This is a genomic window from Exiguobacterium sp. PHA03 (genome assembly GCF_041945985.1).
In the GTDB taxonomy this organism is placed as follows: domain Bacteria; phylum Bacillota; class Bacilli; order Exiguobacteriales; family Exiguobacteriaceae; genus Exiguobacterium_A.
The window spans coordinates 1,200,428-1,257,658 of sequence record NZ_JAUTYQ010000001.1; the positions used below are offsets into that span (position 1 = coordinate 1,200,428).

General features: G+C 47.0%; 64 protein-coding genes (2 of these 64 only partly in view). All 64 read right to left on the bottom strand.

Translation table 11 applies throughout. The annotated features are described in order from the left end of the window. On the bottom strand, window positions 1–1,176 hold the 5' portion of the coding sequence (gene infB, locus Q7C19_RS06455) for a translation initiation factor IF-2 (RefSeq protein WP_035407064.1). 996 nt of this gene lie to the left of the window's left edge; the window shows 1,176 of its 2,172 coding nt (coding positions 1–1,176); it begins with the start codon at window positions 1,174–1,176; its stop codon lies off the left edge, out of view. A 15-nt stretch (window positions 1,177–1,191) separates the two neighbouring features. Then, on the bottom strand, window positions 1,192–1,494 hold the full coding sequence (locus Q7C19_RS06460) for a YlxQ family RNA-binding protein (protein WP_023468681.1): 303 nt from the start codon (window positions 1,492–1,494) through the stop codon (window positions 1,192–1,194). Further along, window positions 1,487–1,756 carry an RNase P modulator RnpM gene (gene rnpM / locus Q7C19_RS06465; protein ID WP_023468682.1) on the bottom strand — a complete coding sequence of 90 codons (270 nt, stop codon included), beginning with the start codon at window positions 1,754–1,756 and terminating at the stop codon, window positions 1,487–1,489. The genes Q7C19_RS06460 and rnpM overlap by 8 nt, the downstream gene beginning before the upstream one ends. Before the next feature lie 3 nt (window positions 1,757–1,759). Beyond that, window positions 1,760–2,869, bottom strand: coding sequence for a transcription termination factor NusA (nusA, locus tag Q7C19_RS06470; RefSeq protein WP_023468683.1), 1,110 nt, complete (start codon window positions 2,867–2,869; stop codon window positions 1,760–1,762). 17 nt (window positions 2,870–2,886) lie between these two features. Then, window positions 2,887–3,354 carry a ribosome maturation factor RimP gene (rimP, locus tag Q7C19_RS06475; protein WP_023468684.1) on the bottom strand — a complete coding sequence of 156 codons (468 nt, stop codon included), beginning with the start codon at window positions 3,352–3,354 and terminating at the stop codon, window positions 2,887–2,889. A gap of 129 nt (window positions 3,355–3,483) precedes the next feature. Further along, window positions 3,484–7,755, bottom strand: a complete 4,272-nt coding sequence (locus Q7C19_RS06480) for a PolC-type DNA polymerase III (RefSeq protein WP_290775058.1) — start codon at window positions 7,753–7,755, stop codon at window positions 3,484–3,486. Between the two features lie 147 nt (window positions 7,756–7,902). Beyond that, entirely contained in the window at window positions 7,903–9,603 is a 1,701-nt protein-coding gene (locus tag Q7C19_RS06485; RefSeq protein WP_035407061.1) for a proline--tRNA ligase, read from the bottom strand. 34 nt (window positions 9,604–9,637) lie between these two features. Continuing rightward, window positions 9,638–10,879 carry an RIP metalloprotease RseP gene (rseP, locus tag Q7C19_RS06490; protein WP_056062204.1) on the bottom strand — a complete coding sequence of 414 codons (1,242 nt, stop codon included), beginning with the start codon at window positions 10,877–10,879 and terminating at the stop codon, window positions 9,638–9,640. Between the two features lie 14 nt (window positions 10,880–10,893). Continuing rightward, complete coding sequence (locus Q7C19_RS06495; protein WP_290785144.1) at window positions 10,894–12,048, bottom strand: 1-deoxy-D-xylulose-5-phosphate reductoisomerase; 1,155 nt, start codon at window positions 12,046–12,048, stop codon at window positions 10,894–10,896. 14 nt (window positions 12,049–12,062) lie between these two features. Beyond that, window positions 12,063–12,863: a phosphatidate cytidylyltransferase gene (locus Q7C19_RS06500; RefSeq protein WP_035407053.1), complete on the bottom strand. Its 801-nt coding sequence runs from the start codon at window positions 12,861–12,863 to the stop codon at window positions 12,063–12,065. 19 nt (window positions 12,864–12,882) lie between these two features. Beyond that, window positions 12,883–13,623 (bottom strand): undecaprenyl pyrophosphate synthase, encoded by a 741-nt coding sequence (locus tag Q7C19_RS06505; RefSeq protein ID WP_290785146.1) that lies wholly within the window; start codon window positions 13,621–13,623, stop codon window positions 12,883–12,885. Between the two features lie 79 nt (window positions 13,624–13,702). Beyond that, on the bottom strand, window positions 13,703–14,260 hold the full coding sequence (gene frr / locus Q7C19_RS06510) for a ribosome recycling factor (RefSeq protein WP_023468691.1): 558 nt from the start codon (window positions 14,258–14,260) through the stop codon (window positions 13,703–13,705). A 1-nt stretch (window position 14,261) separates the two neighbouring features. After that, window positions 14,262–14,981, bottom strand: a complete 720-nt coding sequence (gene pyrH / locus Q7C19_RS06515; protein WP_029342047.1) for a UMP kinase — start codon at window positions 14,979–14,981, stop codon at window positions 14,262–14,264. Window positions 14,982–15,092: 111 nt separating this feature from the next. Further along, window positions 15,093–15,974, bottom strand: coding sequence for a translation elongation factor Ts (gene tsf, locus Q7C19_RS06520; RefSeq protein ID WP_056062207.1), 882 nt, complete (start codon window positions 15,972–15,974; stop codon window positions 15,093–15,095). An 82-nt stretch (window positions 15,975–16,056) separates the two neighbouring features. Further along, window positions 16,057–16,791 (bottom strand): 30S ribosomal protein S2, encoded by a 735-nt coding sequence (rpsB, locus tag Q7C19_RS06525; protein ID WP_012370721.1) that lies wholly within the window; start codon window positions 16,789–16,791, stop codon window positions 16,057–16,059. Between the two features lie 129 nt (window positions 16,792–16,920). Further along, a complete protein-coding gene (locus tag Q7C19_RS06530; RefSeq protein ID WP_035407047.1) occupies window positions 16,921–17,349 on the bottom strand; it encodes a hypothetical protein in 429 nt (142 codons plus the stop codon). Window positions 17,350–17,360: 11 nt separating this feature from the next. Continuing rightward, window positions 17,361–18,134 carry a FliA/WhiG family RNA polymerase sigma factor gene (locus Q7C19_RS06535; protein WP_035407044.1) on the bottom strand — a complete coding sequence of 258 codons (774 nt, stop codon included), beginning with the start codon at window positions 18,132–18,134 and terminating at the stop codon, window positions 17,361–17,363. Window positions 18,135–18,147: 13 nt separating this feature from the next. Further along, complete coding sequence (locus Q7C19_RS06540; RefSeq protein WP_035407042.1) at window positions 18,148–18,630, bottom strand: chemotaxis protein CheD; 483 nt, start codon at window positions 18,628–18,630, stop codon at window positions 18,148–18,150. Then, complete coding sequence (locus Q7C19_RS06545; protein WP_035407039.1) at window positions 18,623–19,231, bottom strand: chemotaxis protein CheC; 609 nt, start codon at window positions 19,229–19,231, stop codon at window positions 18,623–18,625. The genes Q7C19_RS06540 and Q7C19_RS06545 overlap by 8 nt, the downstream gene beginning before the upstream one ends. After that, complete coding sequence (locus Q7C19_RS06550; RefSeq protein WP_035407036.1) at window positions 19,224–19,652, bottom strand: chemotaxis protein CheW; 429 nt, start codon at window positions 19,650–19,652, stop codon at window positions 19,224–19,226. The genes Q7C19_RS06545 and Q7C19_RS06550 overlap by 8 nt, the downstream gene beginning before the upstream one ends. An 11-nt stretch (window positions 19,653–19,663) precedes the next feature. Continuing rightward, the gene (locus Q7C19_RS06555) at window positions 19,664–21,667 is read right to left on the bottom strand and encodes a chemotaxis protein CheA (RefSeq protein WP_290774862.1); all 2,004 of its coding nucleotides are present in this window, start codon (window positions 21,665–21,667) and stop codon (window positions 19,664–19,666) included. A gap of 21 nt (window positions 21,668–21,688) precedes the next feature. Next, window positions 21,689–22,543, bottom strand: a complete 855-nt coding sequence (locus Q7C19_RS06560; protein ID WP_375091889.1) for a MinD/ParA family protein — start codon at window positions 22,541–22,543, stop codon at window positions 21,689–21,691. Beyond that, a complete protein-coding gene (locus tag Q7C19_RS06565) occupies window positions 22,540–23,583 on the bottom strand; it encodes a flagellar biosynthesis protein FlhF (RefSeq protein WP_375091890.1) in 1,044 nt (347 codons plus the stop codon). The genes Q7C19_RS06560 and Q7C19_RS06565 overlap by 4 nt, the downstream gene beginning before the upstream one ends. A gap of 3 nt (window positions 23,584–23,586) precedes the next feature. Beyond that, entirely contained in the window at window positions 23,587–25,611 is a 2,025-nt protein-coding gene (gene flhA, locus Q7C19_RS06570; protein ID WP_290751359.1) for a flagellar biosynthesis protein FlhA, read from the bottom strand. A 14-nt stretch (window positions 25,612–25,625) separates the two neighbouring features. Further along, the gene (flhB, locus tag Q7C19_RS06575; RefSeq protein ID WP_035407021.1) at window positions 25,626–26,717 is read right to left on the bottom strand and encodes a flagellar biosynthesis protein FlhB; all 1,092 of its coding nucleotides are present in this window, start codon (window positions 26,715–26,717) and stop codon (window positions 25,626–25,628) included. Window positions 26,718–26,721: 4 nt separating this feature from the next. Beyond that, window positions 26,722–27,489 (bottom strand): flagellar biosynthetic protein FliR, encoded by a 768-nt coding sequence (gene fliR / locus Q7C19_RS06580; RefSeq protein WP_035407018.1) that lies wholly within the window; start codon window positions 27,487–27,489, stop codon window positions 26,722–26,724. Then, window positions 27,486–27,758, bottom strand: coding sequence for a flagellar biosynthesis protein FliQ (fliQ, locus tag Q7C19_RS06585; protein ID WP_023468705.1), 273 nt, complete (start codon window positions 27,756–27,758; stop codon window positions 27,486–27,488). Before fliQ ends, fliR begins: the two co-directional genes overlap by 4 nt. Window positions 27,759–27,769: 11 nt before the next feature. Further along, the gene (gene fliP, locus Q7C19_RS06590; RefSeq protein ID WP_035407016.1) at window positions 27,770–28,438 is read right to left on the bottom strand and encodes a flagellar type III secretion system pore protein FliP; all 669 of its coding nucleotides are present in this window, start codon (window positions 28,436–28,438) and stop codon (window positions 27,770–27,772) included. Continuing rightward, window positions 28,435–28,926 (bottom strand): flagellar biosynthetic protein FliO, encoded by a 492-nt coding sequence (locus Q7C19_RS06595; protein WP_056062223.1) that lies wholly within the window; start codon window positions 28,924–28,926, stop codon window positions 28,435–28,437. The genes fliP and Q7C19_RS06595 overlap by 4 nt, the downstream gene beginning before the upstream one ends. Further along, on the bottom strand, window positions 28,923–29,288 hold the full coding sequence (locus Q7C19_RS06600; protein ID WP_035407009.1) for a response regulator: 366 nt from the start codon (window positions 29,286–29,288) through the stop codon (window positions 28,923–28,925). Before Q7C19_RS06600 ends, Q7C19_RS06595 begins: the two co-directional genes overlap by 4 nt. 12 nt (window positions 29,289–29,300) lie before the next feature. Beyond that, window positions 29,301–30,419 carry a flagellar motor switch phosphatase FliY gene (gene fliY / locus Q7C19_RS06605; RefSeq protein WP_035407007.1) on the bottom strand — a complete coding sequence of 373 codons (1,119 nt, stop codon included), beginning with the start codon at window positions 30,417–30,419 and terminating at the stop codon, window positions 29,301–29,303. Between the two features lies 1 nt (window position 30,420). Continuing rightward, on the bottom strand, window positions 30,421–31,404 hold the full coding sequence (fliM, locus tag Q7C19_RS06610; RefSeq protein WP_029342065.1) for a flagellar motor switch protein FliM: 984 nt from the start codon (window positions 31,402–31,404) through the stop codon (window positions 30,421–30,423). Window positions 31,405–31,413: 9 nt separating this feature from the next. After that, on the bottom strand, window positions 31,414–31,863 hold the full coding sequence (locus tag Q7C19_RS06615) for a flagellar basal body-associated FliL family protein (protein WP_035407004.1): 450 nt from the start codon (window positions 31,861–31,863) through the stop codon (window positions 31,414–31,416). Further along, window positions 31,838–32,074 (bottom strand): flagellar FlbD family protein, encoded by a 237-nt coding sequence (locus tag Q7C19_RS06620; RefSeq protein ID WP_035407001.1) that lies wholly within the window; start codon window positions 32,072–32,074, stop codon window positions 31,838–31,840. Before Q7C19_RS06620 ends, Q7C19_RS06615 begins: the two co-directional genes overlap by 26 nt. Beyond that, complete coding sequence (gene flgG / locus Q7C19_RS06625) at window positions 32,071–32,922, bottom strand: flagellar basal body rod protein FlgG (RefSeq protein WP_035406998.1); 852 nt, start codon at window positions 32,920–32,922, stop codon at window positions 32,071–32,073. The genes Q7C19_RS06620 and flgG overlap by 4 nt, the downstream gene beginning before the upstream one ends. After that, window positions 32,922–33,392, bottom strand: coding sequence for a flagellar hook capping FlgD N-terminal domain-containing protein (locus tag Q7C19_RS06630; protein WP_035406995.1), 471 nt, complete (start codon window positions 33,390–33,392; stop codon window positions 32,922–32,924). The genes flgG and Q7C19_RS06630 overlap by 1 nt, the downstream gene beginning before the upstream one ends. Continuing rightward, complete coding sequence (locus Q7C19_RS06635; RefSeq protein WP_035406992.1) at window positions 33,385–34,503, bottom strand: flagellar hook-length control protein FliK; 1,119 nt, start codon at window positions 34,501–34,503, stop codon at window positions 33,385–33,387. Before Q7C19_RS06635 ends, Q7C19_RS06630 begins: the two co-directional genes overlap by 8 nt. Window positions 34,504–34,516: 13 nt before the next feature. Further along, window positions 34,517–35,059 (bottom strand): magnesium transporter MgtE N-terminal domain-containing protein, encoded by a 543-nt coding sequence (locus tag Q7C19_RS06640; protein ID WP_056062230.1) that lies wholly within the window; start codon window positions 35,057–35,059, stop codon window positions 34,517–34,519. Next, entirely contained in the window at window positions 35,056–35,490 is a 435-nt protein-coding gene (locus tag Q7C19_RS06645) for a flagellar export protein FliJ (protein WP_035406985.1), read from the bottom strand. Before Q7C19_RS06645 ends, Q7C19_RS06640 begins: the two co-directional genes overlap by 4 nt. A 12-nt stretch (window positions 35,491–35,502) precedes the next feature. Beyond that, a complete protein-coding gene (gene fliI / locus Q7C19_RS06650) occupies window positions 35,503–36,798 on the bottom strand; it encodes a flagellar protein export ATPase FliI (RefSeq protein ID WP_290753250.1) in 1,296 nt (431 codons plus the stop codon). A gap of 10 nt (window positions 36,799–36,808) precedes the next feature. Then, the gene (locus tag Q7C19_RS06655; protein WP_035406981.1) at window positions 36,809–37,534 is read right to left on the bottom strand and encodes a FliH/SctL family protein; all 726 of its coding nucleotides are present in this window, start codon (window positions 37,532–37,534) and stop codon (window positions 36,809–36,811) included. After that, window positions 37,518–38,525 carry a flagellar motor switch protein FliG gene (gene fliG / locus Q7C19_RS06660; protein WP_035406978.1) on the bottom strand — a complete coding sequence of 336 codons (1,008 nt, stop codon included), beginning with the start codon at window positions 38,523–38,525 and terminating at the stop codon, window positions 37,518–37,520. The genes Q7C19_RS06655 and fliG overlap by 17 nt, the downstream gene beginning before the upstream one ends. 4 nt (window positions 38,526–38,529) lie before the next feature. Then, complete coding sequence (fliF, locus tag Q7C19_RS06665; RefSeq protein WP_375091891.1) at window positions 38,530–40,098, bottom strand: flagellar basal-body MS-ring/collar protein FliF; 1,569 nt, start codon at window positions 40,096–40,098, stop codon at window positions 38,530–38,532. Window positions 40,099–40,126: 28 nt separating this feature from the next. Further along, on the bottom strand, window positions 40,127–40,414 hold the full coding sequence (gene fliE, locus Q7C19_RS06670) for a flagellar hook-basal body complex protein FliE (RefSeq protein ID WP_035406973.1): 288 nt from the start codon (window positions 40,412–40,414) through the stop codon (window positions 40,127–40,129). Between the two features lie 17 nt (window positions 40,415–40,431). Then, window positions 40,432–40,830: a flagellar basal body rod protein FlgC gene (gene flgC / locus Q7C19_RS06675; RefSeq protein WP_035406970.1), complete on the bottom strand. Its 399-nt coding sequence runs from the start codon at window positions 40,828–40,830 to the stop codon at window positions 40,432–40,434. Window positions 40,831–40,833: 3 nt separating this feature from the next. After that, window positions 40,834–41,196 (bottom strand): flagellar basal body rod protein FlgB, encoded by a 363-nt coding sequence (flgB, locus tag Q7C19_RS06680; protein ID WP_035406967.1) that lies wholly within the window; start codon window positions 41,194–41,196, stop codon window positions 40,834–40,836. 251 nt (window positions 41,197–41,447) lie between these two features. Next, entirely contained in the window at window positions 41,448–42,227 is a 780-nt protein-coding gene (gene codY, locus Q7C19_RS06685; protein WP_023468725.1) for a GTP-sensing pleiotropic transcriptional regulator CodY, read from the bottom strand. Window positions 42,228–42,243: 16 nt separating this feature from the next. Further along, entirely contained in the window at window positions 42,244–43,617 is a 1,374-nt protein-coding gene (gene hslU / locus Q7C19_RS06690) for an ATP-dependent protease ATPase subunit HslU (protein ID WP_375091892.1), read from the bottom strand. Further along, entirely contained in the window at window positions 43,610–44,161 is a 552-nt protein-coding gene (gene hslV, locus Q7C19_RS06695; protein ID WP_023468727.1) for an ATP-dependent protease subunit HslV, read from the bottom strand. Before hslV ends, hslU begins: the two co-directional genes overlap by 8 nt. A 14-nt stretch (window positions 44,162–44,175) precedes the next feature. Beyond that, complete coding sequence (locus Q7C19_RS06700; protein WP_231496840.1) at window positions 44,176–45,081, bottom strand: tyrosine recombinase XerC; 906 nt, start codon at window positions 45,079–45,081, stop codon at window positions 44,176–44,178. Between the two features lie 145 nt (window positions 45,082–45,226). Then, entirely contained in the window at window positions 45,227–46,531 is a 1,305-nt protein-coding gene (trmFO, locus tag Q7C19_RS06705) for an FADH(2)-oxidizing methylenetetrahydrofolate--tRNA-(uracil(54)-C(5))-methyltransferase TrmFO (RefSeq protein ID WP_375091893.1), read from the bottom strand. Window positions 46,532–46,534: 3 nt separating this feature from the next. Next, entirely contained in the window at window positions 46,535–48,631 is a 2,097-nt protein-coding gene (topA, locus tag Q7C19_RS06710; RefSeq protein ID WP_375091894.1) for a type I DNA topoisomerase, read from the bottom strand. Between the two features lie 48 nt (window positions 48,632–48,679). Continuing rightward, window positions 48,680–49,507: a DNA-processing protein DprA gene (gene dprA, locus Q7C19_RS06715; RefSeq protein WP_375091895.1), complete on the bottom strand. Its 828-nt coding sequence runs from the start codon at window positions 49,505–49,507 to the stop codon at window positions 48,680–48,682. A gap of 82 nt (window positions 49,508–49,589) precedes the next feature. Then, entirely contained in the window at window positions 49,590–50,507 is a 918-nt protein-coding gene (sucD, locus tag Q7C19_RS06720; RefSeq protein ID WP_035406957.1) for a succinate--CoA ligase subunit alpha, read from the bottom strand. Window positions 50,508–50,520: 13 nt separating this feature from the next. Then, window positions 50,521–51,681, bottom strand: coding sequence for an ADP-forming succinate--CoA ligase subunit beta (gene sucC / locus Q7C19_RS06725; protein WP_023468732.1), 1,161 nt, complete (start codon window positions 51,679–51,681; stop codon window positions 50,521–50,523). Between the two features lie 87 nt (window positions 51,682–51,768). After that, window positions 51,769–52,029, bottom strand: coding sequence for an EscU/YscU/HrcU family type III secretion system export apparatus switch protein (locus Q7C19_RS06730; RefSeq protein WP_035406955.1), 261 nt, complete (start codon window positions 52,027–52,029; stop codon window positions 51,769–51,771). Continuing rightward, the gene (locus tag Q7C19_RS06735; protein WP_375091896.1) at window positions 52,026–52,892 is read right to left on the bottom strand and encodes a flagellar hook-length control protein FliK; all 867 of its coding nucleotides are present in this window, start codon (window positions 52,890–52,892) and stop codon (window positions 52,026–52,028) included. Before Q7C19_RS06735 ends, Q7C19_RS06730 begins: the two co-directional genes overlap by 4 nt. Window positions 52,893–52,904: 12 nt before the next feature. After that, window positions 52,905–53,657: a ribonuclease HII gene (locus Q7C19_RS06740; RefSeq protein ID WP_375091897.1), complete on the bottom strand. Its 753-nt coding sequence runs from the start codon at window positions 53,655–53,657 to the stop codon at window positions 52,905–52,907. A 51-nt stretch (window positions 53,658–53,708) separates the two neighbouring features. Next, complete coding sequence (gene ylqF / locus Q7C19_RS06745) at window positions 53,709–54,572, bottom strand: ribosome biogenesis GTPase YlqF (protein WP_035409511.1); 864 nt, start codon at window positions 54,570–54,572, stop codon at window positions 53,709–53,711. A gap of 147 nt (window positions 54,573–54,719) precedes the next feature. Next, the gene (lepB, locus tag Q7C19_RS06750) at window positions 54,720–55,259 is read right to left on the bottom strand and encodes a signal peptidase I (RefSeq protein WP_290775247.1); all 540 of its coding nucleotides are present in this window, start codon (window positions 55,257–55,259) and stop codon (window positions 54,720–54,722) included. Window positions 55,260–55,363: 104 nt separating this feature from the next. After that, complete coding sequence (gene rplS / locus Q7C19_RS06755; protein ID WP_023468738.1) at window positions 55,364–55,717, bottom strand: 50S ribosomal protein L19; 354 nt, start codon at window positions 55,715–55,717, stop codon at window positions 55,364–55,366. A 112-nt stretch (window positions 55,718–55,829) separates the two neighbouring features. Continuing rightward, window positions 55,830–56,558 carry a tRNA (guanosine(37)-N1)-methyltransferase TrmD gene (gene trmD / locus Q7C19_RS06760; protein WP_035406944.1) on the bottom strand — a complete coding sequence of 243 codons (729 nt, stop codon included), beginning with the start codon at window positions 56,556–56,558 and terminating at the stop codon, window positions 55,830–55,832. Then, window positions 56,555–57,064, bottom strand: a complete 510-nt coding sequence (rimM, locus tag Q7C19_RS06765) for a ribosome maturation factor RimM (RefSeq protein ID WP_375091898.1) — start codon at window positions 57,062–57,064, stop codon at window positions 56,555–56,557. The genes trmD and rimM overlap by 4 nt, the downstream gene beginning before the upstream one ends. Before the next feature lie 62 nt (window positions 57,065–57,126). After that, window positions 57,127–57,231, bottom strand: partial view of a 30S ribosomal protein S16 gene (gene rpsP / locus Q7C19_RS06770; protein ID WP_023468741.1) — the final stretch only. 171 nt of this gene lie beyond the right edge of the window; only the last 105 of its 276 coding nucleotides appear in the window; its start codon lies off the right edge, out of view; the stop codon is at window positions 57,127–57,129.

Consider the following 57,231-nt stretch of genomic DNA (forward strand, 5'->3'; position numbering starts at 1 on the left):
GTATTCTTGTACTTCTGAAACGAGAAGAATCATTTCGAGCAATTCATCGATGCCGTCACCTTTAAGTGCTGAAACGGGTACGAAGATCGTATCGCCACCCCAGTCCTCTGCAACGAGTTCGAACTCTGTCAATTCTTGTTTGACACGGTCTGGGTTTGCGCCTTCTTTATCCATCTTGTTGACAGCAACGATGATTGGAACGCCAGCTGCTTTCGCGTGGCTGATCGCTTCTTCCGTCTGTGGCATGACACCGTCATCCGCTGCAACGACGATGATCGCGATATCCGTGACATCTGCTCCACGTGCACGCATCGTTGTGAACGCCGCGTGACCTGGTGTATCGAGGAACGTGATTTTCTTGCCGTCGATCTCAACTTGGTAAGCACCGATGTGCTGTGTGATCCCGCCAGCTTCGCCTGCAGTAACCTTCGTGTTACGAATCGAATCGAGCAATGTCGTTTTACCGTGGTCAACGTGTCCCATGATCGTAACGACCGGTGGACGCTCAGACAATTCGTACTGGTCGAGATTCAATTCGTACTGATCAAAGTCCGTCTCATCGACTTGGACTGTCTTCTCGACTTCAAAGCCGAACTCTGTCGCGAGAAGTTCCACTGTCTCGTCATCAAGATCTTGGTTGATGTTCGCCATGACACCGAGACCCATCAATTTCATGATCAGTTCATTCGGTTTTTTCGCCATTTTTTCAGCGAGTTCACCGACTGTCAAGTTGTCAGAGTATTGAACGACGTTTGCCATCGCCTCTTCTTGTGCACGGCGAGCAGCTTTACGTTGACTCGACTTCGAGTTCGGATCCGCTACTTCAAGTTTACGCGGTTCTGCTTTCTTTTGGTTCGGACGACGTTTGCCGCCACGGTTGTTACGGTTGCCGAATTCTGGGCGTCCGCCTTTGCTGTTACGTGATTGGTTACCTGCTGGTTTGTTTGTACTTCCTGGTCGGTTCGGTTTATTATCTGATTTCACTTGTTTTGGAGCCTCCGTCTTTTGAGCCCGATATTTCTCGGGATTAAATACTTGATCGAGTTGCTGTACTGTCTGTTCATCTAATACTGCCATATGATTCTTGACTGGTTTCTCCAGCTTTTCAAGCTGGGTGATGACCTGCTTACTTGTTACATTTTGTTCCTTGGCGAATTCGTATACACGTTTACCCAAAGGATCCACCTCCAATTAGTCGTTCGAGAGGAGTTCAGTTAGCTTTTTCGCAAATCCGGCTTCATTGACTGACACGACAACACGCGCATCCTTTCCTAATGCTTGACCGAGAATCGTACGGTCGGCGACTTCTAGGTAAGGAACCTGATAACTCGTACATTTATCTGTGACTTTCTTACGCGTGGCAGCCCCCGCATCTGCTGCTAAAAGAACAAGCTTCGCTTGCCCTCCTCGTACTTCTTTCAGTACGAGTTCTTCTCCCGTCGTCACTTTTCTAGCTCGATTCGCGAGACCGAGAAGGGATTCCCATTTACTCATTTGTACCTCCCGCGATTTCAAGCAATTCATCGTATAAGGCATCTGTCGTCTTGACCTTTAAATGATGATCAAGCGTCCGTTTTTTCTTCGCCGTCGCAATGACTGCCGCATCTTTCGATAAATAGGCACCTCGCCCATTCATCTTACCATTTAAATCGATGACGACCTCTTGTTCAGGTGTCCGGACGACACGAATTAATTCTTTTTTCGGTTTCATTTCTTGTGTGATGACACACTTACGTAATGGTACCTTTTTTTGCACGAATTATTCCTCGCCTTCGACTTGGACCGCTTCTACTGCCGGCTCTTCCGTCGCGAAGACATCTTCGAGATCCATCGCTTCCGCTTCAGACTCGCTCTTGATGTCGATTTTCCATCCTGTCAATTTCGCTGCGAGACGCGCGTTTTGACCACGTTTCCCGATTGCAAGCGACAGTTGGAAATCTGGAACGACGACGATTGTCGCTTTCGCTGGTTCGTTGACATAGACCGCAACGACTTGAGCTGGGCTGAGTGCGTTCGCGACATATTCTTTCGGATCATCCGAGTAACGGACGATATCGATTTTTTCCCCGTTCAAATCATTGACGATGCGTTGAACACGCGCCCCTTTTTGTCCGACACATGCACCGACTGGATCGATGTCGTCCGCTGCGACTGCGATTTTCGAACGGTCGCCCGCTTCACGCGCCACAGACTTGACTTCGACTTCGCCACTTGAAATCTCTGGTACTTCGATTTCAAAGAGACGTTTTAAGAGACCTGGATGTGTCCGTGATACGAGAATCGATGCCCCTGATCCCTTGACCATCGGATCAACCTTCGTGACGTACACCTTGATGCGATCACGAATCCCGAAACGCTCGTTCGGCATTTGCTCGTGTGTCGTCAAGACAGCTTCGATACCTTCTAGGTTGACGTACAAGTTGCGTGCATCTTGACGCTCGACGATACCTGTCATGATCTCGTCTTCACGATCCGCGAAGTGATTGTAGATGCGTTCGCGTTCTGCTTCACGCATTTTTTGTGTGACGATTTGTTTTGCTGTTTGTGCTGCAACACGACCGAAGTCGCCTGGCGTCACTTCGACTTTATGGAAATCGCCGAGTTCATATGTCGGATCGATCTCGTGCGCCTCTTCAAGCGAAAGTTGCTCTTCTGGTTGTGTCAATCGTTCGACGACTTCCTTAAGCGCGAAGACACGGATGTCTCCTGTCTGCTGGTCGAATTCGACCTTTACAGCCTCCGACTCTTTTCCGAAGTTGCGTCGGTACGCTGAAATCAATGCCTGTTCGAGCGCATCGATGATGATGTTCTTGTCAATTTCCTTCTCTTTCGCGATTTGATTGATCGCCTCGAGTAACTGTGGTCCCATCGTTCTCTTCCTTTCCGTCAGAACATTACCGCAAGTCGCGCAAGTGAAATCTTGTCGACCGGTATCTCAATTTTCAATTTTCTTGTTTTGACACGCACTTCGATTTCAAGCATCTCAGGTGTATACGCGAGCAACGTTCCTTCGAATTCAACCGCATTCTTTACTGGATCGTGCGTTTTAATGTACACATGTTTCCCAATCGCCTTTTCGAAGTCCTCGTCTTTCTTCAGTGGACGTTCCGCTCCTGGACTAGCGACGTCGAGGTAATACGGCTCGTCGATCGGATCATTGTCATTCAATGCTTCCGATAACTGTTCATTGATTTTGACGCAGTCTTCAAGATCTACGCCACCCTCTTTGTCGATGGAGACACGTAGGAACCAATCCGCCCCTTCTTTGACGAATTCAACGTCGACTAGCTCCATCCCCTCTCGTTCGACGATTGGTTTTGCGAGCGCTTCGACCTTTTCCGTTACGTTCGTCATCTTCATCCTCCTTCAAAAAACAAACAAGAAAGGAGCAGGTCCCCCTACTCCTTCCAAGTCGTAGTATAAAAAACATTTCCTCACTCAATATAGCATAGGAAAGCGCTCAAAGCAAGTGTTCCTAAGGGCTTACAAGTCGAACAAGGAGAGCTGATTCTCGTCTGGTAACCCTTCGAGACAGCCTAGGTTATCGAGCGTCTCGATGATCGATTTCGACAATTTGGCGCGTTTTTGGAGGTCTTCCTTCGAGAGGAATTCGCCGCCTTTACGTGCTTCGACGATTTGCTTCGCAGCATTCGTCCCTAGACCTGTCACGGCATTAAACGGTGGTAACAACGTATCCCCGTCAATGAGGAATTCCGTTGCACTCGAGCGATAGAGATCGACCTTTTGGAACGTAAAGCCGCGTTCGATCATCTCGAGCGCGATTTCAAGAACCGTGTACAATCCCTTATCCTTCGCCGTCGCTTCGAAACCTTTGTCCTTGATGTCTTGCAAGACTTTCCGAACGGCAGCAGAGCCCTTATTCATCGCACCGATATCAAAATCACCCGCACGTACCGTAAAGTACGAAGCGTAGTAATACATCGGATGATGGACTTTATAATAGGCAATCCGGACAGCCATCAAGACGTAAGCGGCAGCATGGGCTTTCGGGAACATGTACTTGATTTTCTTACAAGAATCGATATACCAGAGTGGCACATCGTTCTCAATCATCGCCTCTTCCATGTCAATCGAGAGTCCTTTCCCTTTACGGACCGACTCCATGATTTTAAAGGCAAGTGACGGTTCAAGACCGGCGTAGATCAAGTAGACCATGATGTCATCTCGACAACCGATGACATCTTTTAGTTCACACGTTCCGTTGTAGATCAATTCGCTGGCGTTTCCAAGCCAGACATCCGTTCCGTGCGAGAGTCCTGAAATCTGAACGAGCTCTGAGAACGTCGTCGGTTTCGTCTCCTCTAACATTTGGCGAACGAACTTCGTCCCAAACTCCGGAATACCGAGCGTTCCGGTTTTTGAATCAATCTGTTCCGGCGTCACACCGATCGATTCCGTCGAACTGAAGATTTTCATGACTTCCGGGTCATCGACCGGAATCGTCTTCGGATCACGTCCCGATAAATCCTGTAGCATCCGGATCATCGTCGGATCATCGTGACCGAGAATATCGAGTTTGAGTAAGTTATCGTGAATCGAATGGAAGTCGAAGTGTGTCGTCTTCCATTCAGAACCCATATCGTCTGCCGGATACTGAATCGGACTGATGTCATAGATATCCATGTAGTCCGGTACGACGATGATCCCTCCCGGGTGTTGACCAGTCGTCCGTTTGACGCCAGTGACACCACTGACAAGACGATCGACTTCCGCATTCCGATATGTCAGCTCATTCTCTGACTGATACCCTTTGACATAGCCATACGCCGTCTTCTCAGCGATCGTACCGATCGTTCCGGCACGGTAGACGTAATCGTCACCGAACAAGACTTTCGTATAGGCGTGTGCTTGCGGCTGGTATTCCCCACTGAAGTTCAAATCGATATCCGGTACTTTATCCCCTTTAAATCCAAGGAACGTTTCAAACGGAATATCATGACCATCCTTGAACAATGGGACATCACATTTCGAACAGGACTTATCCGGCAAATCGAATCCCGAACCAACGGAACCGTCATCAAAGAACTCCGATTCCTTACAATTCGGACAGACATAGTGTGGCGGCAATGGATTGACTTCCGTGATCTCCGTCATCGTCGCAACGAGACTTGATCCGACCGATCCCCGTGAACCGACCAAATAGCCGTCGTCGAGTGATTTTTTTACGAGTTTATGGGAAATCAAATAGATGACAGCGAATCCGTGACCGATAATCGACTTCAACTCTTTTTCGAGTCGGGCTTCGACGATCTCCGGTAACGTCTCGCCGTAAATCCGGTGCGCCATATCGTACGACAGATTCCGAACTTCTTCGTCTGCCCCTTCGATCTTCGGTGTATAAAGATCTTTTGGAATGATATCGATGTTCTCGAACTGTTCCGCGACGGCTTGACTGTTCGTGATGACGAGACGTTCCGACACATCTGGTCCGAGGAACTTAAAGTCGTCCATCATTTCCTTCGTCGTCCGGAAATGCGCCGGTGGCAATTGTTTTCGCATGTTCAGCATGTTCGCTCCACCTTGCGTCCGGATCAAAATTTCTCGATACGTGGCGTCATGTTGATCGAGATAATGTACGTTACCAGTCGCGACTGGTAAGATGTCATGTTCTTCCGCGACACGGATGATCTTTTTAATCAGTTCGCGCAGTTCAAGTTCATTCTGAACGATTTCCCGTTCGATCAAATGACCATACATCGCGGGTGGTTGAATCTCGATGAAATCATAGAACTGCATCACTTTTGCTAAATCTTCGTCCGACTTATTCAAGGCGGCATCAAATACCTCGCCGTTATCACAAGCTGACCCGATGATCAATCCATCCCGATGTGCGATGAGTTGCGAGCGTGGTGTGCGCACGACACGGTGCACGTGTTTTGTGTGAGCAATCGAAATCAATTGGTACAGATTCTTCAAGCCCGTCCGGTTCTTCGCATAGACCGTCGCGTGGTATGGTCGTGCCCGCGAGATATCTTTTCCCATCTCTCGGTTGAGTGAGGCATGTGTCTTCATGTTGAACATCTCATCTGCCATTTGAAGCAACTTGACCATCAAATATCCTGTCGCTTCCGCATCATAAATGGCGCGGTGATGCTGCGTCAATTCGATGTCAAATCGTTTCGCGAGTGTGTTCAACCGGTGGTTTTTAAGTGTCGGCATCAGGACACGGGCTAACTCAAGCGTATCAATGACCGGTAAGACTGATTCATCGTGACCACCAGACCGGAGTGTCGCATTCAAGAATCCAATATCAAACGAGGCATTGTGGGCAACGAGAATCGAGTCGCCGACCCAGTCCATGAATTCCTTGACGACTTGTTCCGGGTCTGGTTTTCCCCGGACCATATCATCGGTAATCCCTGTCAAGTCAATCGTCGTCGCCGACAATAGATGCTTCGGATCCGCGAATGCTTCGAATTTATCGATGATATCACCATCGTGGATTTTAACAGCTGCAAGTTCGATGATCTTGTTGTACATCGCGGATAAACCAGTTGTCTCGACGTCAAAGACGACGAATGTCGCGTCATCTAAGTTACGTTCCACCGGATGGTAGGCGACTTGCACCCCGTCATTGACGACGTTTGCTTCAATTCCGTACAGTACCTTGATATCGTTTTTCTTTCCGGCATAGTAGGCATCCGGAAAACTTTGTGCACCGGCGTGATCCGTGATCGCGACAGCAGGGTGACCCCATTTCGCCGCGCGTTCAACGTATTTCGTCACGTTCATGACGGCGTCCATCTGGCTCATTTGCGAGTGCGCATGTAACTCGACACGTTTCTCGCCTGCCCAAGGGTCAGCAGGGGCTTCCATCTTCACTTCTGACAGTTGGGCAATCATCATACAGAGATCGCGCAGGAACGTATCGAACTCGACACGACCTGCTGCTTGAATCCACATGCCTTTTTTGATGGCTGAGAGGATTTTGACGTCTGTTTCGTCACGCGCAAACATTTTGACGACGAGCGAGTCCGTATAATCTGTCATCTTGAACGTAAAAATTGTCTTCCCACTTCGTAGTTCACGACTCTCAGCTGAGAAAACAAGACCACGGATCGCAATCCGTCGTTCCTCATCTTGAATCGTCTTGATCGGAACGATCTCATCTTGAATTGGTTTCCCGATCCGGATTTCGACAGGGCCATCATCGTCATCTCGCGATTGTTCCCGTTTGAATTGCAACTCGAGCATCCGTTTTGCTTCTTCCATGTCTTCCTGTTTCACCTGATTTCGCAACGCTTCTTGTTTCGATTCGTTGATCTGAACAATCGGTTCACAGTTGAATTTTGGGAATCCGTAAGCACTATAGAGTAATTGTAATTCCCCACATAAGCTACTCTTTAAGAAACCTGCTTCCGGTTCACTTCGGACCGGAATGAATAGTTTCTGTTCTTTAAACTCCGGTAAGACACGCCCGAGTTGTGTCCGCATTGCCGATGAGACATCTGCGAGATCCTGCACGACATATGGCCAGTAATCATGATACATCCGTTCATCTGGACGGCTATCTGCGTGTAATATGATTTTGACTTCGGCAAATTGCTGATACCGACTTGTCAAACGACTCGTAAAGAGTTGATAGACGTTTTGGGGTAAAACATGTGGCAAGCGAATTTCAAATGTCCAGGTTGCCTTTGCTTTATTGACGCGAAGCTTCTCGAGAACTGCTTCGTGAAAGTATTCTTCAATGATACCGTTCGGTAATTCCAAGTCACTGAGCAACAGTGACATGCGTTGTTGTGTATCCACTCGCAATTGTGCTGTCTGATCGCTTCACACCGTGACAGCAACTCCTCCTCCTCTTGCGGATTGCCCAAGGGGCGAATGGGTGTGAGACAAGAAAACAGTCACTTTATGAAAAGTGACCGTCTCCATTCTTTATTCTAAACCTTCATAGAGTGAACGAACAGCCTCAACGACTTGTTCCTGTCCAACTTCTTCTGCATCGCCACCACGACGGGCTTTTAATTCGACGATTCCTTCTGTCGCTTTTTTCCCGACGTTCAAGCGAACCGGTAGACCGATCAAATCAGCATCGGCGAACTTGACACCTGCTCGTTCTTTCCGGTCGTCAAGCAAGACGCTGAATCCTGCAGCCGTCAACTCACGGTATAGTGTCTCTCCGAGTTCGAGTTGTTCTGCATTTTTACCGTTGACGACGATTAAATGAACATCGTATGGCGCGATTGCTTTTGGCCAAATGATTCCACGCTCATCATAATGTTGTTCAACGACTGCCGACAATGTCCGCGAGACACCAATGCCGTAACAACCCATGATGAGAGGTTGTGCTTTACCGCCCTCGTCGAGGAACGTCGCTCCCATTCCTTCTGAGTAACGTGTTCCGAGTTTGAAGACTTGACCGACTTCAATCCCGCGAGCGAACTTGACTTGACCGTTACCGTCTGGTGACGCGTCACCTTCTTCTGCGAAGCGCAAGTCTGTATATTCTGCTTCGAAATCACGGCTTGGGTCGACATGGATATAATGCGTTTCCGCTTTATTTGCACCACAGACAGCGTTCGTCAAGGCACGAATCGCGTAGTCCGCGACGACCTTCATATCTGCCCCGATTGGTCCAAGTGTTCCAGGCGTTGAGTGAAGCGCTGCTTCAATCTCTTCGTCGCTCGCCATCGTGATGTCGAGTGCACCGAGATAGTTTTTCAACTTGATATCGTTGACTTCGTGATCGCCCCGGACGAGTGCCATGACAAGCCCTTGCTCCGTCTTGAAGATGACGGTCTTGATTGATTCGTTTGCTGGTAAATTCAAATGTGCGCTGACCGCTTCGATCGTCTTCGCATCTGCCGTATGCACTTCTTCAAGTGCTTCTGGTGCTTTGTCTTGCTTCGGATAGGCGTCGATCGACTCTGCCATCTCTAAGTTTGCCGCATAGTCCGACTGATCCGAATAGACGATCGTATCTTCACCGATTGCTGCTAACGCATGGAACTCATGTGTTCCACTACCACCTATCGCACCTGAGTCAGCGACGACTGGACGGAACTCAAGACCGACACGTGTGAAAATCCGCGAATACGTATCAAACATGTTTTGATACTCTTCGTCTAAGCTCTCTTGTGAAGAATGGAACGAATAAGCGTCCTTCATGATGAACTCACGACCACGTAATAAACCGAAACGTGGACGACGTTCGTCACGGTACTTCATTTGAATCTGGAAGAGATTGACCGGTAACTTTTTGTACGAGTTCAATTCATCACGAACGATCGAAGTGATCAGTTCCTCGTGTGTCGCTCCGAGCGCGAACCGGCGATCATGACGATCCGTCAAGCGCATTAATTCAGGTCCATAGATATCCCAGCGTCCTGTTTCTTCCCATAGTTCAGCTGGTTGAATCGCTGGCATCAGTAATTCTTGCGCACCCGCCGCTTCTAATTCCTCGCGGATGATCGTCTCGATGTTTGCGAGTACTCGTTTTGCGAGGGGTAGATACGAATAGATCCCAGCGGCATTTTGACGCATGAATCCTGCACGAAGCAAGAGTTGGTGACTGATGGCTTCTGCATCAGATGGTACTTCACGCAACGTTGGCATGAATAGTTTTGATTGTTTCATAATGAGTCACGAACTCCTTTGACTGAGTGATTAATTAAAAGAATTTTTGAATGTCGTTCCAAGTGACGACGAGCATGAGTAGCATCAAAAGCGCGAAACCGACGAAGTGAACCAATCCTTCTTTTTGAGGATCAACTGGTTTACCGCGTAAGGCTTCAAGGAAGAGGAACAACAATCGTCCTCCGTCAAGTGCTGGAAGTGGCAATAAGTTGAAGACTGCTAAGTTGACGGACAACAATGCTGTCCATGTCAATAGCATCGAGAACCCACTATCTGCGACCTGATCGGTCATTTTGACGATCCCGACTGGTCCTGATAATTGATCGACGCCGACGACACCCGTCACGAGATCTCCAACAGCTCCGACAATGAGCGTCGACATCCGCCATGTTTCTGAAACTCCGGTTTGGAGTGCTGTCCCGAATGATTTTTCTGTCTCATTCGTGACGCCGATGATGCCGACCTTCTGTTCTCCTTGCTGTTGTACTTTTGGCGTGATTTGTGTTGTCGTTTCTTTCCCATCACGTTCGTATTTCACTTCTGTCGCTTTACCGGCACGATCTTGGAATCCAGCACGTAAATCAGTCCATTTGGCTGTATCCTGACCGTTGACCGAGACAATCCGGTCACCTTCAACAAGTCCAGCTTGATCGGCCGGAGAACCCTTTTGAACTGTTCCGATGACGCTGTCCCCCGTTGGAGAGCCATTATATAAGGCAAGACCGAACAGGATAACGAACGCGAGGACAAAGTTCATGAACGGTCCTGCAGCGATCGCAAGGACGCGCTTCCACACGGATTTCGAACCGAATGTACGATCGTACGGTGCAATTTGTGTCCGTGTCTGACCTTCAACGAGAAATGCTGTCGGTGAAACGGGGTAGCGAACCGATGTCTCGTCTTGTAATCCAACGAGTTCGAGTTGACGCAATAAGTCAATCCGTTCGACAGTAACGACTTGGTCGACTTGTGGCTGATCCGCATCGAAATAAATCGTCTCGATGACGCCGTCCTTTAACTGTAATCCGACGGTTTGACCTGATTTGATCTCAACGAGTTCCGGTTCTTCACCCGCCATCTTGACGTAACCGCCGATTGGCAACAGACGTACCGTATACAACGTCTCATTCTTAAACACTGAAAAGATCTTCGGTCCAAATCCAATCGCGAATTCCCGACAGAGAATACCTGCCCGTTTCGCCATCACGAGATGACCCCATTCATGGACGGCGACGAGTACACCGAACATCAGCACGATTGAAATAAAGGTCGTCATTACTTATCCCATCCTTAGTTAGCGAATGTAAGAGACGATACGAACTCACGCGCCCATCGATCAGCCTCAAGGATTTGATCCAAGGAAGGCTCCTCGATAAGTTCATGAGCTTGAAGCGCCGCCTCAACGCTCGCTTCGATTTCTAAAAAGCGAATGTCTCCTTTTAAGAAGCGATCCACCGCTTGTTCGTTCGCAGCATTGAGTACTGATGGCATCGATCCGCCGGCTTGACCTGCTTCAAAAGCAAGTCGCAACAACGGATAACGCTCAAATGAAGCATCAGCAAAGTGTAGGCGTCCGATTTCCTTTAAGTTTAACCGTTCTCCCCCTTGAATTTCAAGGCGGGACGGATATGTAAGAGCGTACTGAATCGGTTCTCGCATGTCAGGCATACCAAGTTGTGCCATGACCGCACCATCGTTGAATTCGACCATCGAGTGGATGATGGATTCACGGTGAATGACGACATCGATATCTGCATAATCGACATCAAATAACCAATGTGCTTCAATGACTTCGAACCCTTTGTTCATCATTGTCGCAGAATCAATCGTGATTTTTGCTCCCATCGACCAGTTTGGATGCGCTAGTGCTTGTTCGACCGTAACATTCGCTAACTCATCCCGCGTTTGGTCGCGGAAGCTACCACCTGAAGCCGTCAAGATGATTTGACGCACATCTTCACGACTTTCCCCGTTTAAGCATTGGAAAATCGCCGCATGTTCACTGTCAACTGGTAAGATCGTCACGTTTTTCTCACGTGCCAACTTCATGACAAGATGACCTGCCGTGACGAGTGTCTCCTTATTCGCAAGACCAATCGTCTTACCCGCCTCGATTGCAGCAAGCGTTGGACGTAAGCCAACAGCTCCTACGACCGCTGTAATGACCGTATCGACTTCGGGATGCGTCACGACATCAAGCAATTTTTCTTCACCGACAACGATCGTTGGCTGATAAGTCAAGTGTTGCTCGAGTTCTTGACGTGTCGTCTCATCTTGGACGCCGACAAGCATCGGTTGCAGACGGTTCAACCACGGTATGGCGACCGTCGTGTTTCGACCAAATGCAAAACTCGTCAATTCAAAAAGGTCTGGATTAGCCGCAATGACATCGAGCGTCTGCGTACCAATCGATCCTGTACCACCGATGATACTGATTTTCTTCATAATGAAGTGCCTCCTCAAGCAAAGATATCAAGTACGACGAGGACCGTAAAGACGATCATCATGCTGTCGAACCGATCTAGAATACCACCATGACCCGGTAGTAACGTTCCAGAATCTTTCACACCATAATGGCGTTTGTAAGCAGACTGGACCAAGTCACCAAGTTGCCCAACGACGGCAACGATGATGGCAAGGACAATGACTTTCCCAAAACCGACTGTCGGTTCGATACCTTCAAATACGACACCGAGTAAGATGGCAAGCAGTACGCCACCGACTGCCCCTTCGATCGTTTTGTTGGGACTGATCGACGGCCACAGTTTATTCTTACCGAATCGTTTCCCGACGAAGTAAGCGCCTGAATCCGTGAACCAGATCAAGAGGATAATCAACAGTGACCACGTTAATCCGTGTTCGAGTAAGCGGATATAGGCGAATGATGCAAAACCGACACCGACATACACGGCCGTCAGCAGTAAAAACGCAACATCATCGAACGTAAAGACATTTTTTGAGAATACGTTCCAGAAGAGACCGATCAATAAAATGATCATTGCCCAAGCGATTGGCGAAAGTCCGATCGGAAGCGTCTGATCGACTGCTTCTTCATAAATACCAACGAAAGGCAATAACGTCCCAATACCAAACAGAATCCGAGGAACGCGTGAGCCGCTCCATTGTCGCATCCGAACGAGCTCGGTATATCCGAGAAGCGTTAAGATTGCCATAAATGCTAAAAAGGGAAGTCCGCCGAGATACAGAAGTGCCAAAAAGATAGCACCAGCCCATATCCCTGTGATGATTCGAGTTTTCATAAGCTAGTTCCTCATTTAATCAGACGCCACCGAATCGGCGTGTCCGTTGATTGTAATCTTCAATTGCTGCTAAGAAAGCATTTCGGCGAAATTCTGGCCACAAGACGTCTGTGAAATAAAACTCCGCATATGCCGCTTGCCAAAGTAAAAAGTTCGATAACCGTTGTTCCCCACTCGTTCGAATGACGAAATCGACGTCGGTTACGGATCCTGTCATCAACTCGCGTTCAATCGTCTCCGGTGTAATCGCATCCGGTGACAGTGTTCCTGCCTGAACCTGTTCGCCCAGTTTTTGCATGACTTGAACGAGTTCATCGCGTCCTCCATAATTCAGAGCGAAAATCAGACGAAGTCCTGTATTATGTTGCGTATCCAGTTTCGCTTGTTCCACTGCCTCACGTGTGAAATGAGGGAGGCGTGATACTTCTCCTGCTACCTCGACTTTAACATTTTGCGCGTCTAACTCTTTTAAATCCGACTCTAAGAATTGCGCCGGCAGCTTCATGAGAAAACTCACTTCTTCTTCCGGACGCGTCCAATTCTCCGTCGAGAAAGCATATAATGTCAGACTCTTAATGCCGAGTTCATTTGCAACCCGAACGACTTCACGAATCGATTTCATACCTTCGCGATGTCCCATGATACGCGGAAGTCCGCGTTTTTGTGCCCATCTACCGTTTCCGTCCATGATGATAGCGACATGCTCTGGTACCCGATCATAGGTCTCGGTTTCTTTCGTCTGATTCAACCATTGAAACATCCGCACTTCCTCCTCTCTCAATTATGAAGAAAGGGACTCTTCGTGTGACAAAGAGTCCCCCCCATGACGATCCGTCGCGTCATACTTCCATGATTTCTTGTTCTTTTTCCGTTGCCGTCTGATCAAGTTGTTTAACGAACTTGTCTGTCAACGTCTGAACATCTTCTGTGTATCCACGCAGATCATCTTCTGTCAATGCACCATCTTTTTCTTGTTTCTTTAACTGCTCGTTCGTATCACGACGAATATTACGGAGGGCAACTTTACCTTCTTCCGTATACTTCTTGACGAGTTTGACGAGTTCCTTCCGGCGCTCTTCCGTTAATGGTGGAATCGCAAGACGGATGACCGTACCATCAGACGACGGCGCAAGACCAAGATCAGCACGTTGAATCGCTTTTTCGATTTCGCTGACCATTGATTTATCCCAAGGAGTGATCAAGATCAGACGTGCTTCTGGTGTGTTGACGTTCGCTACTTGATTGAGCGGTGTCGGTGAACCGTAGTATTCGACTTGAACGGGATCCAAAATCGCAACGTTTGCACGACCTGCGCGGAGCGTCGCAAGTTCTTTCTTAAGTGAAAGATGTGCTTTCTCCATCCGTTCTTCGGCTTGTTTTAAGATTTCTTTTGACATATTATTTCCCCCTTACGATTGTCCCGATTTCGTCACCGATGACGACACGTTTGATGTTACCTTCTTCCATCAACGAGAAGACGATGAGCGGGATGTCATTGTCCATACAAAGTGAAGTTGCTGTAGAATCCATAACTTGAAGTCCATCTTTTAAGACGTCCAAGTAAGAGAGCGTCTCGAATTTCTTCGCTTCTGGATCAACATTCGGGTCAGCTGAGTACACACCATCGACGTTGTTTTTCGCCATTAAGATGACCTCTGCTTCGATTTCAGCTGCACGAAGAGCAGCTGTCGTATCTGTCGAGAAGTACGGGTTCCCTGTACCTGCTGCAAAGATGACGACGCGTCCTTTTTCAAGGTGACGCATCGCACGGCGGCGGATGTACGGTTCTGCTACTTGGCGCATCTCGATAGATGTTTGGACGCGTGTCTCGACACCTACATCTTCCAAGCTGTCTTGAAGCGCAAGCGAGTTCATGACTGTCGCTAACATCCCCATATAATCGGCGTTGGCCCGGTCCATCCCAAGTTCTGCACCTGTTTTGCCACGCCAAATGTTTCCAGCTCCGACGACGACCGCTACTTCAACGTTCAGTTCAACTAATTCGCGAATCTGTTCCGAGATAGATTTGACGATGACAGGATTGATTCCAAACCCTTGATCTCCTGCGAGCGCTTCTCCGCTCAATTTTAACACAATCCGGTTATATTTCGGTTGCATGACTATGTCCCCCTTGCTAAATTCCGTAAAAAAGGAACACGAACCACTTCCACACGAAAGTGGATTGAAGCATACGTGTTCCTTCTCTTGTCATCAGGATGATCCCGATTCTTATTTTTTAAGTTGGTTCATAACTTCTTCAGCGAAGTTCTCTTCGCGTTTTTCCATACCTTCTCCAACTTCGAAGCGTACGAATGACACGACTTTACCGCCTTTAGACTCTACATATTTACCAACTTTGAAGTCTGGATCTTTGACGAACGTTTGATCGACAAGGCAGATTTCCTCGAAGAACTTGTTCATACGACCAACGATCATTTTTTCAACGATGTTAGCTGGTTTTCCTTCGTTCAATGCTTGCTCAGTGAGGACTTTTTCTTCACGTGCTTTTTCTTCTTCTGTGACAGAAGTACGGTCAACGTAAAGTGGACGTGCTGCTGCGATGTGCATTGCAACGTCTTTTGCAACTGTTTCGTCTGTCGTACCTTCGATGACGACAACTGAACCGATGCGTCCACCCATGTGGAGGTAAGAACCGAAGACTGCATCATCTGCTTTTGTGAAGAGCGCTACACGACGGAGTGAGATTTTCTCTCCGATTGTTGAAGCTTCTTCTGAGATGTATGTGTCGATTGTTTTACCTGCTTCATATTCAGAAGCAAGAGCCGCTTCAGCTGTTTCTGAACCGTTACGGAGAACAGCGTTTGCGATGTTTTGAACGAGCGTTTGGAAACGTTCGTTTTTTGCAACGAAGTCTGTTTCTGAGTTGATTTCGACGAGTGCCGCTTTGTTGCCATCAACTGCAACTGCAGTCAATCCTTCAGCTGCGATACGATCGCCTTTTGCTGCTGCTTTAGCGATTCCTTTTTCACGCAAGAAATCTACTGCTGCATTCATATCACCGTCAGTTTCAACGAGTGCTTTTTTGCAGTCGAGCATACCTGCACCTGTTTTTTCACGAAGTTCTTTAACCATTGCTGCTGTAATAGCCATTCGATATTCCTCCTTATAACATCCTTAGTTTCAAAAAAAAGGTGATAAAAGGTCGATTCCCTTTATCACCTGGCATCACGAATTACTCAGCGTCTGCTACTACTTCTTCAGTAGTTTCAGGTGCTACGTTATCTTCGCCTTGTTTAACTTCGAGGATTGCGTCAGCCATTTTACCAGTGAGCAATTTGACTGCACGGATCGCATCGTCGTTCGCTGGGATGACGTAGTCGATTTCGTCTGGATCACAGTTAGTATCAACAATCGCAACGATTGGGATGTTGAGTTTGTGTGCTTCTGCAATCGCGATACGCTCTTTGCGTGGGTCAACGATGAAGAGTGCATCCGGAACGCCTGGCATATCTTTGATACCGCCGAGGAATTTCTCAAGACGAGTCATTTCTTTTTTAAGAATGATGACTTCTTTTTTAGGAAGAACTTCGAATGTACCGTTCTCTTCCATTTTTTCGAGTTGTTTCAAACGGTTGATACGTTTTTTGATTGTAGAGAAGTTCGTGAGAGTTCCACCTAACCAACGTTCGTTGATGAAGTATTGACCTGCACGGATCGCTTCTTCTTTCACAGTGTCTTGAGCTTGTTTTTTCGTACCAACGAAAAGAACGTTTCCGCCTTCAGACGCTACTTCACGGATGAAGTTATATGCTTCGTCTACTTTTTTGACCGTTTTTTGAAGGTCGATGATGTAGATTCCGTTCCGTTCTGTGAAGATGTATTTTGCCATTTTTGGGTTCCAACGGCGTGTTTGGTGACCAAAGTGTACACCAGCTTCTAACAATTGTTTCATCGAGATTACTGCCATGATGAATTCCTCCTTTTGGGTTTTGGATGTCCTCCGCGATGATCGTCTGTCCAGCTAACCTATTAAAGGCACCGCAGCTGGCGATACATGCGTGCGTAATTAACACCGTAGACTAATATAGCATAAAGATTACCGAGGGGCAACCTTCGTTTGATGAGAAAGTTTAGCAATCAAAGCCACCTCGCCGGTCCCCCGATTCAAAGATCGTGCAAGCGTCTCAAGATCTGCTCCTTCTCGTAGCGCCTGCTTGATATCCGTTAACGATGGTTCCTTTGAAACGGACCGTTCGACTTCGACGGTTTCTGGCTTCTCATTTGTAGCAACCTGCACTATTTGTAAAGACGCATCCGGTACTTGATCAACGGGTTCGGTTGTCTCATATATAGATGTATCCGTCATGGCGTTGACGTGCTCCATGAAATGTAATAACACTTGTTCCGTCTCGTTTTTTTCGCGTTCTAAATGTGTGATCCGGTCTTTGAGCGCCGCCTGCTGACGAAATAAAACTAGCAGGGCATAACAGACGAGTGCAGCTAATAAGATATAAACGACAGTCATAATTCTCCCTTTCACATGGCGACACGATCTGCTAAATAGGCACTTCCGAGCGCATTTTTCAACTTACGAAGCGCTTTGGAATGGATTTGCGAAATACGGGAAGTCGAGAGTCCGAGAACTTCACCAATTTCAGTAAGCGTCAATTCCTCATAGTAGAACAAAGAAACGACAAGTTGTTCTTTTTCTGATAACCCTTCGACTTCCTCTGCCAGTTTAGCAATCAACTCACGCATTAACAACATATCTTCTGGTGTAGCGGTATCCGGATCAAGATAGGAGACGGTCATCGCTTTTCCCTCATCTTGTAACGTGACTGCTTCATCGATCGATAATACATTCGCGAAATAACTTTCTGCTAACGCACCCTTGACCTCGTCTGGTGTCATATTGACGATAGAAGAGACTTCTTCTATCGTCGGCGTCCGTTGCAAGGATTGTTCTAGGATCTCGACAGCTGCCTCGACCCGCTTTGCTTTTTCGCGTAAGGAACGTGGTAACCAATCGATTTTACGAAGCCCATCTAAAATAGCTCCTCGAATCCGAAAGGCGGCATACGTGTCGAATTTATTATTATGATTTTGATCGAATTTTTGAAGCGCATCGTACAATCCCATCATCCCTAAACTTTTCAACTCGTCTCGATCGACACTTTTAGGCAATGTCGCACTTAAACGCTGAACGTGGTATTGAACAAGTGGTTCATAATTGTGAAGTAACAGGTCTGCCACCGCAATATCGCGTGTGGTCAGCCATCGATCCCAAAGTTGTTGTAATTCCTCACGCATGACCATTCCTCCTCTAGATTTCCAGCGTCCCGACATTCACCGTCCGGATGACGAGACGCCCTGATTGTGAGTGGAACTCGATCGTTCGTCCATTCGTGCCGCCAACATCTTCAGCAACGAGTGGAATTTTGACTTGTTGAAGCATTGCTTTGACCGCAGCGATGTTTCGCTCACCGATCCGCATTGATTCATGTTCATATTTAAATTGAAACATCTGAGCCCCACCAGCAATCTTCGCACGTAATCGGATGGCACCACTTGCTCGAAGTTGGCGGGCTACTTCTAGAATTGCCGTATCGGCAAACTTCCCGACTTCAAGCTCCCGATTCCGACTGATAGCTGAATCAGGTAACATGACATGCGCCATACTCGATAACCCTTGTTCCAGGTCGTAGATGACAACGCCTACACACGATCCAAGACCTGCCGTTCGTAAAATGACGGGGTGCTTACTGATGGCGTACTCCGCAATGCCAATCCGTACGATTTCATCCATTCATGTCCACACCCAATCGTTCAAAGACCGTCTGAAAGGCGTTAGCTTCAGGCAACAAAAGTAAATGTCCGGTCAAATCGTTTCCTGCACTAGACAAGTGCGTGTCAATATAGACAGCCATATTTCCAGGAGTCGTTGATTCAAGTAAGGCTACTTCAAGTAACGCACCTACCATATCAAACGCCGATGCAGGAACACTGACATGTAACGATAAGTTAAGCCAATCGGAGATAGCCCGAGCATACGCTCCTATTAAAATATTCCCAATTTCTTCCCATGCGGAAACCCCCATTTCGTGGGACTCGGAAAAAAAGTGGAATTCCGTCTGCATCAATTGACTCACAAGTTTTTCTGCATCGCGTAGTGGCATCAAAAAGAGTAACGTGGCTTGAATGTCTCCAGAAAAACGTAATAATGCACCAGCAGTATACGTCTCAGCTCCTCCACTTCGCTCGACGATCGTCGTGAAATCCTCCAGCTCAGCGGAAGGGACTTCGATCTCAATCGGCTGTCCGAGTAAAGTAGAAAGTGCCGTTGCCGCGTGACCGGCTCCAATGTTGCCGACTTCTCTTAAGATGTCACGTTCGTTTGGGTTAAGCATGAACGATGTCCTCAAATAAGCGATTCGGTTCAATCAACGAGAACAATTGCTGATCGCCTTTGGCGACTGCAGTCAAATATGAGGCATCCTCCTGCTTTTGTTCACTGAGCGGTTCAATGCGAACATCCGTTGATTCGACGACTTCGTTTGCCCGGTCGACGATGAATCCAGCATCTCCATGCTCTAAAGTGGCGATGATGATGCGTGTCTCTTCTGTCTCTTTCGCTAACTCGAATCCAAGACGAGCACGCAAATCAATCACGGGCGTAACGACACCGCGTAAATTGATGACTCCTTTGACATAAGATGCAGCGTTCGGAATCCGCGTGATCGGGATGAGCCGTTCGATTGAACGAACAGACTGTACATCAATACCGTATGCATTATCTTCTAATTGAAAAACAACCCATTTTTGTTCCATCTTCGTTCCCCTCACTTCCGTAATAGTGCATTGCTGTCAATGATCAACGCGACTTGCCCGTCTCCAAGAATCGTCGCACCAGAAATGGCACGGATTCCTTCAAGATAACTGCCAAGTGGTTTCATGACGATCTCTTGTTGACCAATCAATTCAGATACAATCAAACCAGCTAATTTTTCACCACTCCGGACGACGACGACCGAATAGGCTTCTGCCTCATGTTGCGGCAACCCATAAACCTCATTTAACGAAATAAGCGGAACCAACTGCCCACGGAAATCAAATACTTTTTCCCGGTGTGCTTGTAGAATGGCTGATTTACGTAAAGAGGTTGTTTCGATGATGGCAGTCAATGGAATCGCATACGTCTCTTGTCCGAGTTCTACGAGCATGGCTGAGATGATCGATAGCGTCAGTGGTAAACTGATTCGGAAAATCGTTCCTTCTCCTCGACGTGTCTCGACGAACACTTCTCCGCCCAGAGACTCGATCTTCGATTTGACGACATCGAGACCAACACCACGACCAGACAAGTCGGTGACTTCTTCTGCCGTTGAGAAACCAGGTGCAAATAACAGCATCGAAGCCTCTTCCATCGTTAATTGCATTGCTTCTTCTTCCGTGATCAATCCTTTTTCAATCGCGATCCGTGTGACACGTTCGTGATTGATACCGGCTCCATCATCTTCAATCTCGATGAAGACCCGGTTTCCTGAGTGATAAGCACGTAGCGAAAGATTTCCTTCGACCGGCTTATTTGCTAAAATACGTTCTGCCTTGTTCTCAATCCCATGATCAATGGCATTTCGGATCAAGTGGACGAGTGGATCACCGATCTCATCGATAACTGTACGGTCAAGTTCCGTCTCGGCACCCGTAATGTGTAATTTGATATGTTTTCCGACATCTTTCGAAACGGAACGCACCATTCGTGGGAATCGGTTGAACACTTGTTCGATCGGCATCATCCGTAACGTTAGGACGAGCGATTGCAATTCATTCGTACCTCGTTTGATCCGTTCGACCGTATCTGTCAATTCAGGTGAGCTGACTTCTGCTGCAATACGCTCCAAACGTCCGCGATCGATGATGAACTCTTCGAACAGGTTCATCAAACGATCGATTCGCTCGAGGTTAACACGAATCGTTTTCGAAGCGACAGGCGCAGATATGTCTATTTGGTCGGATGATTCCGGTGAAGCTACTGATGCAGAGACAGATGTCGGCACAGGAACTTCCTGCGGCAGTGTGGACGTCGCCACCTCCGCTTCAGGTGTTGTCTCGAATGTGTCGATCGTTACTGTCGCAACTTCGGATACAGAAGCAATCGCTTCTTGAATCGTCACCTGATCTTGTTGCGTCACGAACAATACTGAGAACGTCGTCTCAAAATGCTCCTGCTCCAGTTCATCAGATGTCGGGTTCGATAAGATGACATCTCCGAGTTGTTGTAAACGATCAAACACCATATAAACGCGTGCCGCTTTTAAGATGACGTCCGCCGAGAGTTCGACGTGGACGATATACGCTTGATAACCGGATGCAATCGATTGTTTGACGACTGCCTCCGAGTAAACGTCGCACTCAAAGGTTTGTGAAGCAACTATAGGTGTAACTGGAACGATTTCTTCTTGCTCGGGACGAATGAACTGCTGTAAACGTCTCACTGTTTCAGTGACGTCAAGCTTTCCTTTCCCACCTCGACTGATGTCTTCTACCATCGTCTCTAGTTGCTCGGCGGCTACGAAGAGAACATCGATCAGTTCAGCAGTAGCAGGTTGTTTTTTCGATCTGACTAAATCAAGGGCACTCTCCATCTCGTGCGTTAAATCAGCGATTGCGTCGTATCCCATCGTTCCTGCCATTCCTTTTAACGTATGGGCAGAACGGAAAATTTGATCGATGACCGCCTCGTCGTCTCGCCGCTCCTCAAAAACTAATAAGCTTGTATTGATTGCTTGTAAATGCTCCATCGACTCATCGAGGAACAACCCTACATATTCATTTAAGTCCATGACTGATACCCTCCTTTAATCTTAACGGACATGATCTTTTCTTTTTTTCAGACGATGTAACAATCGATCTAAAAACTTCCGTTCCTTGACTTGTACACCTGTTAACGATGTCGTGATGTGATCGAGCCGCCAACTGACGTCGCTCGTTCGATCCATTAAATAAAATGGCATCTGTGCCTTGACTGCTTTAACGACTGTCGGATCTTCTGGTAAAAAACCGGTAAAGCGAAGAGGTTTTTGCAAGAACTGTTGGCTGACAAGTGCTAATCGATCAAATGTTTCAAGCGCTTCCCCACCATTCGTCGCCCGATTGACAACAACGGAAATCGGAAGATCCGTCGCATGATGGTGTGCCAGTTTGACAAACGCATATCCGTCCATGATCGAAGTCGGCTCTGGCGTGACAATCAACCATGCTTCGTCTGCACTACTGATGAAATCAAATGTCTGATGATTCGCACCGGCTCCTAAATCGAGTAACACATAGTCATATTCATAGAAAAATTGGAACTCCCGTAGAAGGAACATCACTTCTTCCTTCGTCAGATTCGTCAATTCTGCAAAACCACTTCCGCCATGAATGAAATGAAGAGACGGAGACTGTTCCACGATTGCGTGCTGGAGTGATTCTCGTCGTTTGACGCATTCCATTAAAGATGACTTCGACGATTTACCGAATAGAATCCCGATGTTCGCCATTCCAATATCAAGATCAATCAAAAGCACTCGTTTTTCTTGCAACGATAATGCCACGCCAAGATTCACCGCGACATTCGTTTTACCGACGCCACCTTTTCCACTCACGATGGCAATCGTCTTCGTTTCCTTGACGGTCACTTTAGATCGTAAGACACGTGCTTGATCTTCTCGCATCATCTCATCCCTCTCTCGACAATCATTCGGGATAACTCATCCGCCGTAGCGAACGTGATGTCTTCCGGCACTTCTTGCCCCGTCGTCACACAATAGATCGGCAACTTCGTCTCGGTCGCGAGTCCGAATATCGACCAGAGTTCACTTGTTTCATCTGCTTTCGAAAAGACGATTCCGGATAAGGGAATCTTGCCGAAACGGTCGTGGATTTGTAATAAATCTCGGTATTTCGAGGTCAAACTAAGAACCAAAAATACATCCGTATCCGCAAAATCATGCCGACTTCGTAACTGCTCCACATACGCTTCGTCTAAGAAATTTCGCCCCGCTGTATCGACAAGTACGATGTCACACGATGCTAACGCCTGCTTGGCTCGTTCGAAATCATCCAAGTCATATGCGACATGAATCGGAATGCCTAATATGTCTGCATATGTTTTTAATTGTTCAATCGCTGAGATCCGGTATGTATCGGTCGTGATGAGTCCAACTCGTTGATTTTTAATGAGAGCATGGTGAGCAGCAAGCTTAGCGATGGTCGTTGTCTTTCCGACACCAGTCGGTCCTGTCAACATGACATACCGTGTAGTCGACGGTGTCACGCGTAATGACGCGTTCACTTCTTCCGTCAAGAGATCCGTTAACTCCGTTTGTTGTGTTTGATAATACGCAGTCAATAACCGTTCGTGTAATCGTTCAGATACCTGCTGTAACGCTGGTTCAGCCAGTAACGGCGCATAATGTCGCAATTCTTTTGGCAATGGTCGCTCGCCGACCGTAACAATCGTCGGACGCACTGGTACTGGTTGGATAATTTCCACAACCTCCTGTCGACTCGTTGCTTGCTTCGAGACGACAGGTTCGCTTGAGACATGTTCATCCACCGATGCAACCAATTCCACTTTTTTCTTCGCAAATAAACCAAAGAATCCGCCCACTTTGATGTGGCGAGTATTTAATATAATGGCATCGTTCCCGAGTTCGCGTTTGATCCGTTCCATGGCCTCGCTAACAGAATCCGCCGTGACTTTTTTGACTATCATCTCTTAAATCACCCCAATACTCTTGACTTCGATCGTCGGCATTAATTCGTTATAGGACAAAATCGGAATATCTGGAAAATAGCGTTCTGTCAATTGACGAACGAACATCCGGATACTTGGAGAAGTCAGGATGATCGGATGCGCCCCGTATCGTTCGAATTCCATTGCTCGCTCTTGTAACGTCTCGATGAAACGTGTCGCCTTTTCGGGATCAAGCGCTAAATAATTACCGAACTCAGTCTTTTGGATGGCCGACTGGATATCCAGTTCCATCTCACTTGAGATCGTCACGACGTGCAAGACATCTCCTTGCATGACCTGTTCCGTAATTTGACGCGATAAGGATTGACGAACATATTCCGCGAGCAATTCGCTGTCTTTCGTCACAGCTGCATAATCTGCGAGCGTTTCGAAAATCAATGGTAGATTTCGAATCGAGACTTTTTCTTTTAGTAATTGAACGAATACTTTTTGAAGTTCACCGATCGATAACAGCTGTGGTGTGACTTCTTCGACTAGAATCGGATGCGATTCCTTCAAATGATCGACCAATTGTTTCGTCTCTTCTCGTCCGAGTAATTCAGCGGCATGTTTCTTCAAGAGCTCCGTCAAATGTGTCGCGACGACAGATGGTGGATCAACGACCGTATACCCTGACATCTCTGCTCGACTACGTGTCTGTTCATCAATCCAGAGTGCTGGCATACCAAAGGCTGGTTCGACCGTTTCGATACCTCGAATTTCTGGATCATCGACACCTGGGCTCATCGCTAAGTAATGATCCAGTAAAAGCTCACCACTTGCCATCTCACTTCCGCGAATCTTGATTCGATACTGGTTCGGGGATAACTGCAGATGATCGCGAATCCGAACGGTCGGTAGAACGAATCCAAGTTCAAGCGCTAGCTGCCGACGAATCATGACGACACGATCGAGTAAATCGCCGCCTTGGGCTTCATCAGCGAGTGGAATCAATCCGTAACCGAATTCGAATTCAATCGTATCGACATTGAGTAAGGAAATGACTGATTCGCTTGATCGTAAGTTTTCACTCGGTGCTTCTTCGACCGCAACTTCTTCTTGCATCGTCTTCGTCGTCTGCTTCATCCGCCAAGCGAAGAAGCCGAACAGGGCTGCAATCGGCATCGTGACGTAGTCGGGAATCGCCGTGAACAATCCGAGAAAGAAGATCGCCCCAGCTGCGATTCCGACAAGTAAAGGTGTCCGTGCCAATTGACCGATGACATCCTCACCGAGGTTTCCGTCTGAAGTCGAGCGCGTGACGATGATCCCGGTCGCCACCGAAATTAAAAGGGCTGGGATTTGACTGACAAGACCGTCTCCGACCGTCAGTAACGTGTACAGTTCGACTGAATCTGCCATCGGTAAACCTTGCTGAACGACACCGATGATCATACCGAAGATTAAGTTGATGATGACGATGATGATCCCGGCGATCGCATCTCCTTTAACGAACTTCGAGGCACCATCCATCGCACCGTAAAAGTCTGCTTCAGACTGGATTTTTTGGCGGCGGGTCCGAGCTTGTAATTCATCGATCATACCGGAATTCAAGTCAGCATCGATTGCCATCTGTTTCCCTGGCATCGCATCAAGCGTAAAACGTGCCGACACTTCCGAGACCCGTTCCGAACCCTTCGTGATGACGAGGAACTGGATTAAGACGAGAATCAAGAAGACGACGAAGCCGACGAGCGGCTTACCGCCGACCACGAAGTTACCGAAAGCCTCGATGACTTCGCCACCGTTTCCGTTTGACAGGATTGCCCGTGTCGTCGAGACGTTAAGCGCAAGACGAAACAAGGTAACGATCAATAACAATGTTGGAAAGACAGAAAACTCTAGTGCCTCTTTGGCATTCATCGCAACGAGCAATACCATCAAGGCAATGAGAATATTGATGATGATTAAAAAATCGAGCATGATAGCGGGCAGTGGAATGACGAGCATGAAGACGATCATGATGACGCCTAGCAGGACCGTTAAATCTCTTGTTGATATACTCATGATGCTTCATCCTTTCATTTTGCTTGTTTCAGTTGATAGACAAAGGCGAGTGTTTCAGCGAGCGCCTGATAGAACGTTTCATCCACTGCCATACCAATTTCTGATTGAGCGAACAACGCCCGCGCGAGCGGACGGTTTTCAACAATCGGGACCTCAGCTGCTGTCGCCTTCTCCCGAATCCGGAACGCGACAGCATCTACACCTTTCGCAACGACGATCGGTGCCATATGTTTACCGTCATCGTATTGGATCGCTACCGCATAATGGGTCGGGTTCGTGATAACGACGTCGGCATTTGGTATTTCTTGCATCATCCGCCGCATCGCCATCTCCCGTTGTTGTTGTTTAATCTTTCCTTTGATTTGAGGGTCACCCTCTGTGTTTTTATGCTCATCCTTTAAATCCTGCTTACTCATTCGGATCGACTTCTCGAAATCAAATTTCTGATAGGCAAAATCAAGAATGGCTAATGCAATCAAGGCGATACTGACCGATAAACCGAGTAAAAATGTTAAATGACCAATGATAGCTAACGCATCGCCAATCGGTTCCGAGGTCAATCTCGAGATCTCGACCTTGTTGTTCCATAAGACTGTTCCACTTGTTACACCGATCACCAGCAATTTAAAGACCGATTTCAAAAACTCGACGAGTGCTTTGACGCTCACGATCCGTTTGACGCCTTGAAGCGGATTGATCCGGTCCAGTTTCGGCTGAATCGCCTCACCGCTTAAGAGCACACCGATTTGGACGAAGTTTCCGAGAATACCAATCACGACCGCTGTTAAAAAGAAAGGTGCGACTAAAATCCCCATTTGCATCAGCATCTCGATGAGAATCTGTTCAACTCGTCCTTCTTCGACCGCTTGCAGGACTTGACTAGCACTAAGACCATCTTGCAGGACGAGAACGAAACGCCGTCCTAGAAACGGACCAAAAAAATAGAGGACGAGAAACATGGCGAACAACATGAAACTGCTTGTTAAATCTGCTGATTTTGCGACTTGTCCCTTCTTACGGGAGTCATCCCGCTTTCGAGGTGTCGCCTTTTCCGTCTTTTCACCAGCGAAATACTGAAGATCAAGGCGTAATCGATATGAATGCATGTCCTCAACCTCCTAGTAATCGAATGGCATCTGCAAGTACATCCTGCAACAACGGAACGAATCGACCGATTCCTGTGATCGTTGCACCTGCTAATAAAAATAGAATCACATATCCCATCAGCAGTTTGACGGAAAAACCAATTGCAAAAATGTTGAACTGAGGTGCCGTCTTCGCGAGGAATCCGAGTGCGAGATCCACTAAAAATAGGGAAACGACAAGTGGCATCGCCATTTGTAACGCAGTTAACATGGCAAGCCCAACGACCCGAATGACAAGACTCATCCCAGCGTCGCCCGATACCGCAAGCAGACTGCCCGGCGGAAAGATTTGAAAACTCGTGTAGATTCCGTCAAGCAGGATTAAATGCATATCAGAAGCGAGTAGAACAAGTAACGTCAACATGTAATAAAATCGTCCGACGATCGGTGACTGTCCACCAAACATCGGGTCATAAGCGGAAGCCATCGCGAGACCCATCTGCAAATCGATGATCGAACCGGCAATTTGTGGCGCATACAATAAAAAACTAGCAAGTAAGCCAAGCGCTAGACCCACTAAAACTTCCGTTCCCATCCGAAAGAAAAAATCGAAGTCTTCTACTCGAACGTCTGTCTTTACAGCGTAACTCGCAAAGTAAGCAAGACCGGCCGCAAGCGCTAATTTATGTTGCGCTGGTAATTGCTTTGAGGAAAACAATGGAGCCGCGACAAGAAAACCGACGATTCGTCCAAAGACGAGCAAAAAAACACTCAGGAAAGATAGTAACGTCATTTGCGGGAAACCTCAGCGATTTGCTTAAATAAGTCAATCGTAAAGGTCTGTAATTCCTGCATGATCCATGGTCCGAAAAAAACGAGTGCTAAAAATACGGCAACGATCTTTGGAACGAACGATAGCGTCTGTTCCTGAATCTGTGTCGTCGCCTGCAAAATACTGACGAGCAGACCGACGACGAGCGAGACCAGTAATAAGGGAGCTGATACTTTTAGTAATGTCCAGACAGCAGAGCTTGCCAACTGAATAATCATTTCTTGAGTCATCTTCTCTCCCCCTAACGCATACTGACGAGCAGTGATTCAACGATCAGGTGCCAGCCATCGACTAAAATAAATAACAAAAGTTTAAACGGTAAGGCAATCATGACCGGCGGTAACATCATCATCCCCATCGACATCAAGACACTCGAGACGACCATATCAATGACAAGGAATGGAATGAAGATCATGAATCCGATTTGAAAAGCCGTCTTCAATTCACTAATCGCATATGCTGGAACGAGTGCGACGAGTGGGATATCTTCAATCTTTTTCGGTTTTTCATAATTGCCGTATTTTAAGAACAACTCTAAATCATTCGTTCGCGTGTGTTTTGACATGAATCGCTTCATCGTATCCCCAGCTTTATCAAATGCCTCATCTTGACTGATTTTATCTGCCATATACGGTTTCAAGGCTGTCGTGTTCAATTCTGATAAAACGGGTGACATGACGAACAGCGTGATGAACAGTGCCAGTCCAACGAGTAGCTGGTTCGGCGGCGTTTGTTGTGTTCCAAGGGCAGAACGGACAAAAGACAACACGACGACGACACGCGTAAAACAAGTCATCAAGATCAGTAATGAAGGGGCTAACGACAATAATGTCAGCAATACGAGTAGTTTGATCGATGTCGCCGTTCCTGAAGGAGTATCAAGTGAGATTAGATTTTCAATCGTGTTCATGAGCGTCCTCGATTCTTTTGCAATTGTTCGAGTTGTTGTTTGAATGTCTCAAGAAACGGTGAAGATCCCGTTTTAGATGAAGACTCTTCAAGATCCATCGGCTCATATCCCTCTAAATCATCAAGTGTATCTAACAACTGTACGTTCTCTCCAACACCTACGACATAAATCTTGTCCTGCACCTTCACTAACTGGACGGATCGATCCTTTCCTAGTGGTACACCACCTAGGTGAGTCAATCGACCAGAATGTCTCACACCTCGTGTCCGTTCATGAATGAATCGTGTCACAAGGATGAATCCGCCGATCAAAACGACGAGAACGACGACTCCTTTGAAGATAGTCAACGCCATGGAAGGACTCTCATCGACTTGCTGAGTCGTTGGTGTATCGCTCTGAGTTGGATTCAATTTTTCTTCGACTGTTTCCGCTTGCACAGGAAGCGCAAGCAGAAACAGGAGACAAATCAGCAAAGTCACTTTTTTCATGACGAGACAGTTTTCGAGACCGCTTCAAGCACACGATCCGCTTGGAACGGTTTAACGATGAAATCTTTTGCACCTGCTTGAATCGCATCGATGACCATCGACTGTTGCCCCATCGCTGAACACATGATGACTTTAGCGGCAGGGTTAAATGCTTTGATTTCTTTAAGCGCAGAGATTCCGTCCATTTCAGGCATCGTAATGTCTAGCGTGACGAGGTCCGGTGTCAATTCCTTGTACTTAGAGACCGCTTCGCGTCCGTTTTCTGCTTCACCGACGACATCATAGCCGTTCTTCGATAAGATTTCCTTGATCATCATCCGCATGAAAGCGGCGTCGTCTACGATTAATACTTTTGCACTCATATTAGTTCCTCCTTAGAACATCCGAAGACGTTCTTTTGTATTTACGATTTCTGTAATGCGTACACCGAAGTTTTCTTCGATGACGACCACTTCACCTGTTGCGATCAATGTATTGTTGACGAGAACGTCAACCGGTTCTCCTGCCAGTTTATCCAGCTCAATCACGGAACCTTGTGTCAATTCCAATATGTCACGAACGGAGCGACGTGTCCGTCCTAACTCAACCGTGACGTTCAACGGAACGTCATATAACATCCCAATATTTCCTGGCGTACCCTCTACTTCCATCTCACCTAATTGGCTGAATTGAACCGGACTGACACCGACTGGCGTTGCTTTCGGTTCAGGTGATGCAACTGTAGTTTGTTGTGCCATTGCTGGCGCCGATGGTGGTGATGGTGATGGTTGTGCTTGCTCCGTTACTTGTGGTGCAGGCTCTGCTTGTTGAGTCGTACTCGCGCTAAAGAGTTTTTGAATCAATTGTTTCGAGAAGTCCAGTGGTGCTAATTGAACGATTTTTGAATCGATCATCGTGCCAATCTTAAGATCAAACTCGATGATGACCATGTTCTCCCAAAGAGAAAAGCTATCGACGATACTCTTATCTTGAGAAAAGTCGAAGATTTCAACTGCTGGCGGCGAAATATCGATTCGCATCGAGAATACAGTCGACATCGAGGTAGCAGCTGCTCCCATCATCTGGTTCATCGCTTCCTGTACGGCAGATAGAGCAATCGGGTCCATCTCCAGTGACTCGTCGATGACGCCATCGCCTCCCATCATCAGGTTCGCGATGACGGAAGCATCTCGCTGTGTCAGGATCAGGACGTTTTCTCCTTTGAATCCTTCCGTATAACCGACACGTAGCGCGACGTGCGGAATCGGATAACGACTGCGTAATTCTTCCATAGAGATCATTCGGACGTGCGGTGTCGTAATCTCTACTTTTTGATTCAACAATGCCGATAAGGCCGTTGCCGAATTACCAAGTGAGATATTTCCGACCTCCCCTAATGCATCAATCTCCATGTCATCTAGTATTTCCTTTACGTCTGGCTCTTGCGGTTCATCGGTGGATGGCGTTCCGCGTAATAACGCATCGATTTCATCTTGCGAAAGCATATCGCTCATGTTATTCCTCCTCAATTCGTTGTAAGACTTGCAAAGCGAGGTGTTTCCCGTTTAATCCCGGTCGCGCCTTGAACATCTTCCGGTCGTCGACGAATACATCGACGGCATCCGAGGCTCGTGTCTTCAGGGATAAACAATCGCCTACTTCGAGGTGTAACAATTCACCAAACGAAAGCTCTGTTTGGCCGAGCACTGCTTTTAAATCGACGACGGAACTCATCAACTGCGTTTGCATGTGTTCAGACTCTTGATTATCTGCTGTCGTTCGCTTTTCTTGTTGCATCCAATAATGACTTGATAATTTCGGAAGAACGGATTCAAGGGTCACGAACGGCAAGCAGACATTCAACGTACCGCTCACTTCTCCGACCGTTACGTAAATCGAGACGAGAATGACTGTCTCATTTGGAGAGACCAGTTGCAGAAACTGCGGATTGATTTCCAAATCATCGTATTCCGCTTCGACTTCTGTTACCGACTCCCAAGCCGCCCCGTATTGAACGAAGGCACGCTTGAACAGTTGTGTTAGTATACGTGTCTCGATTTCCGTCAAATTCTCGATCTTGTTCATTCCTTCACCTGGTCCCCCAAGTAAACGATCGAGCATCGCATAGGCGATGTTCGGATTGACTTCAAATAAGACTTTTCCATCGAGCGGATGAAGATTCACTAGATTGATCAACGTCATGTTCGGAATGGAATGAATGAATTCATCATACGGAAGTTGTTCGACCGTATTAACCGTGAACTGAACGTATGTCCGAAGTTGTGCAGAAAAATGTGTCGTCAAGACTCGGGCGAACTGTTCATGAATACGCGTCAAATTCCGTAATTGATCTTTTGAGAAACGGAGTGCTCGTTTAAAGTCATAGACCTTGACTCGACGCTGCTCCTCTTGACTTCGGATTTCCTCGACTTCCATATCTCCGCTTGAAATGGCTGATAGCAAGGCATCGATTTCATGTTGGGATAATACTTCGCTCATGCTGCCACCTCACTGGATGATTTTTTTCGTCGTGTAGACACGCTGGACATCGCCTTCTTGGATGAGCTTTTTGAATTGCATCCGTAACCGCTCTTCAAGCTTCTCCATATCCGCTTTTGAGTCTAAGTCCGACTTTTTCATAGCCGAAAGGTCACCCAAGATGATGTTATTGATTTGAAACTTTCGTAATTCTAAATCGTCACGCGTTGCTTGATCATCGGTGACGATCGTGAACTGGACATTTAAGAAACGTTCGTCAGCGATGTTCGTTGTCAAGTCGTCCGTTTGCAGACTTCGTGCATCAAGTTCTTCACCTGTCGGTTGTTCAACTTTTGCTTCCGTCGTGTCATTTGCTAAAAAATAATTCATGATCATGTATCCTGCCCCGATCATCAATGCTGCAACAATGATCATGATCAAGGGGATTTTCAGTTTACTCTTCTTCTTTTCCTCGGCCATCTTCGAGCCTCCTTACACTGTTCAAGCCCGCTAATCCGATTTGTTGATAAAAAGCGATTGCGATTGCTTTGACCTCTTCCATTGATTCCTTCACGACATAAATCTGTCCTCCGATGAGTTGAATCGTCGTATCCGGTGTAGAACGGACGGATTCGATCAACACGGCGTTCAGTACGAGTGGTGCGTTACGTAACGTCGTTAACGTGATCATCGTTTCAAATTGACCAGTTCCTCAAGAACCTGGTCCGATGTCGTGATGATTCGCGTATTCGCCTGGAAACCACGTTGAGCAATGATCATCTCCGTGAATTCTTCTGATAAGTCGACGTTCGACATCTCAAGCGTTCCCGACGTCAACTGTCCCATTCCGTTCAAGCTCGGTGTTCCGAGTACCGGTGGACCTGAGTTCTGTGATGCGGCGAATACGTTGACACCTGATTTTTCTAGACCACCCGGGTTAGCAAAGTTCGCGATCGTGATATAACCGACGTTTTGCAATGCTCCCGTCGTATCGACGTAAGTGACGAGACCGTCTTTACCAATCGATAAGTTACGTGCATCCGTTGGTACTTTTAGTTTTTGGAATCCTGCACCACCTGCTTCCGGGAGTGGTACTGGCGGAGTACCGTTTGCAGCTGCTTGTGTCCCGGTACCGATTAAGTAGTTTCCGTCACCTGTAACTAAGTTTCCATCAAGATCCGTATAGAAGTTACCTGAACGGGTATAACGAATCCCTTCCGCCGTGACGACCTGGAAGAATCCTTCCCCAGAGATCCCGACATCGAGGACGCGACCTGTATTCTGAAGCGCACCTTGGTTATACACATTATCGACTGTTGACATCGATGCTCCAAGACCGACCTGTTTCGGGTTCGTCCCACCGACATTGCCGCCTGCACCAGATGATGAGCCGACCGATTGACTGACGAGGTCTTTAAACGTCACCCGTCCTTTTTTATAACCGAACGTGTTGACGTTCGCGATGTTATTCCCGACGACATCCAGTTTTGTCTGGAAGTTCTTAAGCCCACTGATTCCTGAATACATTGAACGTAACATTATTTTTCCTCCTTTGATTGAATCTGCGTCAACTCGTAAACACTGATCTGTTTTCCGTTCGATAGTTCGGCCATGATATCCAGCCCATCCCGTTTTACACTAACGACACTGGCTGTCTCTTCGACGGTGGTCGTCTGCTCAGCACCTGAAGCATCCGTCGTCTTCGACTCCGCTTCATAACTGACTTTTTTACCAATCAGATTGCTGTAGGACAGCAATGCTGTTGCATGTTGGTTCAAGACCATCGTATCCATCGTCTTCCCGATTGCTTGCATCTGTTCCAGCGAAGAAAACTGGGCCATTTGAGCGATGAAATCCTTGTCTTCCATCGGTGCTGTTGGATCCTGATTCGAAAGCTGGGCAATCAGAATTTTCATGAACATATCCTTATCCATCGCTTTATTCGTCGGTACCTGTGATTTTTCAGGAAGCTGGTATGAACTACTATCCGTTTTGATTGCGTCAGTCATCGTCTTCCTCCTCTTCTTCGTCTACTGGAACGGGTGTCTCTTGATACGGTGACTCATGCTCCTGCTGATCACGTGTGAAAGATTGTTGGAACTCCCGCGCACTCGAAGCAATCATCCCCGTCTCGATCTTTACGACTGGTGTCTGTTGATGCAAGACGGTTTGTAATTTCCCAAGTTGTTGCTCGATTGATTGTTTTGCTTGCTCGGTGCTCGCAAATAGTTTGACAGTCAATGCCCCTTCTTTACGATCGAGTTGAACGACAACCTCACCAAGTTGCTCTGGGTACAGGCGAATCGACAATCGTGTGGACCCATCCGCACCTTTTATGAATGGTGCTTGCTGCAGTGCGGCTTCAATCCGTTGTTGAATCTGTTCTGAGACAGGTAGCGGCACTGGACGAATCGTTTGCAACGGAGTGCCTCTGTAAATCGGCATACTCATCGGAGGCGGTGCGGCTTTTCCTTCTGGATCAACGGGCATGGTCGCTTTTCGCATGAGTGAAGCGAATGCTAACGGAAGCGGTGTTTTTCCTTTTGCCTGCTCGGCTACAGCTACAGTGTCCGGCTTGATCGTTTCGACAACAGAACCAGTTTGCGGGAGTGTCTGTTTCACTGGCATCGCAGAAACCACTCCGTCCATTGTTGAAACTGGCGACTGCTTTAACATGTTCGTGTCATAATCTTTTACTTTGATCGTATCATTCGTCATTGTCTGCAAGACGAACTGTTGAAGTGATGGTGGCAATTGATCGAACTGACCTTTCGCCTGCTCCATATTTCCTTCGAGCAATTGTTTGACGAACGCTAGAAGTTGCTCCATTTTCTTTGGGTCTTGTTTTAACGCCTCTACTTCTGGTTGTTTCAGTAAGGAGAGAATCTCATCCGGCTGGTCTACAAGTTGTTGCATCCAGTCCGGTAAGGGTTGCGTCTCCGTTTCCGGCTCGAGTGTCATCGCATCCGCTGAGACTGATGACGGTAACGCCGTCGGCAGTTTTGTCAGATAATCAAGTAATGAGGCGAATTGACCACCAACCGTAGTCATCTCTCCTTTTTTTCCTGATCCTGTATTTAAGGTCGGGAAGGATGGTTGTGTTACTTCCGTCATGTTCATCAGGCTTCCCTCCTTACTTCGTCGCGAGTAACTGTGTCAAGGCGGCTGCTTTCTTAGCATCCATCTTGGCAATGATCGCCGCCTGTTGTTCCGCATCGATGTCCTCGATGATTGGTACGACTTCGGTCGGACTGAGTTCATTTAAAATCAGCGCAGCATCCTTTGGTGCCATTTCAGCATATACATCCGTCACGGATGCTGTTTTTTTCTTCGTCGTTTTTGTTTGATCCGTTGTTTGCGCAGGTGTCTGTTTTAACTGATCCCTCTCAGCAATCAAACGTTCAACTTCCTGCTCTTTCGCTTTTAAGGTATCCGATTGTTCCTTACTTTGATTGCGTAATTTTTTGATTTCTTGATTCGCTACTTTCAGACGACGTTCGAGTTCTGCTGATGGATTCGCCTGATTCGTAGTCGTTTTTTCGGTTGCGAACGGTAAGGATAGTAGTGGACGTCCATTCGCATAATTCAATACGAAATAAGCCGTCAACAAGATTAAAATCAAAGGAATGACCAATAAAGGTAAAATCCACCCTTTTGATGTTTTATTTTCACTCATATCATCCGTCCTCTTCCAAACTGTAACAATGCCAGTTCATCTAATTGATTTTGTTCCGTCAATGCTTCGATTCGTTTCGTTTCGACTGTATGATTCTCTTGGAGACGACTAAATTTCTTCTCTTCGATTAACGCTCGTTCGAGTGCTTCTTGTGTACGTTCGTAACGATTTTTCGATTGTGTCACGTACAATTGCTGTCGTTCGATTTCCTGCTTCACGACATCCCGAGCGCGTTCTCGATATTGCGAAGACGTCAGTTCCACGACGCCAATCTCATCTTGTGCCTTCAGAAAGGACTCATATCGAACGAGCAGATGATATAATTTTTCGACTTCAAGCTCATATTGCTTTTTATGAAGGCTCAGTTCTTTAGCGACGCGATCCTTCTCCGCTTCAGCTAAAGGAATGATTCGTTCATAGATCGTCTTCATCATTCGTCCTCCTTACTGAATCGTTGCCATGAGTTGATGACAAGCCGCTTCGAAATCACTGTCTTCATGAATTTGTTGTTTCAAGAAACGAATCAGCTCCGGATATGTATCGACGGCACGGTCAATTTCCGGGTTCGTTCCTGTTTTGTATGCTCCGATATTGATTAAGTCCTCCGAATCGAGATACGTCGATAACAATTGTCGAAATGCGACAGCAGCGGTCTTTTGTTCAGATGTCGTAATTTGATTCATGACACGGCTGATGGACCGTAAGACATGAATCGCTGGGAACTGCCCTTTGTTCGCAAGGTTACGATCCAGAACGAAGTGACCGTCTAAGATCCCTCGTACGGCGTCGGCGATTGGTTCATTCATGTCGTCTCCATCGACGAGGACTGTGTAGAAAGCAGTAATCGAACCGTCTTGTGTTTTCCCGCTCCGTTCAAGTAGCTGAGGAAGCAGAGCGAATACGCTTGGTGTATATCCTTTCGACGCAGGGGGTTCACCTGTTGCAAGACCGATTTCCCGCTGTGCCATCGCAAAACGAGTAACTGAGTCCATCATCAAGACCACATTTTTCCCTTGATCTCGAAAATATTCAGCGATTGCCGTTGCCGTATAGGCACCTTTTAGACGAACAAGTGGAGGTTGATCGCTCGTTGCTACGACTAAAATAGATCGTTTCATCCCCTCTTCACCAAGTTCTGCCTCTACAAATTCCTTGACTTCACGTCCTCGTTCACCAATCAAAGCGATGACATTGATGTCTGCTGTCGATCGTTTCGCGATCATCCCGAGTAATGTCGATTTTCCGACACCTGATCCTGCGAACAAACCTACACGTTGTCCTTGACCGACTGTCAACAGTCCATCAATGGCACGGATGCCAGTCGAGAGAACATCACTGATGCGAGGACGTTCGAGTGGACTAGGTGGTTTACGAACGATCGATGTCGTGCGTAAATTTTCTAATGACTCACCATCTAGTGGTCTTCCTAGACCATCAAGCACCTTACCAATCAGTTCGTTCCCTACTGGAACGTGGAGTGGTTTTCCTGTCGCAAGAACAATCGAGCCTGGAGCAATCGATGTCGTTTCACCGTATGGCATGAGTAGGACATGCCCTTCTCTAAATCCGACGACTTCTGCTTCGATTGTCTGACGTTGTTGGATTTGGATTAAACACCGCTCACCGATTGCCACTGCTGTCGGTCCTCGCGATTCGATCATCAACCCGATCACTTGGACGACCTTACCAGAGTGCTGTACAAGTTCTTCTGAGCGAATTTCTCGAACCGCGGCCTGCATCGCATTGAGATTAAACATGATGTAAAACCTCATTGATTTTGGTTTGCAATGCTTCAAAGCCACTGGTTAAACCGCCAGTGATCGCTCCATTCTCCGAATCAATCCGATAATCACGTGCCTTTAACGCTGGATCAAATCGCAATTGAATCGTTGCGTTGGCACCTAGAACGCCTTGTAGTCGTTCTTCAAGTAACACGACCCGTTCAAAATCCGCCGGTGACGCATAGATGATGATTTTTTCACGATCGCGGAACTGAATGATCAATTGATGTAACAATTGGTATAACGCTTCTTCCTCTTCATCATGTAACTGTTCTAAAAATTGATGTGTCACTTGGAGTCCGAGGACACATAATTCATGTTCTAGTCGCATCAATCGTTCTTGACTCTGCTCTTCTAGGCGATCAGCAAACGAATTCGTTTTGGCAATCTGCTCTTCAAACGTTGCTTGACCTTCCGCATGTCCTGTTTCAAATCCAGCTTGATACCCTTGTTGACGTGCTTCTTCTAACGCTTGAAGGCGTTCTTGCTCGAACTGCTGTTGACGCTGTTCGAAATCTAGGAGCATCGCCTGTCGAAGGCGCTCTAACTCAGCGTGTCCTTCTGCCATCTTCTCTTCGTAGAATGTATCTGGAACGATCGTAGGCTCTTCCTGACTGGTCCGAACCTGCACGAGCGTTCGCTCCTGTCGTTCAATTACTGCTTGTCTCTTGATGACGTTAGACAACAATATCATCTCCTCCACCACGAGCAACGACGATCTCACCCATGTCCTCTAAGCGGCGGATGATTCCGACGATTCGACTTTGAGCTTCTTCGACGTCTCGGAGACGCACAGGACCCATGAATTCCATGTCCTCTTTGAACGACTCGACCATCCGTTGTGACATGTTGCGATAGACCATGTCTTTGACATCGTCTGACGATACTTTGAGTGCCAATAGTAAATCCTCGTTTGAGACTTCGCGAATGATTCGCTGTATCGCCCGCGCATCGAGTGTGACGATGTCTTCGAAGACGAACATCCGTTTTTTGATTTCTTCCGCAAGTTCTGGATCCTGAATCTCGAGCGTATCGAGAATCGTTCGTTCCGTTGTGCGGTCGACGCCATTTAATACTTGAACGACAGCCTCGATGCCTCCCGATTGAGCAAAATCTTGCATCCCTGCTTGTGATAGATTCCGTTCAAGAATTTGTTCTACCTCACTGATGATTTCCGGATTCATCCGGTCCATCGTCGCAATCCGTCTTGCTACATCGGACTGTGCTTCTGCCGGGAGCTCCGAGAGAATCTGACCTGATTTTGCAGGATCGAGATGGGCAAGAACAAGTGCGATCGTTTGTGGATGTTCATTTTGAATGAAGTTCAGAAGCTGTTTCGGATCTGCCTTGCGTGCAAACTCAAACGGACGGACTTGTAAAGTCGACGTCAGGCGATAGATGAGTTCCATCGCTTTTTCTTCGCCAAGTGCTTTTTCAAGGACAGATTTAGCAAATCCGATTCCACCTTGCGTGATATAGTTCTGCGCCATCGCTAGTTCATGAAACTCATCAAGGACGACTAACTTCTCTTCTGGATCAATCCGTTTCATGCTAGAGATTTGAAGGGTTAACCATTCCATCTCTTCTTCCGATAAATGTTTATATACACTGGCAGCGACTTCAGGACCTAACGAAATCATGAGAATCGCAGCCTTTTCACGACTGTTCATTTCTAGCTTCTTCATCTCATCAATCCTCCGCTAACCAAGTACGTAATAATTTTGCGAACTCATCCGGATTAGACGCGGCGAGTTTCTCAAGCTGTTTGCGTTTGACCGCACCATCGCTTGTATCTTCTGTTGAGAGTTCAGGAATTTCGGTTTCGATCGGCGTCCATTCCTCAAGTTCTTCGATTTCATTCGCTCTCCGTCGACGCATGAGGAGAATGACTGCTCCAATGACGAGGATTGCTGCACCACCAAGCGCGAACCATACCCACATCGGTGTCGCCGTCGTCGTTTTCGTCGCCGTCGTTGTTTTAGCGAACGGTCGAGACATGACAACGACTTTATTAGCAAGTTCTGCATCCGTCAGCGTCGTTTTCGCATCCGTCTTCGTTAACGACGTCCGAATGATGGAATACATCATCGTTTGTAAATCCGTCTGTAATTGCGGATCGATTTGATTTTGACCTTTTGGCGGCTCGACGATGATTTGAATTCCTAAATCCCGAATTTCATAAGGAGCACCTGTAATCTGTTTCGTGATGCGATTGACTTCATAGTTGATGATGTCGTGCGTCTTCTCACTCGTATCACCGGTCGTTCCAGTACCTGCTGGGAAGTTCGTCGTCTCATTTTGTCCCGTACCTGCTGTTCCGGCATTCGCAGACCCTGTATACGCCTCTGCTACTTTTTCTGCCGATGTGACAATCCCTTCGATTTTATCGGGATCTACTGGTTCAACAAGCTTTTGTTCTTCCTGACGTTTCGTGACATCGACATCTGCCGTAACCGAAACGAGCGCTTTTTGTGGACCGAGAACGACAGACAACATTTGTTGAATCTGTTTACGTAAATCGTTTTCCGTCGTTTTTTTCAGCGCCATCGGATCTGTCCCGCCCGCTGTTTGCGTAGCGTTACCTGGCTCGTAGTACGTAAAGTACTGATCCATGATCGTAATATTTTCTTCTTTTAAGTTCGGGATACTCTTTGCAATCAGATGGTAAAGACCTTGGACTGTTTGATTGTTCAGATTACTACCCGCACTAGAAGTCAAGACGACAGAAACCGTTGAAGATTCTTTTTCATCGGAGAGAAAGACGCTCTTTTCTGGAAGAGTAATCATGACTTTTGCAGACTCGATTCCGTTAACTTGTGTAATCAAGTTTTCAAGTTCTGTCTGCATCGTATCGCGTTCAAGAATATTCATTTCTTTATCTGTCGTACCAAATCCAGCATTCTCACTAAAGAAGGAATAATCAATCTGACCAGACTTCGGAATACCTGCCGTTGCTAATTCGACTTTCAAGTTTTCCACGTTTGCTTCCGGAACGAGAATCGTCACACCGTTTGCTGAGCTGACGACTTCCGACGCGATTCCATCCTCATTTAGCTTTTCTGTTACTTGCCCTGCCTCTTGAGGTGACAATTTCGAATAAAGTGGCGTCATCGTTGGTTTAGATAACCAGATAGTGGCGACAATCAACGCTGCTAAAACGACGACGATGCTTCCAAGAATCATCGCTTTTTTCGCAAGTGACCACTCTTTCCATGTCGTATTCATAGCTCCGAATCGAGCTTTTATTCGTTCGTTCATTCAACATCTCCCACGCTTTCCTTAACAGTCACAGTTGCATACGCATCATTTCTTGGTATGCTTCGATGCCTTTGTTTCGGACTTCAAGGGCGAGTTGCATAGAAAGCGATGCCTCTTCTGTTTTAATCATGATGTTATGTAGATCCGTCGTCTTCCCTGTCGCTAGGTCGACACGCGCTTGAGATGAGGCTTGCTGTGTTGCATTCAGTCCGTTCATCGCCTCGCTGAGCACCTCACTGAAATCACTTGGTGTCGTCTTCGCGATTGTCTGAGTGGGTAAGACCATTTGCATGTTTTGAATAGGTTGAATTGCCATCCCGTCATCTCCTCTATTTATTTACCGATCTCCATCGCTTTGACGAGCATCGCTTTTGTTGCATTTAAGGCCGTTACGTTCGCTTCGTAAGAACGTGTCGCTCCCATCATGTCGACCATTTCTTTCAATAGATCGACATTCGGCATCTTGACGTATCCAAGTTCATCCGCATCTGGATGCGTCGGATTATATTCTAATTTGAATGGTTCAGGATCTTTCTTCAATTCGCTGACCGTGACCCCATTAGCAGTTTCTTTTAAAACAGCAAGTTTCCTTGCATAGGGTTGCCATTGACCGTTGACAAGCTCACCACGTGTCGTTTGAGCATTGGCGATGTTTGCTGAGACAGTATCCAGTCGTAAACGCTGGGCAGTAAGCCCAGACGCAGATGTATGAAAGCCATTGAACATACTCATCGATTATTTTCCTCCCCGGATGACAGACTGGATACCCGAGAACTTACGATTTAATTGCTCCACGAGCGCCTCATACTCAATTTGATTGCGTGATAATTCAGACATCTCAAGATCGATATCGACACCGTTTCCATCATTACGCATCGTATTTGGTCGATCGACGATACTACCGGTCGTTCCGATTGTTGCATGACGTTTTAGGCTCATCTTCATCTCTGAATCGAGAACATCTCCAAACGCCACTCGCTTCGCCTTATAACCCGGTGTATCGACATTCGCGATATTTTTAGCAATAACTTCTTGTGCCATGACCGTTCGATTGACGGCTTGCGTCATCAAACTGTAGTCAGACCCTAACCAATTCATGTTCTTTCCTCCACTCATGGAACTAGTATTCGAATTTGCGACAAATATTAAGTCATTAGTAACACATCTGAAATAATTGAAACAAATAGGTCAATGTTTGAAAAGAAGTTTTTTGAAAAATAGGGTAATGAGATGCTAATATTCTGTTTTTTATTCCCTTTTCTTATAAAAATGATAAATAATACCTAGTCAAACAAAAGAGACCTAGTACTTTACTAGGTCTCTTATTTATTAATATCCATTTTCTATTTTTAGTTTGATTTAATTCGCTCTAATTCATATAGGAAGTTATCATTTAAGATTTTAATATACGTTCCCTTCATACCAAGCGAACGTGACTCGATGACTCCTGCACTTTCGAGTTTACGAAGTGCATTGACGATAACAGAACGCGTAATACCAACACGATCGGCAATTTTTGAAGCGACAAGTAGTCCTTCATTACCCTCGAGTTCTTCGAAGATATGTTCGATTGCTTCGAGTTCTGAATAAGATAACGAATTGATCGCCATCTGAACGACTGCTTTCTTACGTGCCTTGTCTTCCGCTTCATGAGCCTTCTCACGAAGGATTTCCATCCCAACGACTGTCGCCCCATACTCTGCAAGCACGAGATCTTCTTCGTTGAAATCTTCTACCATACGGCCTAGGACAAGCGTACCAAGGCGTTCTCCACCACCGATGATTGGTACGATCGTCGTTTTCGACGTTTCGAACGTATCACGGTTGTCGACTGGGAATGCCGTGTGTTCGCTATCGATGGCAATGTTTGCTGTCGTTTCAGTGACGTTAAATAATTTTTTCGTGTAATCTTCCGGGAATTGGCGTTCTTCCAAGAAACCACGGACCCGGTCATTTTCGATTTGTTGCTTAATTGCGATACCTAGTAACTTACCGCGTCGACTTACGATGAATGTGTTCGATTCCATGACTTCGCTGAGCCGATCAGCCATGACCTTGAAATCAACATGTGTGCTTGCTTCTTGTTGTAACATCGTATTCAGCTTCCGCGTTTTCGCCAATAAATTCATTTTTTCTTCCTCCACTTTATAAGATGAACTGACTTAAGTCTCGATCATCTGCTACTTTTCCAACACGATCCGTCACGTATTGTGGCGTGATCGTTACATCCGTTTCAGGCATGTCTGCTGCTTCGAAGGATAATTCTTCAAGTACGCGCTCCATGATCGTATACAAGCGCCGCGCTCCGATATTATCCGTCTCATCGTTTACCTGTGCAGCAATCCGTGCAATTTCACGAATGGCCTCTTCTGTAAAGGTGACATGAACGTGCTCTGCCCCTAGTAATGCTTTATATTGTTTGAGTAATGCTTGATTCGGTTCAGTTAAAATTTTAACAAAGTCATTTTCCGTCAAACTGTCGAGTTCGACACGGATCGGGAAACGACCTTGGAGTTCAGGAATTAGATCAGACGGTTTCGCCATATGGAATGCACCGGCAGCGATAAACAAGATATGATCCGTCTTGACTGGTCCATATTTCGTGACGATCGTCGATCCCTCAACGATCGGCAAAATATCTCGTTGAACACCTTCTCGTGAAACACCTGCTGAATCATGTCCCTTTGTCGCAATCTTATCAATCTCATCAACGAAAATGATGCCCATTTGTTCTGCACGGCGGACCGCTTCGTCATGAACTTCATTTAAGTCAAGCAATCGTTCCGCTTCTTCTGCGGTCAAAATCGGACGTGCTTCTTTAACCGTGAGCTGGCGCTTCTTCGTTTTCTTCGGCATGACTTGTCCAAGCATATCCTGAAGATTTGCGAGCCCCTCCATGCCTTGTTGTCCGGAGAATAAATCAACTTGACGTTCTTCAACATCGACCTCGATCATTCGATCTTCGAGTTGACCTGTCAGCAATTGCTGACGGAGTAGCGAACGATCAGCTGTTGCTTCCGATGTATCTGGCTCTTGCTGCTTTTGGTTCCCACCGAACAACATCTCAAACGGATTCGTTCCACCCCCGAGACCAGATGACGCTTTTTTGCCAGACAACGCATCAACGATTCGTTCGTTCGCCACTGCCTCCGCCCGATCTTTAAGCGCTTCTTTTTTCTCATCTTTGACAAGACGTAGAGACGCTTCCACAAGATCTCGTACCATCGATTCTACGTCACGACCGACATATCCTACTTCCGTGAACTTCGTCGCTTCGATTTTGACGAACGGCGCTCGGACGAGTTTCGCGAGACGTCGCGCAATCTCTGTTTTTCCGACACCGGTAGGTCCGATCATCAGGATATTTTTTGGCGTGACTTCATCCCGCATCGATGCATCGAGTAATTGTCGACGGTATCGATTACGTAAAGCGATCGCCACCGCACGTTTAGCATCAGCTTGTCCGATGACATGTTCATTCAACTTCTCGACGATTTGTCTTGGCGTCAATTCATGCATGGTCATTGCCTCCGATCGTTTCTAAGATGATTTGATCGTTCGTAAAGACACAGAGTTCTCCAGCCGTCTCAAGCGCCGCACGAGCGATTTCTTCTGCCGTGAGATGACTTGCGTGTCGAGCTAACGCGCGACCTGCAGCAAGCGCATAATTACCACCTGAACCGATCGCAAGAATGCCGTCATCCGGTTCGATGACTTCTCCGTTTCCGGATACAAGTAATAGATGTGTTCCATCCATGACGAGTAAGAGTGCTTCAAGTTGACGCAACATCTTATCGCCTCGCCATTCCTTCGCCAGTTCAACAGCTGCCCGTTGTAAGTTCCCGTTATACATTTCAAGCTTCGCTTCGAATTTTTCAAAGAGTGTAAACGCGTCCGCGACACTTCCAGCAAATCCGGCAATGACTTTGCCACCATAGAGGCGCCGTACTTTTTTCGCACTTTTCTTCATGATGACTTGGTTTCCGAAAGTCACCTGTCCGTCTCCACTCATCGCGGATTGTCCGTTATGTTGAATCGCAAAAATCGTCGTTGCATGAAACATCAATGTTTCCTCCCTTAGGCACGAGGATGTGCTTGTTGATAAACATGTCGTAATCGTTCCGTTGTTACGTGTGTATACTGACCGGTCGTCGAAAGAGATGCATGTCCAAGTAGCTCCTGGACCGCTCGCAAATCGGCTCCTCTTTCTAGCAGATCCGTCGCGAAACTATGACGAAGCGCATGGGGTGTCACATGTTTCCCAACGAGTTGTTCCCCTTTTTTCATGATTTTCCGAATCGCATCCGTCGTCAATCGACGTCCTGAATGAGACAAGAACAATGCTTGCTCATGACCTGCAACTGGATCTCGTGATGGTAAGTACAGTTCTAATGCATCTTTCGCAAAGGTTCCAATTGGCGCAATGCGCTCTTTCCCACCTTTTCCATACACATGGACGTAGGAATGATCAGTTGCGAGATCACGAAGATCCAGTTGAACGACCTCGCTGACTCGCATACCCGTCGCATATAAAAGTTCCACTAACGCGACATTCCGGTTACCAAGCGTATCACTCGATCGAAATGCATCGAGGAAACGTTCATATTCCGTTGGGACAAGGAATGTCGGAAGTCCTTGTTGTCGTTTTGGTGCTTTTAATCCATCAAATGGATTAGGTTCATCGGTGTCACGTGTCAAAAAACGACCAAATTGTTTGAGGCAGGAAACTTTTTGCGCAATCGTTGCTCGCGCCAGCTCCTGATCGTAAAGAGCATACAAATAACGCCGTGCACTTGCCAATTCAATCGATCGTAATTGATGATCGCGGCAAAAAGCGGCGTATTGTCGAAGTGTTTGATCATAAGAGCGACCTGTATTCGGAGATAATTGACGTTCAATATGAACATACCGCATGAAATCTTCTAGCAGTCGCTCAAAAGCAGTGTCTATCCCCATGAATGCGCCCCCTTCTGACCATTTCATTCTCGAATCGCCCTTAGCATAGCACAGACCAAGTAGTCTGACAATAGACCAAAAACCGAAAAATTAACGAAATTATCACGCTTTTATGACAAATTAAGAAATGGGGAGAAAGAGCGCTGAATCACGCCTTTCTCCCCATCAACAATCACATATCCGTGAAAACTTTGATCGCTTCAAGCGCTCGCTCTGCATAGAGCGCATACTTCTCTGGTTTTTTCATCCGAACCGGGTGACCGACAAGTGCCGGAACCAAACCGAAGTTGGCATTCATTGGCTGGAAATTTTTCCCCTCCGTCGTCGTGATGTAATGCGACATTGCACCCATCATCGTCTCTTGCGGGAATGTAACCGGTTCTGCCTCGTTAACAAGACGCGCCGCATTGATTCCGGCAGTCAAGCCGGATGCTGCTGACTCGACGTATCCTTCGACCCCTGTCATTTGACCAGCAAAGAACAAGTCGTCACGCGTACGTGTTTGATACGTCGGTTTCAACAAGTTCGGTGAGTTGACGAACGTGTTCCGATGCATAACACCATAACGGACGATTTCTGCATTTTCAAGACCTGGAATCAAACGAATGATCCGCTTTTGTTCGCCCCATTTTAAATGTGTCTGGAAGCCGACGAGATTAAACAGTGTCCCTGCTGAATTGTCTTGACGCAGTTGAACGACAGCATATGGTCGTTTTCCTGTTTTCGGATCTTCGAGTCCGACTGGCTTCATTGGTCCGAATAAGAGCGTTTTCGGACCACGAGAAGCGAGTACTTCAAAAGGCATGCATCCTTCGAAGTAAATCTCTTTTTCGAATTCCTTCAACGGAACGACTTCCGCATTGATTAGCTCGTCATAGAAGAGTTGGAATTCTTCTTCCGTCATTGGGCAATTCAAGTAGGCAGCTTCTCCTTTATCGTAACGCGATTTTAGGTACACCTTCTCACGATCGATTGTATCCCCGTCGAGAATCGGTGCCGCTGCATCGAAGAAGTACAGGTAATCTTCGCCTGTGAATTGTTTAAGTGATTCCGATAATGCCGCACTCGTCAACGGACCCGTCGCAACGATCGTCGGACCATCTGGAATCGCTTCGATTTCTTCGTGGTGGACTGTAACGTTCGGATGGTTTTTCAACGTTTCCGTCACGTATCCTGCAAAGTCATGCCGATCGACAGCAAGTGCTCCACCTGCTGGGACGCTCGCTAAGTCTGCCGCCTTCATGATCAAGGAATCGAGCTGACGCATTTCTTCCTTTAATACACCGACTGCGTTCGTCAGCTGATTTGCCCGAAGTGAGTTCGAACAGACGAGTTCTGCGAATTGGTCTGTATGGTGCGCGGGTGTCTGTTTGACTGGCCGCATTTCATATAAATCTACTTGTACGCCGCGTTTTGCAAGTTGCCATGCTGCTTCAGAACCTGCAAGTCCCGCGCCGATTACCGTTACACGTTTCAACGGTCATTCCTCCTCTTGCTCCTGATCGATGCGTGTTTCATGATGTCCACAAGATGTACATTCTACTTTCACACCGTTCTTGATTTTCTTTTGTACCATCATATTGCTACATACCGGACATGGTTCTTCGACCGGTTTATCCCACGAAACGAACTCACATTCCGGATAGTTCGAACAACCGTAGAACAAACGTCCTTTTTTACTTCGTCGTTCGACGATATCACCGGTTCCACATGTCGGACACTTCACACCAATCTCGACTTGGATCGGTTTCGTGTTACGACACTCTGGGAAATTCGAGCACGCCATGAACTTACCATAACGTCCCATCTTTATGACCATCGGATGACCACAGACTTCACAATCTTCTCCAGCTGGTTCATCTTTGATTTCAATCTTCTCGATCTCTGCTTCCGCTCGTGTCAGACGTTTCGCAAAGGATTTATAGATTGGATCGACGACTTCCGTCCACTGCATGTCGCCTTTTTCGATCGCATCGAGTAGAGCTTCCATGTCTGCCGTGAACTGGACGGTGATGAACTCTTGGAAATAGTCGCTGATCATATCGATGACGAGTTCACCAAGTTCCGTTGGTAAGAATTTCTTCTCTTCAAGCGTCACGTAACCCCGTTTTTGAATCGTATCGAGTGTCGGCGCATACGTCGACGGACGACCAATTCCGAGTTCTTCCATCGCCCGGACAAGACGCGCTTCCGTATAACGTGGTGGTGGTTGAGTAAAGTGTTGCTTCGGTTCGATTGCTGATTGTTTCAACTCTTCCCCTTTATCAAGTGGAGGAAGTAATCCTTCCTTGACGTCGGTAACGGCCTCATCATCGGTATCTTCGATGTAAACCTTCATGAAGCCTGGGAATTTAACAGTTGATCCGTTCGCACGGAACATAACATCGTTCGAGACAAGGTCGATTTTGACGGTATCGAGAATTGCTGGCGCCATCTGACTTGCGACGAATCGTTCCCAGATCAGTTTATATAAACGGAATTGGTCACGCGATAGATACGATTTAACGAGTTGTGGTTCACGCATTGTCGAAGTCGGGCGAACCGCTTCGTGCGCATCCTGTGAGTTCGCTGATTTTTTTTCTTTGCGTTTTTCACTTGCGATGTATTCTTTTCCATACGCCTGCTCGATGAACCCGTGTGCTTCGAGGTTCGCCGATTCAGACGTCCGTGTTGAATCGGTACGCATATACGTGATCAAACCGACCGTACCTTCTTTTCCGATCTCGATTCCTTCGTATAGCTGTTGTGCGATCATCATTGTCTTCTTCGCTCGGAAATTCAGTTTACGTGCTGCTTCCTGTTGCAAAGAACTAGTCGTAAACGGTAACGCTGGATTCCGTTTCCGCTCTTTTTTCGTGACGGAATCAACTGTAAAGTCTTCTGAGAGTTGATTCAAGATTTGATCGACTTCTTCTTGCGAATGAAGTTCACGTTTCTTACCATCCACTCCGTAGAAGTTTGCTTCGAGCTTTTCACCGTTTGCATCGAGTTCGAGTTTGATCGTCCAGTATTCTTCTGGCATGAACGCATTGATTTCTTGTTCCCGGTCGATAATCATCTTAACAGCAACCGATTGTACACGTCCTGCAGATAAACCTTTTTTGATCTTCTTCCATAATAACGGACTCATGCTATAACCAACAAGGCGGTCCAAGATACGACGTGCTTGCTGTGCATCCACAAGATCATAATTGAGCTTGCGTGGTCGCTTGAACGAATCCTTGATGGCATCTTTCGTGATTTCATTGAAAACGACGCGGCACTCTGTTGATTCATCAACGCCTAATGCTTTGGCTAAATGCCATGCGATCGCTTCCCCTTCACGGTCGGGGTCGGCTGCAAGATAGATTTTTTGTGCTTTTTTCGCAGCTGTCTTGAGTTCTTTTAAGACCGGACCTTTACCACGGATCGTGATATATTTCGGTTCATAGTCATGTTCGACGTCGACTCCCATTTGGCTTTTCGGCAAGTCAATGACGTGCCCCATCGACGCTTTCACGGTATAGTTGGATCCGAGATAACGTTTAATGGTTTTTGCCTTAGCGGGTGACTCGACGATTACTAGATATTTTGCCATTGCAATCGCTCCCTATTAGAGGCGTACTCCGTATTTTAATCTCACTTATCATAGTAGTCTCGATTCCCATTTGTCAACGTTCAGCCGAATAGTTTTTGAAACTTCTTCCGGATCAAGGAGTGGAATCGCTCCTTCTGCGATCAATTGATTCGTTCCGGCAAAGAACGTTTCAGTCGGGCACCCCGGTAAACAATAGACATCTTTTCCTTGATCAAGCGCGTGACTTGCTGTGTTCATCGTACCACTTCGTTTTGCTGCCTCGACGATGATCAACGACGAGGACAAGCCGGCAATAATCCGATTTCGTTCTAGAAATTGAAATTTTTGAATGGGTGTGCCAGGTGGATATTCGGAGAGAAGAAGACCATTCGAGAAGATACGTTCAAAAAGAGCAGCATGGGAAGTTGGATATAGACGATCAAGTCCGCCGGCCAGAACCGCAATCGTTGTCTGTTGATGTTTTAAGGATAGACGATGGACGAGGGCATCGATGCCATATGCGCCTCCGGAAACGGTGGCGAGATCTGGATGAAAGAAGGGTTGTAGAAAATTCATGCGGGAAAGGTGTTGCGGTGAGGGAGTTCGACTACCGATGATACTGATGCGTGGAAGAGTTAGGCGGGACGGATCACCGCGGTAAAAGAGGGCATAGATAGGTTGAGGAATCTTCAGTAGTACGGTTGGAAACAGTGGATCTCCTTTAACTAGAATCGACTCTTCGATCCGATCAAGTTGCAGTGCTTGTTCATATCGTTTTCGAAGCCGATTTGAAACGGGTAATTCATGACTTGGAACGATTCCGAACTGTTCAATCAATTGAACAATCGGATACGGTACCTGACACATGGCGAAGCGGACATACAGTTCTCGATTCATGAGATCAACGCTCCTTCTTTAAGCTTCTTATTTATATAGAAGAAAGCCGTCCTGATTTGATCAGGACAGCTCTTTTTTTGATTTATTTGACTGTGCTGTTCGTCACGCACTCGTCATAGATCCCTGCTTCTTTGATGACACGGATTAACGTCTCACCAATGACAGCTGGTGTTTCTGCCACTTCAATTCCGTTTGCACGGAGTGTCTTGATTTTTTCAGCAGCTGTTCCTTTACCGCCGGAAATGATCGCACCTGCGTGACCCATCCGTTTACCGGCAGGAGCCGTTTGACCACCAATGAAACCGATGACTGGCTTCGTCATGTTCGCTTTGACCCACTCAGCCGCTTCTTCTTCCGCTGTTCCACCGATTTCACCTAACATGATGACGGCTTTTGTTTCTGGATCTTCATTGAACGCTTTTAGTGTATCGATGAAGTCTGTTCCATTGACTGGGTCGCCCCCGATACCGACAGCTGTCGATTGACCGATGCCTGCCGTCGTCAATTGATGAACGGCTTCATACGTCAACGTTCCAGAACGCGAAACGATTCCGACATGTCCCGGTGTATGGATGTATCCTGGCATGATACCAAGTTTTGCGACACCTGGAGTGATGACGCCTGGACAGTTTGGTCCGATAAGACGAACTGGCTTGCCCTCAAGGTAACGTTTTACTTTAACCATATCAAGAACTGGAATACCTTCCGTGATACAGATGATCAATGCGATGTTCGCATCTGCTGCTTCCATGATCGCATCTGCTGCGAATGCTGGTGGCACGTAGATAATCGATGCGTTCGCACCTGTTTTGTCGACCGCTTGTGCGACCGTATCGAAGACCGGAACACCACCAAGTACTTCCGTACCGCCTTTTCCTGGTGTGACACCACCTACGAGGTTTGTTCCGTAGTCGATCATCTGTTCACCATGGAACATCCCTTGATTACCTGTAATCCCTTGAATAATGACTTTCGTCGATTCGTTCACCCAAATACTCATCTTTAGCTCCCCCTTACTTCACGAGCGCAGCAATTTTTTCTGCGCCGTCTGCCATTGATGTAGCTGCTGTAATCGCTAGACCTGAATCTTTGAGAATTTGTTTTCCTGCATCAACATTCGTCCCTTCAAGACGAACGACGAGCGGCAATTCGAGACCGACTTCTTTTGTCGCCGCAACGATACCTTCTGCGATGACGTCACATTTCATGATTCCACCGAAAATGTTAACGAAAATCCCTTTAACGTTCTCATCCGACAAGATCAGTTTGAAGGCTTCTGTTACCTTCTCCTTCGTCGCACCACCACCGACATCAAGGAAGTTCGCAGGATCACCACTGAAGTGTTTGATGATATCCATCGTTGCCATGGCAAGACCAGCACCATTGACGAGGCAGCCGATATTTCCATCGAGCGCGATGTAGTTCAAATCACTCTTCGATGCTTCGACTTCGCGTGGATCTTCTTCTGTTTCATCACGTAACGCCACGATGTCCGCATGACGATATAATGCGTTCGAGTCGAAGTTCAACTTCGCGTCCAGCGCGAGAACTTCGCCATCCTTCGTCGTAACGAGTGGGTTAATTTCTGCGATCGAACAATCCTTGTCGACGAAGAAATTATAAAGTTTCGTGACCATACCGACGAACTTGTTGACGAGCTTCACAGGAACACCCATTGCGAACGCAAGTTTACGCGCTTGGAATCCTTGAAGACCAACTGCAGGATCGACGACTTCTTTAATGATTTTTTCCGGTGTCGCTTCCGCCACCTCTTCGATGTCCATACCACCTTCGCTTGATCCCATGATGACGACACGTCCTGTCACACGATCAAGTACGATTCCAAGATAGTATTCTTTATCAATCGCACAGCCTTCTTCGACGAGAAGACGTTGAACGACTTTTCCTTCGGGACCTGTTTGGTGCGTGACGAGCGTTTTGCCGAGTAACTCCGTCGCATATTCCTTCACTTCTTCTTGCGATTTCGCAAGCTTGACGCCACCTGCTTTACCGCGTCCCCCCGCGTGAATTTGAGCTTTGACGACTTTAATCGGGCCCGACAATTGTTCTGATGCATCGACCGCCTCTTCGACGGTGAAGGCTGCGATTCCGTTTGGTACGGGTACCCCGTACGAACGAAGTAATTCTTTTGCCTGATACTCATGTACATTCATGAAAAAATCCCCCTTAACCCCTTTAGTTTCGGCTCTTTCATTGTAGTTAAAATTGGAAGCGCTGTCTATCGTTATCGACCGAAAGCTTTATTTTTTCAGAATTCCATCTTGATCAAGACGATATAAAAAGGCGAATAATTCGGCAATGACACCATATAGTTCTTCTGGGATCTGTTCTGATACTTGAACAGCATCCAGTAACGTCATCAGCGTTTCGTCCTGCCGGATCGGAATATCGTGCTTTAATGCCTCTTCTAAAATCCGTTCCGCGATATGTTCTGATCCCTTAGCGACGACTTTCGGCGCATGCATTTGTTCTTCGTATGATAGAGCAATCGCTTTTTTCATATATGGAGATCCACCCTTCCATTACGCGTCGAGATATCATGTGGTATGCGTTCTTTCGTCTGCTCGACCCAATCGAATCGCGTCAACGCATAGCCCTGTTCCTCGAGTCGTGCTTGAATCTGAGGCGTATAGGCTTGCATGAACGTATCGACGTGCGCATTTGGATGAAAGACGGAGATCGAAACGTTCCGGTCTACGATCAAGACATCAATTGCGACCTCACCAAGCGTCGGTAATTGTAAGTATAAGACGATACGGGCATGATTTGGATCAAACGTTCGTTCGAACGGTGCTTCCATCATGAGATCAACATCTTCGAAAGGTCCGAATTGAGGTAATTGAAATAAATATACTCCTTTTCCTACTTCATTTGTTGCTTGAACGAGTTGTTGCGCTAAAATTTGATCACTCGTCTTTCGATCAAGCGATCGACCTGCCTCGTCGCCCTTTGCCAATTGAACGAGTTCAGTAAGAGCGTGTTTTAACTGCTTCGCTTCTCCTTCCGTCACGGGTTGACCGATTTGCCTTAGTAGTTCCCGTGTTTCCGCAGTCGGTACCGTCTGGCGCTGTAAAAAGGAATCGAGTAACTGGGGTAATGCTGATTTTTGCGGGACAGACTCAGTCGAGATGATTTTTAAGACCGGTTGTCCTTCTGCTGAAACGACTTGAAAGCGATACATGCTCCCTTCTTTTAGTTCGGCCGTCGTCCCTGCCGTCAAGACGCGTTGACCGACCTGTAGTTCCATTAATCCGTCCGGCAACAGTTTTAAGACTTTGCCGACGATGTTTGCGCCTTCCCGTAACGGTAAGTTCGCATGATCGATGATTTTAAATGGTAGTAAGCCACGATGTTCGATGTGCATGCTCGATCCCTCCTAGAGACGTTCTTTGACAGGACGGAATGTTTTTCGGTGAATCGGTGTGACGCCCAGTGTATCAAGTGCTTGTAAATGCGTCGCAGTCCCGTAACCTGCGTGTGTTTCAAATCCGTATCCCGGATACTCGATCGCGTATTGTTCCATCATCGCATCTCGTGTCTCTTTTGCGACGACGCTTGCTGCAGCGATGGAGACACTTCTCGCATCTCCTTTGATGAGAGAGAGTTGTGGTGTGTCGTCGTCGAGTGTCATCGCATCAACCAGCAAGGCCTCAGGTTTGAGTTGACGAACCGCGACTTGCATTGCCCGTTTCGATGCTTGATAGATGTTGATCTCGTCAATTTCAGCTGGTTCGATGATGCCGACCGCAATCTCTGCAACGTCTTGTAGGTGTTTAAATGCCGCTTGTCGTTGTATTTTACTCATTTGTTTTGAATCCGTTAGTCCTGGATGATAGAACCCTTCTGGTAAGATGACAGCTGCCGCGACGACTGGACCAGCAAGCGGTCCCCGTCCCACTTCATCCACTCCGGCAATCCGTCTATATCCTTGCTGATGATACTGTTCTTCGAACGTGAATCGCTTTTTGAAATCGATCCGTTGTTGCTCTTCGAGGGCAAATCGTCGTTCTGTCTGACGAAACAGTGTATGCACCCCTTTTCGCGCGTCCGATGCGAGTTCCTGCTTCAATTGTGAAAACTCCTCGATCGTGATGTTGTGTAGACGTTCCTTTAATTCCGTAATCTTCATCTGTTTCGCTCCTTTGAAAAAAACTTGGACATCGAAGGATGTCCAAGTCCGTTATGCATGCGTTTCCCATTCTTCCACTGTTTCGAGCGTCACACGCCCTAGCTTTTCCGTCCGTAGTTCATGCAGAAGCATTTCACTCGTCCGTTCGAAATCGACGTAGCCACCTGAAACGAATCCGCGCTTTTTACCGATGGCTTCGAGTACATCAACCGCTTCTCCTGATACTTCGTCGAGACGATAACGCTCACGTAACTGCTCTGGATAACGCGTCTTTAGCTCACGAAGGGCAAACAGCGCGATATCGTCGATGTTTAAGATATCATCCTTGATCGCTCCTGTCGCTGCCAACCGATACCCGACGACTTGATCGTCGAACTTCGGCCAGAGGATACCTGGTGTATCGAGTAATTCCATCTCACCTGTCTTCATCTTGATCCATTGCTGGCGTTTCGTCACACCTGGGCGGTCACCCGTGATCGCAATGTTCCGACCGGCGAGTCGATTGATGAGTGTCGACTTCCCAACGTTTGGAATGCCGATGATCAAGGCACGAATCGCACTCGGATTCCGACCTTTCTCCCGCATTCGTGCATGTTTTTCTTTCATTAGTCGTAAAGCACCTTCATGAATTTGATTCAATCCTTTATTGTGCTTCGCGTCGACCGCGACGACATCAACACCATCTGCCCGTAATGCGTGCATCCACTGTTCGGTCACTCGTTTGTCCGCCATATCCGCTTTGTTGAGGACGATCAATCGTGGCTTACCTGCCGTGATTTGTTCGACCATCGGGTTACGGCTCGACATTGGAAGACGTGCATCGACAAGTTCGATCACGACATCGATCAACTTTAATTTTTCTGTAACTTCCCGCCGTGCTTTGGCCATGTGACCGGGGAACCATTGAATCGTCATATCCTTCACCTCGTTTATATATTCCTGGACTTCTTGCTGATCATACGATACTTGAAAAAACATCCACTCTCTAGTATACGCAACTTAAGACAAGAAAAGAAGATGAGGTACTTACTTTTCACGGTAAGCGTCTCATCTTCTTTCGTTTTAATCGACAGAGCGTAAATCATTGAATGGATAGAAGACGAAGTTCGTCGTTCCGACGATTTGATCCTCATCCACAAAACCGATATCACGACTATCTTTTGAATTTTGACGATTATCTCCCATGACGAATACCTTCCCTTTTGGAACAGTCGTTTTTCCTGTCCGTTCCTCAAGTGTAAAGTCCTCCGTCAATGGAACACCATTCATCTGAGCTTTGTACTCTTTTAAATACGGTTCAGCTACTTTCTTATCGTTGACGTACAACGTATCGTCTTTATAATACATCGTATCTCCCGGAACAGCGATCACTCGTTTGATATAGTCGCGTGTTTCCGTTGCATGAAAGACGACGATATCGCCTCTTTCTGGTTCATTAAAATAATACGGAATCTTATTGACGATCATCCGATCCGCATTGTGTAAGGTCGGCATCATCGATTCCCCATCGACGATGACGGGTACGAACAGGAACGTTCGAATGATGAACGCGATGACAAGCGCTACGACGAGCGCTTTTACCCAACTGAATAACTCCTTCACGAATTCCACTCCCTTGATTAACGCAATTTCTTCCTATGGACTAGTATACGCATAAACAACAAAAAAAAGAAGCTTGTCCGGAGACAAGCCACTTTTTCACATGATTAACGACGAATTTCTTTAATACGCGCCGCTTTACCACGAAGGTTACGGAGGTAGTAAAGTTTCGCACGACGGACTTTACCGTAGCGAACAACTTCGATTTGTGCAACACGTGGTGAGTGGAGCGGGAAAGCACGCTCAACGCCAACTCCGTAAGAAATTTTACGGACTGTGAATGTTTCACTGATGCCGCCACCGTGACGTTTGATGACTACGCCTTCGAAGAGCTGAATACGCTCACGCGTACCCTCGACGACTTTAACGTGTACACGGACTGTATCCCCAGGACGGAACGCAGGGACGTCTGACTTGATTTGTTCTTGTGTAAGTTCACGGAACAATTGTTGTGTGTTCATGAATGATTTCTCCTTTTTTCACCAATGTTCTTATCTTCATTTGCTTTCAGCATCCGACAGCGGAACATCGTTAATGGGTGGCTTTTGCCACATGTTTTAACTTATCATAGATTCAATCGTTTGACAATCCTGAAATCGATTCTAAATAAAGACGATCATCCTCGGTTAATGGAGCGTCAGCCAACAGATCCGGACGACGCTCAAATGTCCGCTTCAGCGACTGTTCCCGTCGCCATTTTGCAATCCGGGCATGGTTGCCTGATAACAAGACGTCGGGTACCTGGTATCCGGCATATTCAGCAGGACGTGTATAGTGTGGATATTCAAGAAGTCCCGTCGAAAAGGAATCGTCTTCGTGACTCTCAGACGCACCGAGGACGTCTGGCAAGAGACGGACGACAGCGTCAATCATTGTCATCGCAGCCAGTTCCCCTCCCGTCAAGACGAAGTCCCCAAGCGAGACCTCATCCGTTACAAGGTGATCATGAATCCGCTGATCAAATCCTTCGTAATGACCACATAGGAAGACCAGTTCTTCTTCTTGTGCCCACTCTTCTGCCATCCGTTGCGAAAAACGTTTACCGGTCGGTGTCATGACGATGATTCGTCGTTTTCCTTCCGGCAGACTCGCCATCGCGTCGAAGACGGGTTGAGGGGTCAACAGCATGCCTGCTCCCCCACCATACGGATAATCATCGACTTTACCATGACGATTCGTCGAGAAGTCTCGAAAATTGATTGTTTCAAGACTGACACGTTCATCATCTTGCGCTCGTTTGACTATTGAATGATCGAGCGCTGAAAACATTTCCGGAAACAGCGTCAACACTCGGATGTTCATTCTTCAATCAATCCTGGAAGCGGTGTGATTTGGATACGTTTTTGCTCGACATCGACGGAAGCAACGACTTGCTCGATATACGGGATCAGGACATCCTTTTTCCCATCGCGTTTGATCGTCCAGACGTCATTTGCGCCTGTTTCAAGAATGTCGGATACGACTCCGATTCTCGTCTCACCGTCATAAACCGTACAACCGATGATCTCATGATAGTAAAATTCATGCTCGTCTAAGTCTTGTAAATCTTCTGCGTGGACATAGAGTTTCAATCCTTTATACTTCTCGACGTCATTGATATGGTGCATCCCTTTGAACGTCACCATGATGAATTGTTTGTGTTTTCGGTAACCACTGATTGTCATCGGTGTGTACGTTCCGTCAGATCCAAGAAAAACTTCCTTCCCGACTTTAAAGCGTTCCTCCGGAAAATCCGTGCTCGCGAGTAACTTTAATTCACCTTTTAGACCATGTGTATTGGCGATTTTCGCAATTTCCAACCATTCCATTCATTTCACTTCCTTTCTTGAATTAAAAAAAGGAGGTAAGCTTTTGCTCACCTCCTAACGTCTTACTTCGCGAGTTTCGCGTTGTGGAATTTCTCCATGATACCAGCTTGTGAGAAGAGGTTACGAACTGTGTCCGAAGGTTTAGCACCTTCAGAGAGCCATTTAAG

Bases quoted from the DNA above. Each gene is read 5' to 3' on its own strand.
- Q7C19_RS06595 (WP_056062223.1), bottom strand. From the start codon at position 28,926: ATGAAAAAAGTGACTTTGCTGATTTGTCTCCTGTTTCTGCTTGCGCTT.
- flhB (WP_035407021.1), bottom strand. From the start codon at position 26,717: ATGCATTCATATCGATTACGCCTTGATCTTCAGTATTTCGCTGGTGAA.
- hslV (WP_023468727.1), bottom strand. From the start codon at position 44,161: ATGTTTCATGCAACGACGATTTTTGCGATTCAACATAACGGACAATCC.
- Q7C19_RS06700 (WP_231496840.1), bottom strand. From the start codon at position 45,081: ATGAAATGGTCAGAAGGGGGCGCATTCATGGGGATAGACACTGCTTTT.
- Q7C19_RS06620 (WP_035407001.1), bottom strand. From the start codon at position 32,074: ATGATCACGTTAACGACGTTACGTAACGCACCACTCGTACTGAACGCC.
- Q7C19_RS06560 (WP_375091889.1), bottom strand. From the start codon at position 22,543: ATGATGCGAGAAGATCAAGCACGTGTCTTACGATCTAAAGTGACCGTC.
- trmD (WP_035406944.1), bottom strand. From the start codon at position 56,558: ATGAACATCCGAGTGTTGACGCTGTTTCCGGAAATGTTTTCAGCGCTC.
- Q7C19_RS06485 (WP_035407061.1), bottom strand. From the start codon at position 9,603: ATGAAACAATCAAAACTATTCATGCCAACGTTGCGTGAAGTACCATCT.
- flgG (WP_035406998.1), bottom strand. From the start codon at position 32,922: ATGTTACGTTCAATGTATTCAGGAATCAGTGGGCTTAAGAACTTCCAG.
- Q7C19_RS06550 (WP_035407036.1), bottom strand. From the start codon at position 19,652: ATGGAACAAAAATGGGTTGTTTTTCAATTAGAAGATAATGCATACGGT.
- Q7C19_RS06630 (WP_035406995.1), bottom strand. From the start codon at position 33,392: ATGACTGACGCAATCAAAACGGATAGTAGTTCATACCAGCTTCCTGAA.
- fliG (WP_035406978.1), bottom strand. From the start codon at position 38,525: ATGAAGAAGCTAGAAATGAACAGTCGTGAAAAGGCTGCGATTCTCATG.
- flhA (WP_290751359.1), bottom strand. From the start codon at position 25,611: ATGAGTATATCAACAAGAGATTTAACGGTCCTGCTAGGCGTCATCATG.
- pyrH (WP_029342047.1), bottom strand. From the start codon at position 14,981: ATGCAACCGAAATATAACCGGATTGTGTTAAAATTGAGCGGAGAAGCG.
- Q7C19_RS06735 (WP_375091896.1), bottom strand. From the start codon at position 52,892: ATGCACATCGAACATCGTGGCTTACTACCATTTAAAATCATCGATCAT.
- hslU (WP_375091892.1), bottom strand. From the start codon at position 43,617: ATGCATGAATTGACGCCAAGACAAATCGTCGAGAAGTTGAATGAACAT.
- fliF (WP_375091891.1), bottom strand. From the start codon at position 40,098: ATGAACGAACGAATAAAAGCTCGATTCGGAGCTATGAATACGACATGG.
- Q7C19_RS06640 (WP_056062230.1), bottom strand. From the start codon at position 35,059: ATGAGTGAAAATAAAACATCAAAAGGGTGGATTTTACCTTTATTGGTC.
- Q7C19_RS06555 (WP_290774862.1), bottom strand. From the start codon at position 21,667: ATGGACTTAAATGAATATGTAGGGTTGTTCCTCGATGAGTCGATGGAG.
- Q7C19_RS06530 (WP_035407047.1), bottom strand. From the start codon at position 17,349: ATGACTGTCGTTTATATCTTATTAGCTGCACTCGTCTGTTATGCCCTG.
- Q7C19_RS06635 (WP_035406992.1), bottom strand. From the start codon at position 34,503: ATGAACATGACGGAAGTAACACAACCATCCTTCCCGACCTTAAATACA.
- rseP (WP_056062204.1), bottom strand. From the start codon at position 10,879: ATGACGACCTTTATTTCAATCGTGCTGATGTTCGGTGTACTCGTCGCC.
- Q7C19_RS06655 (WP_035406981.1), bottom strand. From the start codon at position 37,534: ATGATATTGTTGTCTAACGTCATCAAGAGACAAGCAGTAATTGAACGA.
- fliY (WP_035407007.1), bottom strand. From the start codon at position 30,419: ATGAGCGATATGCTTTCGCAAGATGAAATCGATGCGTTATTACGCGGA.
- rpsB (WP_012370721.1), bottom strand. From the start codon at position 16,791: ATGGCAGTAATCTCGATGAAACAATTGTTAGAAGCTGGTGTACACTTT.
- Q7C19_RS06495 (WP_290785144.1), bottom strand. From the start codon at position 12,048: ATGAAGAAAATCAGTATCATCGGTGGTACAGGATCGATTGGTACGCAG.
- Q7C19_RS06615 (WP_035407004.1), bottom strand. From the start codon at position 31,863: ATGGCCGAGGAAAAGAAGAAGAGTAAACTGAAAATCCCCTTGATCATG.
- Q7C19_RS06645 (WP_035406985.1), bottom strand. From the start codon at position 35,490: ATGAAGACGATCTATGAACGAATCATTCCTTTAGCTGAAGCGGAGAAG.
- ylqF (WP_035409511.1), bottom strand. From the start codon at position 54,572: ATGACGATTCAATGGTTCCCCGGTCACATGGCCAAAGCACGGCGGGAA.
- rplS (WP_023468738.1), bottom strand. From the start codon at position 55,717: ATGAACACACAACAATTGTTCCGTGAACTTACACAAGAACAAATCAAG.
- fliR (WP_035407018.1), bottom strand. From the start codon at position 27,489: ATGACGTTACTATCTTTCCTGAGTGTTTTTTTGCTCGTCTTTGGACGA.
- fliQ (WP_023468705.1), bottom strand. From the start codon at position 27,758: ATGACTCAAGAAATGATTATTCAGTTGGCAAGCTCTGCTGTCTGGACA.
- Q7C19_RS06545 (WP_035407039.1), bottom strand. From the start codon at position 19,231: ATGCTTAACCCAAACGAACGTGACATCTTAAGAGAAGTCGGCAACATT.
- rimP (WP_023468684.1), bottom strand. From the start codon at position 3,354: ATGACGAACGTAACGGAAAAGGTCGAAGCGCTCGCAAAACCAATCGTC.
- Q7C19_RS06535 (WP_035407044.1), bottom strand. From the start codon at position 18,134: ATGCGTGAGGAATTACAACAACTTTGGGATCGATGGCTGACCACACGC.
- Q7C19_RS06600 (WP_035407009.1), bottom strand. From the start codon at position 29,288: ATGAGTGCAAAAGTATTAATCGTAGACGACGCCGCTTTCATGCGGATG.
- rimM (WP_375091898.1), bottom strand. From the start codon at position 57,064: ATGGAATGGTTGGAAATTGCGAAAATCGCCAATACACATGGTCTAAAA.
- nusA (WP_023468683.1), bottom strand. From the start codon at position 2,869: ATGGGACCACAGTTACTCGAGGCGATCAATCAAATCGCGAAAGAGAAG.
- Q7C19_RS06540 (WP_035407042.1), bottom strand. From the start codon at position 18,630: ATGGATGAAATCGTACGGATTGGCATTGCGGAGTACGCCATCAGTAAG.
- Q7C19_RS06500 (WP_035407053.1), bottom strand. From the start codon at position 12,863: ATGAAAACTCGAATCATCACAGGGATATGGGCTGGTGCTATCTTTTTG.
- fliM (WP_029342065.1), bottom strand. From the start codon at position 31,404: ATGAGCGAAGTATTATCCCAACATGAAATCGATGCCTTGCTATCAGCC.
- Q7C19_RS06480 (WP_290775058.1), bottom strand. From the start codon at position 7,755: ATGTCACTGTTGCTCAGTGACTTGGAATTACCGAACGGTATCATTGAA.
- Q7C19_RS06730 (WP_035406955.1), bottom strand. From the start codon at position 52,029: ATGAAAAAAGCGATTGCTCTATCATACGAAGAACAAATGCATGCGCCG.
- Q7C19_RS06740 (WP_375091897.1), bottom strand. From the start codon at position 53,657: ATGAAGATTACGGAATTAAAGGAACGTCTACACAACATCACGATCGAG.
- frr (WP_023468691.1), bottom strand. From the start codon at position 14,260: ATGTCAAAAGAAATCTTAAAACAAGCCGAAGAACGGATGGAGAAAGCA.
- Q7C19_RS06505 (WP_290785146.1), bottom strand. From the start codon at position 13,623: ATGTTTCAATGGTTGAATCAGACGAAAGAAACCGAGACCTATGATCGG.
- fliI (WP_290753250.1), bottom strand. From the start codon at position 36,798: ATGCAGGCCGCGGTTCGAGAAATTCGCTCAGAAGAACTTGTACAGCAC.
- codY (WP_023468725.1), bottom strand. From the start codon at position 42,227: ATGAATTTATTGGCGAAAACGCGGAAGCTGAATACGATGTTACAACAA.
- sucC (WP_023468732.1), bottom strand. From the start codon at position 51,681: ATGAATGTACATGAGTATCAGGCAAAAGAATTACTTCGTTCGTACGGG.
- sucD (WP_035406957.1), bottom strand. From the start codon at position 50,507: ATGAGTATTTGGGTGAACGAATCGACGAAAGTCATTATTCAAGGGATT.
- flgB (WP_035406967.1), bottom strand. From the start codon at position 41,196: ATGAATTGGTTAGGGTCTGACTACAGTTTGATGACGCAAGCCGTCAAT.
- flgC (WP_035406970.1), bottom strand. From the start codon at position 40,830: ATGAGTATGTTCAATGGCTTTCATACATCTGCGTCTGGGCTTACTGCC.
- tsf (WP_056062207.1), bottom strand. From the start codon at position 15,974: ATGGCTATTACAGCAGCAATGGTTAAAGAACTTCGTGAAAAAACAGGT.
- fliP (WP_035407016.1), bottom strand. From the start codon at position 28,438: ATGAACACGATTGAAAATCTAATCTCACTTGATACTCCTTCAGGAACG.
- Q7C19_RS06565 (WP_375091890.1), bottom strand. From the start codon at position 23,583: ATGATAGTCAAAAAAGTCACGGCGGATTCTGTTAGCGAGGCCATGGAA.
- Q7C19_RS06460 (WP_023468681.1), bottom strand. From the start codon at position 1,494: ATGAGTAAATGGGAATCCCTTCTCGGTCTCGCGAATCGAGCTAGAAAA.
- topA (WP_375091894.1), bottom strand. From the start codon at position 48,631: ATGGCAAAATATCTAGTAATCGTCGAGTCACCCGCTAAGGCAAAAACC.
- dprA (WP_375091895.1), bottom strand. From the start codon at position 49,507: ATGAATCGAGAACTGTATGTCCGCTTCGCCATGTGTCAGGTACCGTAT.
- fliE (WP_035406973.1), bottom strand. From the start codon at position 40,414: ATGGCAATTCAACCTATTCAAAACATGCAAATGGTCTTACCCACTCAG.